The organism is Roseomonas sp. WA12 (genome assembly GCF_054165765.1).
Genome location: NZ_CM135108.1, coordinates 2,644,207 through 2,699,653, shown reverse-complemented (window position 1 = coordinate 2,699,653; position 55,447 = coordinate 2,644,207). Strand labels below are relative to the sequence as shown.

Genomic DNA, 55,447 nt, shown 5'->3' with positions numbered 1-55,447 from the left:
CCGGCCTCGTCTTCGGCACCTGGTTCGGCCTGTTCCTTCCGAAGGGATCGGACCCCGCCTTCGTGCAGCGCCTGAACGCGCTCGCCAACGAGGTCCTCACCGATCCCGAGGCGAAGGCGCGCTTCGACCAGCAGGGCATGACTACCCTCGGCGGCCCGCCCGCGCGCCTCGCCACCTTCCTGCATGAGGAGATCGGGCGGCATGCGGCGCTGGTGCGGCAGTCAGGGGCGCGGAACGAGTAGGGAAGGCCGGGGGAGGGAACTTCCCCGAACCCCCTCCTTCTTTTGCAGGTTTGCTGGCGCGATTACGGCGCTGGCGGTTCAGATTCGCCCAGAGACTGCATCAGGCGGTTCGCATTGGCGAACATCGCGATGGAATGGATGAGGTCCAGCACCTCAAGATCCTCCATTCCCACTGCGCGCAGCGGCGCGAGGTCAGTGGCATTCACCGCACCGGGCGTCAGCGTCAGCTTCTCGCTGAAATCCGCGATGGCGCGGCGGCGCGGATCCGTCTCCACCGCATGCCCGCCATCCAGCACGCGCTGCATCGCCTCGGGCTGTTTCGACAGCTCGGCGAAGCGCCGCGCATGGACGGAGGTGCAGTACACGCAGCCATTCGCCATGGAGACGACGGCGGTCGAGAACTCGCGGTCCGCCCGCGGCAGCCCGCGCGGCGCATACATCACCGAGTTGAACAGCGCCCCGCGCTCGCCCAGCGAGGCCGGGTCCTGCGCGAGCGTCAGGAAGTAGGTCGAACGCCGCTGAGCCGGCGGGCAGGCCTCCAGCGCGGCAAGCTGCGCGGGGGTGGCGGTCTCCGCCTCCACGGGCGGGATGCGCGGCGTCCAGCCCACCTCCTCCATCGTGAAGTGCTTCATGCTGCGGTCTCCCCCTGCATCGCCCGCAACCCGGCAATCACCCGCACCTGGTACGGCACGAAGGAGACGAGCTGCGTGATCGCCACGATGTCCCGCGGCGTCAGCCCCATCGCGGACAGCCCGTCGATCGTCCCCTGCGTCACCTCCGCCGGATGCGATCCCACCACATCTGCATAACGCAGCAGCGCCGCCAGCCGCCCCTCCATCGGTGCTCCGGTCATGTCCTCGGCGAGCATGATCGCCTCCTGCGCGCCGGTGGCGTCCAGGAGCGCCCGGCACCGCGAGGCCAGCGCCCCGTCCCCCTCGCGCAGCGCCACGCGCAACGCCAGCGCCGCCCGATCCACATGGGACACGTTGCCGGGATCCTCCGGCATCAGCAGCTCCCGATACGCACCCTGCGCGTGGCGCAACGCCTCCGGCCGGCGTCGCCGCAATTCGGCCAGCGGCGATCCGGGCGCGATGCCCAGGATGTCCTCGATCAGATCGTCCGAGCTCATGCCGCATCCTCCCTCTCGGGCCATTCGTCGCCCAGCAGCTCCGGCGTGTCATAGGCCACGAGGCGCTCGAAATGCGTCTCGCGATCCTCCACGAACAGCGATCGCGCGATTCCCTGCGACAGCCGCCGCGCCCCAGCGGAGATCGCCGGAATATCGCCCGTCAGCTTCCCGTGGCTCAGCGTCGCCGGGTAGTTGAAGGCATGGATATGCGCCAGCGCCGGGCATTCCCCCGGCACCTTCTCCTGGAAGGAGAAATCCGGCGCCAGATCGGGCGAGAAGGCCAGCTCCTCGCTTTCCTGCCCGGGCTCCGGCGTGAACCGGTCCCGCCACAGCCGGATATGCGGCGCGATCAGCGCCAGCTCCGGCCGGTCCTCCAGGGCTACCTTGAAGCCCGTGGCGAAGATCAGGAAATCCACCGTGAAATCGCCGCGCGGCGTCCGCACCACCAGCGCGCCGCCCTCCTCCCGCACGCCCGTCACCGGGCTCGAGAGATGCAGCCGCGCATGCGGATGGCGGGAGACGCGCATCGTGCTGTCCCGTGGCGGCGGCGTCTGCGCGCTATTCGCGTAGTGCTGGAAGCGCCACTTCCACTCGTCCGGCAGGCCCGCGAAGCCATGCACCACGCCCTGGCTGCCGATGCCCGTGAACTTGTTCACCCGCGGCAGCGCCGCGCGCCGCACGAACAGGTCCAGCGACGCCGCGCCCGTCTCCAGCGCCGTCGCCGCATTGTCCATGGCTGAGGCACCCGCGCCCACCACGCCCACGCGCTTGCCGCGCAGTGCCTGGAAGTCGATCTCCTCGCGCGAATGCGCCCAGAACCGCTGGTCCACGCCGCGCGCCATATCCGGCACGAAATGCGCCCCTAAACCGTCGCGTCCGCTCGCCAGAACCAACCGCCGGCAGAGCAGTTCCGCCGCGTCCCGCATCTCCACCGCGATCAGCCCGTCCTCGCGTGGCCGGATCAGCGAGACCTCGACCCCGTTCTGCACGGGCACCGCCATCACCCGGCGATACCAATTGAGGTAGTCCATCCACATCCCGCGCGGGATCTTGCCGAGCGTTTCCCAGGCCCCGCCACCATGCTGCGCCTCGAAGAAGGCGCGGAAGGTGAGGGAGGGCAGCCCCAGCGCCGGCCCGGCCAGCCCCTTGGGCGAGCGCAGCGTCTCCATCCGCGCATAGGTCACCCAGGGGCCTTCCTGCCCCTGCGCCGCGCGATCCAGCACGCGCGTGCGATCCACCCCATCCAGCCGCAGCGCCGCCGCCGCCGCCAACCCTGCCATCCCCGCGCCGACGATCGCCACATCGACCACCGCGCGCCCATCCGCGGCATGCCGCTCCGGCACCCAGGGCTTGGCCGGCAGTTCCAGCAGCTCAAGGTCCTGCCGCAGCCGCGCCTCGAGCGCGTCCAGCCCGATCGGGTTCATGGCAAGGCCTGCATGCGTCGCTCCACCATTCCCCGCCAGGGCGCATCCTCGGGCGCGGAGGCGATCAGCGCCGTCCAGACGGCCCGCGCCGCCGCCGGCCTCCCGGCCTGCGCCTCGGCAAGCCCCGAGAGGAAGCGCAGCCCCACATGACTAGGCGCGCGCGGCACGGCATCGGCCAGGAAGGCGGACACCTCATCGAGCTGCCCGGCCTCGATCATCACCTGCGCGCGCTGTGAGGCGATATCGGGATCGAACCCCGCGCGCAGCACCTCCGCCAGCGCGGAAGCTGCCTCCGCCGGCCGGCCGCGATTGCGCTCGGCCTCCGCCAGCAGCAGCCAGCCCTGGCGCGACTGCATGCTTCCGGCCGGAACCGCCGCCAGCCGCGCCCGCAGTTGGGCGAGCAGCGCGTCGTCTCGCGCCTGCGCGTCGCGCCGCTCGACGTAGGGAGCGGAGGGCATCCCGGGAATGCCGTTCAGCAGATAGACCGAGAAGGCGAGCACCGGCACCACCACCAGCCCCGCCAGCACAGGCCCGCGCCCCCCGGCCCGCGCCGGCGCAGCCTCGGGCACGGCCAGCAGCCGGCGCTGCACTTCCAGCAAGGCGGCCGCATGGGCGGTTTCATCTAACCGGCCCAGCGCCTTGTCCCGCTCCAGCTCCGCCATCTGCGCGCGATACAGCGCCCGGTCCGCCGAAGCGCGATCCAGCGCGCCGGGCGCCCGCCACACGGCCCAGGCAAGCGGCAGCAGCGCGAGAACTGCCAGAAGCGCAGCAAGCAGCCAGGTCACGTCTCGCGCTCCAGCGCATCCAGCCGCGCGCGCTCGGCTTCCGTGAGCGGCTGCGGCGCGGTGCGCCCCCCCGTGCGTCGGCGCACCAGCACCAGCGCCAGGGCGCCCCCGCCCAGCGCAAGCACCGGGATCGCCCAGAGCGGCGCCGTCACCAGGTTGAAGGGCGGACGCAGTAGAACGAAGTCGCCGTAGCGCGCGTGCAGATACTCGCGCACACCCTCGTTGGACTCTCCCGCCGCTACGCGCTCACGCACAAGCCGCCGCAGATCGCGCGCCAGATCGGCCTCGCTGTCCTCGATCGACTGGTTCTGACACACCATGCAGCGCAGCTCGCGCCCGATCTCCTGCGCCCGCGCCTCGGCGGCCGGATCCGGCAGCATCTCCGCCGGCCGCCCCACCCCGAAGGCGAGCGACGGCACTAGCAGCAGCGCGAAAAGAAGCGCCCTCACGCGTGCCGCCGCAACAGCACGTCCAGCTCGGCCGAGACCGTGTCCGGCATCATCGGCCCGGCCCAACGCCACCGGATCATCCCCGCCCCGTCGATCAGATAGGTCTCCGGCACGCCGTACAGGCCGTATTCGATCCCCGCGCGTCCATCCGCATCCGCGACCAGCGCCTGGAAGGGATTGCCGTGCCGCGTCAGGAAGCGCGCGGCTTCCGCCGGCTTGTCCTTGTAGTTGATGCCCAGCAGACGCACGCCGCGCCGCTGCAACGCCATCAGCTGCGGATGCTCCACCACGCAGGGCACGCACCAGGAGGCCCAGAAATTGACCAAAACCGGCCCACCCGGCGCGGCCAGCGCCTCAGGCGCGAAGCCCGGAAGGCCGACACCCTCCACCGCCGGAAGCGCCATGCGCGGCGCCGGCTTGCCGATCAATGCGGAGGGCACGCCGCGCGGGTCATAGGACCCGTCGCGCATCCCGCGCAGCATTGCCCAGAAGCCAAGCCCGCCCGCCGCCGCCAGCCCCAGCGGCGCCCAAAGCAGTGCCCGGCGGGGCAGGGGCGCCTTCGTCTCGCTCACGCCGAGGCCTCGCCGGCCGCCCGGGCCGCACGCCGCGCCGGCGCCCCGACCCGCGCCCGCCGATCGGACAGCGACAATCCCCCGCCCAGCGCCATGATCGCGGCGCCTAGCCAGATCCAGGGCGCCAGCGGGTTGTGGTGCAGCCGCAGTGTCGCGGCCCCGCCCTCCTCCTCGCCCATCACTGCATAGAGGTCCGACGCCACCGTGGTGTGGATCGCGGCCTCCGTCGTGCTCTGCCGCGCCAGCGGGAAGTTCCGCTTCTCCGGCTCCAGCACCGTCACGGGCGCGCCGCCCCGTGTCACCGTCACCGTCGCGCGGCGGCTGGTCCAGTTCGGCCCGACCACGTCGCGCACCCCCTCCAGCTTCCACTCATACCCGCCGAGCGACAGTGTCTCCCCCGGCCGCACCGCGGCCAGCCGCTCCGTCGCCAGTCCCATCCCGGCCATGCCCAGCAGCATCACGCCAAAACCCGCATGCGCCACCGCACCGCCCCAGGCCGCCCGCGGCAGCCCGCGCGCACGCGCGAAAGCGGCGCGCGGCCGAGAGAACAGTGCGATCCGCTCCGCGATATCCGTCAGCGCCGCCAGGATCAGCCACAGCGCCGCGCCGAAGCCCAGTGCCGGCAGCACCGGATGCCCCTGCACCAGCCACACCACCGCGATGGCGCCCAGCGCGATCAGCGCCGCCCACCACAGCCGCTGCAGCACCGGCCAGGGCCGCGCGCGCTTCCACGCCATCAACGGCCCTGCCGCCATGGCCAGGATCAGCGGCAGCGCCAGCGGAAACACGGTCGCCTGATAGAAGGGCGGCCCGACCGAAATCTTCGCCTTGAGCATCAGATCCGCGAACATCGGATACAGCGTGCCCGCCAGCACCACCGCCGCGATCGTGCAGAGCAGCAGGTTGTTCAGCACCAGCGCCCCTTCGCGCGAAATTGGCGCGAAGATCCCCGTCGGCGCCAGCGACGGCGCGCGCCAGGCGAAGAGCGCGAAGGCCCCGCCCACGGTCAGCACCAGCAGCCCCAGGATGAACACCCCGCGCTCCGGGTCATTGGCGAAGGCATGCACCGAGTTCAGCACGCCCGAGCGCACGAGGAAGGTGCCCAGCAGCGACATGGAAAACGCCAGGATCGCCAGCAGCACGGACCAGGTCTTCAGCGCCTCGCGCTTCTCCACCACAATCGCGGAATGCAGCAGCGCGCAGCCCGCCAGCCAAGGCAGCAGCGAGGCGTTCTCGACGGGGTCCCAGAACCAGTAGCCGCCCCAGCCCAGCTCGTAATAGGCCCACCAGGACCCCAGCGCGATGCCGAGCGTCAGGAACGACCAGGATGCCAGCGCCCAGGGCCGCACCCAGCGCCCCCAGGCCGCATCCACACGCCCTTCGATCAGCGCCGCGATGGCAAAGGCGAAGGTCACCGCCGTGCCGACATAACCGAGGTAGAGGAGGGGAGGATGGAAGGCGAGGCCGGGGTCCTGCAGCACGGGGTTCAGCCCCTGCCCATCCGCCGCCGGCGGCCACACGCGGGTGAAGGGATTGGAGGTCGCCAGGATGAAGGCGAGGAACCCCACCGCGATCATCCCCAGCACCGACAGCACCCGCGCCCGCAGCGCCCCCGGTAGCCCGCGCCCGAAGCCCGCCACCGCCGCCCCGCACAGCGCCAGGATCAGCACCCACAGCACCATGGAACCCTCATGGTTGCCCCAGGCGCCGGCCAGCTTGTACAGCATCGGCTTCGCCGAATGGCTGTTCTGCACCACGTTGGAAACGGTGGTGTCGTTCACGCCGAAGGACCATAGCAGCGCCGCGAAGGCGGACCCCACCGCGATCAGCACGCCCGCTGCCAGCCCAGGGCCCGCCGCCATCAGCCGCGCATCGCCACGCTGCGCGCCCACCAGCGGCAGCACCGCCTGCGCCAGCGCCAGCGCCAGGGCAAGCGCGAGGGCGAAGTGTCCGAGTTCAGGGATCATCCGCCGGTCCTGGCTGGCTGCCCAGAGGGCTGCCCATTGGTCTGCATCGTGTTCCACCCCGCGGCCGGCGGTGCCGCGCCCTGCTCGGGGTTCCAGTGACCGCTACGCTTCAGCGCATCCATCACTTCGGGGGGCATGTAGGTCTCGTCATGCCGCGCCAGCACCTCGGAGGCGACGAAGCCGCCATCCGGGCGCATCCGCCCCAGCGCCACCACCCCCTGGCCTTCCCGGAACAGGTCCGGCAGCACGCCGCGATAGGTCACGGCCACCTGATGCGGACCATCGGTGACCCGGAAGCGCGCATCCGCCCCCTCGCGCACCACGCTTCCCGCCTCCACGAGGCCGCCCAGGCGGAAGGCCCGCCCATCCGAGGGCGGCGCCGCCGCGATGTCGGAGGGAGAGCGGAAGAAGACGAGGTTGTCGCGGAAGGCCGTCAGCGCCAGCGCTGCCGCGGCCCCCAGCCCCAGCCCGCAGAGCAGCAGCACCCATAACCGCCGCCGCCGGCGCGCGGCCGCAAGACCAAGTCCAACCCGTGTGGCCGCCGCGCCGCTCATGCTGCTCCTCCCTGGCCGCGCTCCAGCTCCCGCAGTCGCCTCGCCGCCGCCCGGTGCCGCAGCGCCGCGCCAAGCGCCAGCCCGCCGAAGCCGATCGCCGCCAGCCCCCAGGCCGCGGCCACATTCATCCAGTGCGCCGTCATGCCGGCACCGCCTGGGCCGGCGCCCCGTCATCAGTATTCCGGTCCGCCGCCCGCGCGCGGGCCAGTTCAAGCGACTGCACCCGCCGCTCCATCACCGCTGCGCGCACCCGCGCCAGCACAAGCGTTGTGAACAGCAGCGAGAACCCGATGGCGCAGGCCAGCAGCGGCCCGAGCATGGAGACATGCATCGAGGGTCCCGCCATCCGTGCCACGCTGGCCGGCTGGTGCAGTGTGTTCCACCAATCCACCGAGAACTTAACAACCGGCAGGTTCACCACCCCTACCAGCGCGAGGATCGCCCCCATCCGCGCTCCGCGCTCCTCATCCTCGAAGGCCCGTGTCAGCGCCGCATGGCCGACCCACAGGAAGAAGAGCACGAGCACGGAGGTCATCCGCGCATCCCAGGCCCACCAGGTGCCCCACATCGGCCGCCCCCACAGGCTGCCGGTCGCCAGGCAGAGCGCCGTCGCGACCGCGCCCACGGGCGAGAGCTCCCGCGCCGCCAGATCCGCCAGCGGATGCTTCCAGACCAGCGCCAGCACCGAGGCCACGGCCAGCCCGGCGTAGCCCGCCATCGCCAGCCAGGCCATCGGGACGTGCACATACATGATCCGCACCGTCTCCCCCTGCTGCCAGTCGGCCGGGGAGACGAACAGCGCCCAGCCCGCAGCCGGCAGCAGCACCGCCAGCGACAGTGTCCACAACCAGGGCATGAGCCGCGCCGTCGCCCGCAGGAAACGACCGGGGTTGGCGAAGCGGTGGAGGAGCGGCGCGGGAGAGGTCAGGGCAGGAGGTCCACGCGGTGGTCAGACCCCCGGGGCGGGGGCGTCGGGGCAGCAAGCGCGCCGGTTCTAGCGCGCCCGGCCGCGCGCTGGAATTGTCGGAAGAAACCGGCTGTCATGACGGGGCAGATAGGGCTGGCCAGGCACCTTCAGGAGAGGCAGCGGCACGGCGATCCTCGATTTCTCTCGCCGGGGCCGGAGGGGTGTTCCGCCAAGAGACCAACAACCACGCAAAATACAACCTTCGGTATTCAAATCCTCGTTTGTGCAACCTATGGTGAGAGCGCCGGGATCACCCGGGCGCCATCGCGGAGGGCCGAATGAGGCTTCAAAACTGGTTCGGCCCCGGCTGGCGCCAGGGCCTCGCGGTGGCCCTGGCCTGCGCCCTCCTGGGCACGGCCGGCTCCCTCCTTCTGCTCCGTACCGAACGGCAGCGTCTGCTTGATGATGCTGGCACGCGTCTCGCCTCCTTTGCCACCGTCATGGCCCAGCGCCTGGATTCCGGCCTGGCCAGCTGGGCCCATGATGTCGGGATGCTCGCACGATTCGAGGTCTTCGAGCGGCGCCCGGCCGACCCGGCCGCCGCCCGCCGTCTGCTCGAGGACCTGCGCAGCCGCTCTCCCACCTTCTCATGGATCGGCTTCACCGGCACCGATGGCCGCGTGATCGCCGCCACCGACGGCCTGCTGGAGGGCGCGAACGTCGCCGCCCGTCCCTGGTTCAACCCCGGCCTCGCGGGGCTCCATCTGGGCGATGTCCACCCCGCGGTGCTGCTGGCCAAGCTGCTGCCCGAGGATCGCGGCGGTGGCGCGGATGCCTATTTCGTCGATGCCGCCGCCCCTGTCCGCAGTGTGGATGGCGAGGTGATCGGCGTGGTCTCCGGCCATCTTACCTGGCGCTGGGCCCAGGGCGTGCGGGAGGAGATGACCAGTCTATCCCCATGGCAGCCCGCGCCCGAGCTGCGCGTGCTCTCCGCGGACGGCACCGTGCTTCTCGGGCCTGACAGCGAGCGCGGCCGCGCCTGGCCGCAGCCCGTCACCCCCGGCGGCTGGCGGGAGGCCGAGCGGCCCGGAGAAGCCCCGTCGATTCTCGCCGCCTCTCGTCCGGACAGGAGCAGCCGTCTCAGCCTCGGCTGGATGGTCGTTGCGGAACGGGCGCGGGAGGACGTGCTGGCGCCGCTCTGGTCCTTTGCCATTTGGCTCGGCCTGGGCACCCTCGGCGTCGCGGCCCTCGGTGGGCTCCTGGCCGGGTGGAATGCCGGCCGCTACGGCCTTGCCATCCAGAGCATCCTCGGCAGTTCCGAGCGGCGGGACGTGGCGCGGCGGTTGGAAGAGCTGCGCGACCAGGCTTGGCGCGACCCGCTGACCGGCCTGCTGAACCGCGCCGGCTTCGAGGCCTGGACCATGGCCGACGCCAAGCGCGCCACGAACTGCGCCGTCGTCGCCATGGACCTGGACGGCTTCAAGCCTATCAACGACCGCTACGGGCATGCCGCCGGCGACGCCGTTCTCGCAGGAATCGGCGACTGGCTGCGCAACAACACCCGTATCGGCGATGCCGCCGTCCGCACGGGCGGGGACGAGTTCGTCCTCTGCCTTCCCGGGCCGCCGGAGCAGGCGAGGGAGGCCGCGCGCGAGGTCGGGGCCCGGCTGAATGCCGCATTGCGGGAGGGGCTGCCTAGCCCGGCCGGCCCGCTGCGCCTCGGCTGCAGCGTGGGCATCGCCGTGGTGCCGCGGGACGCGCCGTCCCTGACCGAGGCGATCGCCCTTGCTGATGCCGCACTTTACGAGGCGAAGCGCAACAAGCCCGTCGCCTTCGTTCGCGCAGCCTAGGCCCGCCCTCCTGGGGGCCAAGCGCTCCGTGAAGGGACGGTGCTTGACGCCGACGCCGCCCGGCTCTTTCCTCCTGCCCGTCAGATTTCCTGTTTTCATCGTGAAAACAAGGATTTGTTGGGAAGCGAGGAAACCGGCAAATGGCCCAGCAAGAGCCCGTGACGACCACCCTGGAGGAGGGCGTCGCGGTCATCCGCATCGCCAACCCGCCGGTGAACGCGCTCAGCGCCGCCGTGCGCGGCGGGCTGAAGCGGGCCGCCGATGCCGCCGCGGCCGATCCGGCCGTGCGGGCTGTGGTGATCGCGGCAGAGGGCCGCACCTTCATCGCTGGCGCCGATATCAGCGAGTTCGGCAAGCCGCCCGTGCCGCCGAGCCTGCCCGAGACCCTCGCCCTCCTCGAATCCCTTTCCAAGCCCGTGGTCGCCGCCATCAACGGCGCGGCGCTGGGTGGCGGGCTTGAGGTTGCGCTGGGCTGCCACGCGCGCGTTGCCGTACCCTCCGCCAAGCTTGGCCTGCCTGAGGTCAAGCTTGGCATCCTGCCCGGCGCCGGCGGCACGCAGCGCCTCCCCCGCGTGATCGGCGCCGGCCCGGCGCTGAAGATCATGGCCGAGGGCAATCCCATCTCCGCCGGGGAGGCCCAGGCGAACGGGCTTGTGGACGAGGTGGCCGAGGACGTGCTGGCCGCCGCCAAGGCCCTTGCCCTCCGCCTCGCCGACGGCACGCTTCCCGCCCCGGCGCGGGACCGCACGGATCTGGGTGACCGCGAAGCCTTCGAGGCCGCTGCTGCCGCCCTGCTGAAGAAGCACGCCGACAACCCCAGCGTCGCCGCCTGCGTCGATGCCGTCCGTGCCTGCTTCGAAAAGCCCTTCGACGAGGGGCTGGCGGTGGAGCGCGCCCATTTTCTCCGCCTGCGGGACGACCCGCGCAGCAAGGCCCTGCGCCACGTCTTCTTCGCCGAACGCGCAGCCGCCCGCATCCCCGGCCTGCCCAAGGGCACGGCGGCTCGCCCCGTCGCGCGCGCGGCGGTTATCGGCGCCGGCACCATGGGCGGCGGCATCGCGATGAGCTTCGCCAATGCCGGCATCCCCGTGACGCTGATTGAGACCACCGAGGAGAACCTGCAGCGCGGGCTGGAGCGCGTGGAAGGCAACTACGCCATGTCAGTGAAGCGCGGCAGCCTGACCGAGGAAGCCCGGGCCAAGCGCATGGGCCTGATCGAGGGCAAGGTCGGGCTTGAGGCCGCGTCGGGCGCCGATGTGGTGGTGGAGGCGGTGTTCGAGGAGATGGGGCTGAAGAAGGAGATCTTCGGCAAGCTGCAGGGCATCGCCAAGCCCGGTGCCGTGCTCGCCACCAACACCTCCTATCTCGACGTGGATGAGATCGCGGCCAGCACCACCCGTCCGGGCGACGTGCTGGGCATGCACTTCTTCTCCCCTGCCAACGTCATGAAGCTGCTGGAGGTGGTGCGCGGCGCGCAGACGGCACCCGACGCCCTGGCCACCGCGGTGGAACTGGGCCGGAAGCTGGCCAAGGTCCCGGTCGTTTCCGGCGTCTGCTACGGCTTCATCGGCAACCGCATGCTCTCGCGCCGCACCGCCCAGGCCGAGCGCCTGCTGCAGGAGGGCGCCCTGCCCGAGCAGGTGGACAAGGCGCTGACCGATTTCGGCTTCCGCATGGGCCCCTTCGCCATGTCCGACCTTGCGGGCCTCGACATCGGCTGGCGCATCCGCAAGGCGACCGGCAAGACCTCGCCCGTGGCCGACGCGCTCTGCGAGGCAGGGCGCCTCGGCCAGAAGACCAAGCGCGGCTACTACGACTACTCCGGCGATGGCCGCACCGGCACGCCGGACCCGGAGGTGGTTGCTCTCATCGAGCGGGTCTCGGCGGAACAGGGCATCGCGCGCCGCGCCCTTGCGCAGGACGAGATCCTGGACCGGCTCCTCCTGCCGATGATCAACGAGGGCGCGCGCATCCTCGAAGAAGGCATCGCGGCGCGGGCCGGCGACATCGATACGGTCTGGCTCAACGGCTATGGCTGGCCCGCCTGGACTGGCGGCCCGATGTTCTACGCCGATGCACGCGGCCTGCCGGAGATCGTCGCCCGCTTGCGCGAATTCGCCGCCGCCTCGGGCGACGACACCCTGCAGCCCGCCGCCCTCCTCGTGCGACTGGCGGATGAGGGCGGCAGCTTCGCCGCCATCGACGAGAAGGCCGCCGCATGACCTTCGACCCCGAGGCCGAGGGCTGGGCCGCGCGCCCGCCCATTGGCTTCTCCGGCCTTACCGGCCCGCTCTGGTCCCGCCCCGAGGGCGATGGCTGGGCTTACGGGCTTCTTGCCGAGTCCCGCCATGCCAATGGCCACGGCATCGTTCATGGCGGGATGCTGGTCACGCTGCTGGACAACACGCTGGGGCTGGCGGTCTGGCACGCCACCGGCCTCCGCCCCTCGGTGACCATGCAGCTGAACACGCATTTCATGGCCGCAGCTCGTCCCGGGGAGTTTCTCGAGGCGCGCGGGGAAATCCTGCGCCTGGCGAATTCCGTCGCCTTCGTCCGCGGCACCCTCACGGTCGGTGACCGTCTTGTCGCTGCTGCCGATGGGGTGTGGAAGGTGCTGGCGGTGAAGCCCGGCGCCGCCAAAGCGGAAACCGACCCGGCCTGACCAGCAACCTGCGGGGGGGTACCTCTCCCCCCGCCGGGCTGGATCAGCGCAGCGGCGTGCCGCTGTGCTCGGGATCCTCCTCGATCTCCCGCTGCGCCTCCTCCGCATCCTCCCGAGAGACGATGCCGCGGGTGTGCAGGTCGGGGTCGCCGCCCTCGGCGGCTTCCAGATGGCTCTTGATGCTCCGCAGCGCATTGCCGGCATTGGTGGGCGCGTCGTCGGGGCTCATCTCCTCCGCCGGCGGCTCGGGAACATGGTCGCCCTCGGCAAAGGTGAGGGAGAGCTCGGCCACTTGGCCCGATCCCGTGACCACCATCTCCCCGGCGGGGGCAGTGGTCCAGCGAACGGTGCGGGCGGACGGGTCGGCGCTCACCCCGGCATCGGGAAGCGAATCGGCCTCGTGGCGCAGATGCGCGAACCAGAACCGGGCATTGCCCGGCTCCGACAGCCAGGCGAGAAGTCGGTCCGGCGCGGTATGGACGGTGATCTTGGCGTGCATGGGTCCCTCCAGGGTCTGGGGGCCTATCGCCCGGGATGTGGCCGGGGTTGCGCGTGGGCGGGCGGACACTGTTGAGGATCGTTCCTGCGCGGCGGTGTGGACGACCCTTGATTGCGCCCGCGAAGCTGGCCATTGCTGGCTCAGCCGCCCGCGCGGCGCGTGAGGACAGCCCGACTTTGACCCATCCCGCCCCCGGCGCGGCCCCAGGCATGGCCGTGGGCCGGCCTCCTGGCCAGCCGCTGCGGCGGACCGCGACGTCCCCGGCTCAGGTTCTTCCCAGTTTTCGGCCGAATGCCGCGGCTTTGGCCCGTGCCCCGCTCCGGGGGTCCCGGCGGCCGTGACCGCGGACACCGGCCCGGCGCCGGAGAGGGAAGGGGAGGGCGGCGCGGCGCTGCGCCGCCTGGCCGAGCGCACCCCACGCAATGCAGCGCCCGCCAGCGAGGCTGCGGTGCGCGCCCAGACGGACGCGTCGGACGAGGCGCAGCGCCTGCGCGATGCCCTCACCACATCGGGCATCATGGCCTCCTGGGACTGGGACGTGCCCGCGCGGCGGATCGTCGGGGACCGACATTTCGCCTCGCTCTACGGCCTCTCGCCCGAGAATGCAGCGCAGGGCATCGGGCCGGGCGCTTTCTTCTCCATCATCCACCCCGAGGACCAGCCTCGCATCCGGCTCGCCATCGGCGCCATCCTGCGCGGGGCGGAACTCTTCTCGAAGGAGTACCGCGTCCTGCTGCCCGGCGGCTCCTTCCGCTGGGTCCATGGCCGCGGCCGCCTCTACCCGGATGCGGCGGGCGGGGCTCGCTTCGTCGGCACGCTGGTGGACATCACCGACCAGAAGCGCGCCGAGGAACGGCTGCGCATCGCCCAGACCGCGGGCGGCATCGGCACTTTCGAGTACATCGCCGGCTTCGGCACCGCTGCCGTCTCCAACCAGTTCTGCCAGCTTCTCGGTCTCCAGCCCGCCCAGGACCTGCCGCTGCGGACGATCAACGCCGTGGTGCACCCGGGTGACCCGCCGGTCATTGAGACCGGAATGACCGAGAGGGCGATGACCAGTGCGGGCGGGGGCGAGGCGCCCGGTTCCGGCCAGGGCCCGGCCGAGGCCGAGTTCCGCATCCGCCGCGCCGACACGGGCGAGCTGCGCTGGCTGATGCGCCGCGGCGAGTACCTGCGCGACGCCGAGACGGCGGACCTGCGCTTCAGCGGCGTGATCTACGACATCACCGCGACCAAGCGCACGGAGGCCCGGCTCCGCGCCCTGAACGAAGGGCTGGAATCCGAGGTCGCCGCCCGCACCGCTGACCGCAACCGCCTGTGGCTTCTCTCGGCCGATATCATGCTCGTCGCCCGGCTGGACGGTGGGATCGTAGCGGTGAACCCGGCATGGACGACCGTGCTGGGCTGGGACGAGGCTGAGCTGGTCGGCCGCCCGGTTTTCGACCTCATCCATCCCGAGGACCAGGCCGGCGCCCACGGTCGTCTCGCGGCGTTGAACCGGGGTGAAGCCCTGTTCCGCTCCGAGGACCGCTACCGCTGCAAGGACGGCACGTGGCGCTGGATCAGCTGGTCGGCCAATGTCGCCGAGGGGATGATCAGCGCCGTCGGGCGCGACGTGACCGAGGAGAAGGAGCGCAACGAGGCCCTGCGCCAGGCCGAGGAGGCGCTGCGGCAGAGCCAGAAGATGGAGGCTGTCGGCCAGCTCACCGGCGGCATCGCCCATGACTTCAATAACCTTCTGACGGGCATCGTCGGCAGCCTGGAGCTGCTACGCGCGCGCGTCGCCCAGGGCCGGACGGAGCAGGTGGAGCGCTACGTCGCCGCCGCCCAGGGCGCCGCCGATCGCGCGGCGGCGCTCACCCACCGCCTGCTTGCCTTCTCCCGCCGGCAGACGCTCGATCCCCGTCCGACCCAGCCTAACCGGCTGATCCAGGGCATGGAGGAGCTGATCCGCCGCACCATGGGCCCATCCATCGAGGTGGAGACGGTGCTGGCCGTCGGCCTCTGGCCCACCCTGTGCGACCCGCACCAGCTCGAGAACGCGATCCTCAACCTCGCGATCAACGCGCGCGACGCCATGCCCGGCGGCGGGCGCCTGACCATCGAGACCGTGAACTCCTGGGTGGACGAGCGCGCGGCGCGGGAGCGCGACATGGCTGCCGGCCAGTACGTCACCATCTGCGTCACTGATACGGGCACCGGCATGCCGCCCGACGTCATCGCGCGCGCCTTCGACCCCTTCTTCACCACCAAGCCGATCGGCCAGGGCACGGGCCTTGGCCTGTCCATGATCTACGGCTTCGCGCGCCAGTCCGGCGGGCATGTGCGGATCTATTCCGAGGTGGGGGAGGGGACCACGATGCGCCTCTACCTCCCCCGTCACTGGGGCGAGGCCGAGGAAGGGGCGGAGGGCCCCGTCCACGCCGTCCTGCCGCGCGCCCGCGCCGGCGAGACGGTGCTGGTGGTCGATGACGAGCCCACCATCCGCATGCTGGTGGCCGAGGTTCTGCAGGAGCTGGGCTACGCCGCGATCGAGGCGGCCGACGGCGCCGCGGCGCTCCGCGTCCTGCGCTCCGACTCACGCCTCGACCTTCTCATCACAGATGTCGGCCTGCCCGGGGGCATGAATGGTCGGCAGGTCGCCGATGCCGGGCGACAGGCCCGCCCTGAACTGCCCGTGCTGTTCATCACCGGCTATGCCGAGAACGCCGCGATCGGGAACGGGCACCTGGAGCCCGGCATGCATGTGCTGACCAAGCCCTTCGCGATGGAGGCACTGGCCACCCGCATCAAGGCGATCATCGAGAAGGGCTGAGCCGGCGCTCTGCTGGATCCGGGATGAATTCGCGGAAACGTCTCGCAGGCCGGCTCGTCTAACCCTTGTGATGGACGCGGCGCGAATCCAGTTCCTGGCGCGAACCGCGGTACGCCCCTACGCCATGACCTTCTCAAAGCTGTTCAACACGGTGGCCAGCCGCGTGGCCCAGGCCACCGGCCGGCCGATGACCTTCATCCTCTGCGTCGTGACCGTGATCGCCTGGGCGGTGTCGGGCCCCTTCTTCGGCTTTTCGGATACCTGGCAGCTCGTCATCAACACGGGCACGACCATCGTCACCTTCCTGATGGTCTTCCTCATCCAGAACACCCAGAACCGCGACGGCGCGGCCATTCAGGCGAAGCTCGACGAGCTGATCCGTACCAGTGCAGCCGGCAACGCCTATATTGGCATCGAGCACCTGACCGAGGAGGAGCTGGACCGAATCCGCGCCGCCTGCGAGAGGCGCGCCCGCACGGCCGAAGCTGCCGAGGACGCTGCCGACCGGGCCGAGGATCGCGCCAACCGGCGCGCCAGCCAGGCCGCGGATGCCGCGGTGGGCTGACCGCCTCCCGACCCTTTTTCTTGACCCCGGCGCGCGGGACGGCGACCTCCCCGCCCATGCCGCGCCGCACCCTGTCCTTCTCCGCCCTGTCCGGCCCCATCCTGTCCGGCGTGATTCTGCTGGCTGCCCTCGCGCCAGAGGCGGCTCGTGCCCAGGCACCGGCCGCGGATGACTGGTCTGCCTGCCGCCGTGCCATCGCCGCGGTAGAGCCGGGCTCTGGTATCCCTGAAGGCCTGCTCGGCGCCATCGCGCTCGTCGAGGCCGGGCGCGCCTCTCCAACCGGTCGCCCGGAAGCCTGGCCCTGGAGCTGGAACGCTGAGGGGGATGGCGGAACCGCCCCCACCAAGGCCGCCGCCGTCGCCGCCGTCGCCGCGCTGCAGGCCCGCGGCATCCGCTCCATCGATGTGGGCTGCATGCAGGTGAACCTGATGCATCACCCCGCCGCCTTCGCGTCCCTCGACGCCGCCTTCGATCCCGCGACCAACACCCGCTACGCCGCCCGCTTCCTGAACAGCCTGCGCGCCGGCAGCCCCGATTGGGGCGCGGCCATCGGCCGCTACCATTCCGGCGAGGCCGAGCGCGGCGCCGCCTATAACCGCCGCGTTGCCCTGGCCCGGCTGGGCACCGCCTGGGGACGTGGCGGCGCCGTGCCGCTGCCGGCCATGCGCGGCCTGGCCAATCTCTGCGCCCCCGGCCTGCAGCCCGCCCTGCTGATCGGCGGTCGTGCCGAGGCGCGGCGCTTCATGCGGCCGGGCGTGAACCGGCCGGTGCCATTGCCGATGCCGCGCAACACGAGGCCACGGATGGCGTGCCTGCGCCGGTAGTGAGAGACCTCAGCCCGTCCGGGCGGGATTGATGCTCTAGGTTCGGTGGGCTGACGCAACCGGGGCCAGCCGCCGCACGGCCAGCAGGAAAGCCCCCATCACCAGCACCCAGGCCAGGCGTGCCCCGTAACGGTCATGCGGCCCGCTCAGCGCTCCCGTGGCGAAGGCATTGGCAAGCAGGCCGATGCCGATCCCGATCGCCAGCCCGAGCGCTACCCTGTCCCGCCGCATCCGCCAACCCAGGACCGCAAGGGCCAGCGCGCCCAGTGCCAGCACTGGCCCCTGCACCCAGAGCAGCGGCCCGACCAGCGCCGGCATCGCCCCGCGCCACTGCGCGCCGGCCTGGAACCGCGCGGCCTCGGCGGGGCCGAAGGCCTGGATGGAGCCGAGCAGGCCTTCGCCGATATGCCGGCGCTCCAGCGTGTCGCCGAGGCGGTTGCGGGCGAAGAGCTGGGTCAAGGTGTCCCGCACGGCATCCCAGGCCACGCCCAGCGGGTCCCGCCGGATAGTCTCGCGCAGAATCTCCCGCGCCTCGCCGGACAGGGCGCGGCCGCCGAAGTCGCGCGGGCGGCCGTTCTCGTCCTGGTTGATGGGGCTGGTCGGCTCCCAGAGAAGGATGTCGCTCGGCAGCAGCTCGCGCGGGCACTGGCGAAGGATGCAGGCGCGGGGACCGTAGGGATCCAGCCGCGCGCCCTTGAAGGCGCAGAGGGCCCAGCCGGCCTCGGGGCAGGCCGCGTCGATGGCGTCGATCGCCGGACCGTTGGCGATCATCCGCGCCATCAGGAATGTGGAACCGTAGGGCGAGAGCGAGAGACGCCCGTGGCCGGCCAGATTCGTCGCGAGCAGCAGCGCCACGGCTCCCGCCAACGGAACCGCCACCCGCGCGGCGGCGCGCCATCCCGCGAAAAGCGAGACCACCATCAGTGCGCCGAGCAGGGGCAAGTGGGAGAGATGCGCGGCGGTGCCGACGGCCGCCAGCACCGTCAGCCACAGAACCTCCCGGCGGGAGAGGGCAGCGCGGCCGAAGCCCACCAGCAGCGCGCAGAGCACGACGGCGGGGGTGAGGACATCCGGCATGACCAGCGCGACGCTGAACGGCGCGGCCGTGAGCGCCGCGATGAGACCGCAGAGCAGCAGGTGCCGCGCCGGTGCGGCCCCGCCGCCGAAAGCGCGCAGCATCAGCCACAGCAGATGCGACAGCATCAGCGCCTGCCCCACCACCACCGGCCACAGGCTGGTATGCCAATGAAAGGGGAAGGCGAGTGGCCCGTAGATCCAGGGTTTGTCCCAGATCATCAGCGGGCCGAGCGTCTGCTGCAGGAAGGCGGCCGTATCACTGAACACCAGGGGATAGCCCGCCAGCAGCGCCGGCCAGGCAAGCATCAGCGCCCCCACCAGTATCGAGGAAAGGGGCTTCAGCCCCATTCGCGCGAGCGCGCCTCGTCCTCCTGCCGCGCCTCCACCCAGCGCTCCGTGCCGCCGGCGAACTCCTCACGCTTCCAGAAGGGGGCGCCGGTCTTCAGCCAGTCGATCAGGAAGGCGCAGGCTTCCAGCGCGGCCACGCGGTGGCGGCTGGCGGCCAGCACCAGCACGATCCCCTCGCCCGGCAGGATGCGGCCGTGGCGGTGGATGACGGTGCAGCCGCTCAACGGCCAGCGCTCACAGGCCTGTTCAGCGATGCTGGCGATCGCGCGCTCGGTCATGCCCGGGTAGTGCTCGAGGACAAGGGCCTGCAGCCCGTCATCGGCCCGGCACAGCCCGACGAAGCTGGCAATCCCGCCGACATCCACCCGCCCGGCCGAGAGCGCCGCGGTCTCTGCCTCCAGGTCGAAGCCCGCCTCCTGCACGCGGATGGTGGGGGTGACGGCCATAAGCCCTACCCGCCCGTCACGGGGGGGAAGAAGGCCACCTCGTCGCCCGGCTTCACCGGATGATCGGGGCCGCAAAAGTCCTGGTTCACCGCCGCCCGCACCTGGGCCAGGTCGGCGAAGGCCTGGGCATGGCCGGGGGAGCGCGTGGCGAGCCAGCGCATCAGCTCGCCCACATCCCGCACCTCGGGCGGGGGGGAAACCTGCTCCTCCCCAATCCCGGCGCGCTGGCGCAGCCAGGCGAAGTAGAGAATCTTCATCGCCCGGCCCTCAGCCCAAAATGCTCATCAGGGCGTCGGCACCACCTGGATGCCGCCGTCCGGACCGATCAGCGTCGTCGTGCCGCCCTGGCGGATGGCGGTGCCGCTGCCCACGCCGGGCTGGGTATAGGTCTGGACGCTGCCCGCACCGCCGGTGATGGTGGCGGGGCCGCCCGGGGTCGGGATCACCGTGCCCTCGACCCGCGGAGCGGGCGGGGAGGGATAGGCGCCCTGCGGCACGCCGGCGCGGGGCAAGGGCGGCGGATCGAGCGGCGGCAACGGCTCGGAGCTGCCGCGGCGGCGCGGGGTGACAGTGCCGGGCAGGGGCGCGCGCGGGTTAGGTGCGGCCTCGGGCGGCACATAGGGGCCGCGCTCGGTCGCGGCGCGCGGCGTCGGGCCGTCCGGCGCGCGGCCGCGGCCCTGGGCGCGCTCCAGCCCCTCGGACCGGGTGCGGTCCTGCGGCGGCACCGTCGCGGCGTCCGGGTTCTGCAGGGTGGCGCGCGGGGCTTCCTCGCCGGGCCACACATTGCCGGGCTCAGGCTCCAGCGCCGGAACCTCGGCGGGCGTGCCCATCACACGGCGCACGGTCAGGCTGTCGGGCGCGCCGATCGGGTCCCGCCGGCCGAAGGGGGCGAAGTCGACATCGCCGAAGCAGCCGCCAAGCAGCAGGGCGAGCGGTAGGATGGTGAGCGGCAGACCCGGCAGGCCCGCTCGGGAGGGGCGGATGCGGTCCATGGTTCGAGGTCCTTTCGGATCGGCCCGTCGGGCGGGCCTCTCGTGCATTGCTGTTAGAAGGGCTGGGATTCGCTGCACCGCAAGATGCGCGCGCAGGGCCTGTCTTGCTACCCGGCCTCGCCCCGGCTCCTCTCCGCGTCCAGGGCCTGTGCCCTGCGGCCGGCCATGTCCTCGGCCGCCGCATGGCGCATGCCGGCCGTCATGTAGTCCCAGCCCGTCACCAGGGTGAGAGCGGCGGCCACCCAGAGCCCGGCTTCCCCGAGCCAAGAGATGGGCAGGAAGCCCAGCCCGATGGCGGAAGCGCCGCTGTCCCCGGCCACGATCGTGCCGATGGAACCCATCTGGAACCCCGTCTTCCACTTGGCCAGCTTCGTGACCGGCAGGCCGATCCGAAGCCCCGCCAGGTACTCCCGCAGGCCGGAGACGAGGATTTCGCGTAGCATGATGACAATGGCGGGAAGCAGGCCGAGCGGGGAGAGCCGTTCCATTCCGGCCAGCAGCATGAGAGCAGCGCCGACCAGCAGTTTGTCGGCGATCGGGTCCAGCATCCGGCCGAAGGCAGAGAGGGAGCCGCGCTCGCGGGCGATCTTGCCGTCGAAGTAGTCCGTGATCGCGGCCGCGGAGAAGACGGCGCAGGACAGGATGTCCCCCACGGGCGTCCGCAGGAACATCAGCGCGATCAGCAGCGGGATCGCCGCGATGCGGGAGAGCGTCAGCAGGTTCGGAAGGTCGGTGGGCATCCGCGTCTCCTTGCCGCCTCCCCTAACCCAGATCGGCCGATGGGGGAACGCGGGCCCGGATCACCCCTCCACCTCATGGCCGAGCGCGTCCGCCGCCTGGGGCGGTCCGCCCTCTCCCTCCGGCCCATTATCCGGACCGTCCTCCGGTGCCTCGGCCAGGATGGAGACGGGCGCGGCCTTCACCCGGGCGCCCTTTCGGGCAGCAGGGCGGGGCTTCGCGGCTTCGGCGGGGCCGGTGGTGCCGGGATGGAAGTGCTCGTAGACGCGCCGGGCGACCGCCGGGCCGATGCCCGGGCCGTTCGTCAGATCCTCCCGCGAGGCATTCCGCACGCCGCGCGCCGAGCCGAAATGGTTCAGCAGCGCGCGCTTGATGGCGGTGCCGACTCCGGGGATGTCGTCCAGCTCGCTCCGGATCAGCGACTTGGACCGGCCGGCGCGATGGGTGGTGATGGCGAAGCGGTGCGCCTCGTCCCGCAACCGCTGCAGGTAGTAGAGGACGGGGTCGCGCGGCGGCAGCTGGATCGGCTCCGCCCCCGTGCGGTGGAACCATTCCCGCCCCGCATCCCGGTCCGGCCCCTTGGCGACGGCGACCAGCGGCACGTCGTGGATGCCCATCTCGGTCAGGATGTCGCGGGCGGCATTGAGCTGGCCCAGGCCGCCGTCGATCAGCACCAGGTCGGGCCAGGTGCCGCTCTCCCGCTCCGGGTCCTCCTTCAGGGCGCGGCCGAAGCGGCGCTCGAAGACCTCGCGCATCATGGCGAAGTCGTCGCCGCCGCGCGGGCCGCCGGTGGTTTTCACCGCGGTGCGGCCGGCGGCGTCATGGGCCAGGGCGCGCACATCCTCCTGCGCCAGGGGCTCTACGCCGCTGACATCGGCGGGGGCTGGGCCGGACTCGGCGCCCTTGCGACCCTTCCCCGGGCCGGGCGCGGCCCGGGTGCCGCCGCCCTGGATGGAGAACTTGCGATAGGCGTTCTTCAGGAAGCCCGCGGGCCCGGCCACGACCATCACACCATAGGCGTTCGTGCCCTGGATATGGGAGTTGTCGTAGATCTCGATCCGCTCAGGGATGGAGGAGAGATCGAATACCTTCGCGACCCCTTCCAGCAGCTCGCCCTGGGCCGCGCCCTCGGCCAGCTTGCGCTCCAGCGCCTCGCGCGCGTTGGTCTGGGCGTGCTCCACTGCCGCGCGCTTGTCGCCGCGCTTGGGGGCGTGGACCTCCACCTTGCGGTCGGCCCGCAGGCACAGCGCCTCCGCCACCAGATCCGCCTCGGGCAGATCGTGGGAGACAAGGACGAGGGGCGGGGGCGGCAGGTCGTCATAGAGCTGGCCGAGGAAGGCGGTGATGACCTCCGCCGGCTCCGCATCGGCCCGGATGCCTGAGAGGAAGAAGGGACGGTTGCCGTTGTTCCGCCCGCCGCGGAAGAAGAAGACCTGCACGCAGGCCTGGCCCGCCGCCTGGTGCAGCGCCACCACATCGGCATCGCCGACGCCGTCCAGATTGATGCGGTCGCGGCCCTGCACATGGGTCAGGCCGCGGATGCGGTCCCGGATGGCCGCCGCGCGCTCGAATTCCAGCCGCTCGGCCGCCTCCTCCATCTCCTTGGCCAGCCGCTTCTGGATGGAGGGCGTCTCGCCGGAGAGGAACTGCGTCGCCTCGCGCACCAGCTCGCCATACTCCTCCTTCGAGACCCGCTCGACGCAGGGGGCGGAGCAGCGGCGGATCTGGTGCAGCAGGCAGGGGCGGGAGCGGTTCTCGAACACCGTGTCCCGGCAGGAGCGCAGCAGGAACACGCGCTGCAGCGCCGTCAGCGTCTGGTTCACCGCCCAGGCCGAGGCGAAGGGACCCCAGTAGGAGGCGCCCTTCCGCCGCTCGCCGCGATGCTTGGCGATCTGCGGGTAAGGATGATCTTCCGTGATGACGAGCCAGGGATAGGACTTATCGTCGCGGAGGACGATGTTGTACCGCGGCCTCAGCCGCTTGATCAGATTGGCCTCAAGCAGCAGCGCCTCGGCCTCGGAGGCGGTGGTGATGACCTCCAGGTGCCGGGTCTCGAAGACCATCCGCTTCAGCCGGTCGGGCAGCTTGTGAACCTGGGTGTAGGCGTAGACGCGCTTCTTCAGGCTGCGCGCCTTGCCGACATAGAGGGCGTCCCCCTTGGCATCGAGCATCCGGTACACGCCGGGGGCGAAGGGCAGGGTGGTGAGGGCGCGCTCGATTACCTCCCGGCCTTCGATGGGGGAGACGGGGGTGGTCTGTTCGTTCGAGAAGGCCATCAGGCTTGTTTCCGTTGGGTTTCAGCCCCGCTCAGCGCGGTTGTCCCCCGAACCTGTGGATAAGCTTGTGGACACAGGCCCCCGATGAGGGTTCCGGCCTCGGCGGATAAGGGGTTCCGACGCCGCTGCCTGAAATTTGGGCAATAACTTAACCTACTGACTTTGTTGCTTTTGACTGAAATCTGGGCTTTCATGCTTCGTTCACATTGACCATCCGGCCCGGTTTGAGAACCGGACGGGGAAGGTCTTTCCGTCAGGGGATGGATTTCACTCAACTTTCTGTGATCGCGTTGACAAAGTCATGATTGTGACGGGCCCGTGTCGCGCACCCTTTCCACGCTCACTCCCACGGCCCCCACATCGGGCAGGATGTCAGGCTTCTCGATCGTGACCCGGGCAGAGGCGACGCGATGGTCCTCCAGGCAGGACAGGGCGATGCGCTCGGCCAGGGTCTCGGCGAGCCGGATGTGGCCGCTGGCCACCACGGCCCGCGCCCGCTCCGCCGCCGCAGCATAGTCGACCACCCGCTCAAGCCGATCCGGGCCCACGCCCGAGGGCGCGGATTCATCAGCCACCAGCAGCTCGATCCCAATCACCACGCGCTGCGGCGCGGCCTCCTCCCGGGGCAGGATTCCCAGCCGCGCGTTCACCACCAGGTCGCGCACGAAAACGCGGCGCAACCCGCGCGCAGCATCCGGGACATAGGCATTCATTCTTCTGGTCCCCCATGACCAAGCCGAAGGGCCGACGGGCCAGGTGACCATTGCAAGTGCTGCCCGCCATCGAGCGCGATCATCTGCCCGGTCATGGCGGGCAGGGAAAGGATGGCCAGCACCGCCCGGGCTACCTCCTCCGGGCTCGATCCATGGTGCAGGGGCGTGCTCTCGCACTGGGCGTAAAATTGCTCGGGGGTCTGCCGCGTGCTGGCCACGGTGGGGCCAGGCCCAATTCCGTTCACACGGATGCGCGGGGCCAGGGCAAGCGCCATCGACTGGGTCAGTGCCCAGAGCGCCGCCTTGGACACGGTGTAGGAGACGAAATGCGGGGTAAGGGACAGCACCCGCTGGTCCAGCAGGTTCACCACCGCGCCTTCCGCTCCATCCGGCAGGGCCAGCGCCATGGCCTGCGTCAACACGAAAGGTGCGCGCAGGTTCGGCTCGAGGTGCCGGTCCCAGCTCTCGCGGGTGGCGCTGTCCCACTCGTCCCGCTCGAATGTAGAGGCGTTGTTCACCAGCACCCCCACTGGGCCGAGCGCGGCGGTGGCGTCCGGGATCAACTGCTCCACCTCCGCCTCCCGCGCGAGGTCGGCGCGGAGGATGGTGGCGCGGCGGCCCGCGGCGCGCACGGCGGCCGCCGTCTCCTCGGCCTCGTCCCGGCTGTCGCGATGATGGAGGGCCAGGTCGAAGCCGGCGCCGGCGAGGGCAAGGGCGATAGCCCGCCCAATTCGCTTGGCGCTGCCCGTGACCAGTGCGACGCGGGGGATGGGGGAGGGGATGGCCATGTCGCGTTCTAGATGGGGCCGGTGAGGGCGCCCGGGGAGGCCGCCGTCTCGGGAATCCGGGCCCGTTCTGCCAGGAAATCCAGCACGGCCCGCACCCGCGCCGGCAGCTTGCCGCCGCCGAGCCACAGGGCATGCACCTCCTCCAGGTCGCCGGGGTTGTGGTCCTCCAGCACCGGAACCAGCCGGCCGGCCGCGATGTCTTCCGCCACGGTGAAGGCAGCCAGTCGCGCAAGCCCGGCCCCGGCGAGGGCGAGTTGCCGCAGCGCCTCGCCGTCATTCACCTGCACGCGGCCGGTGACGGGCAGGGCCACCACCTGCCCGTCCCGCATAAGGGGCCAGCCCTCCCGCAGCCGGGCGTAGTTGAAGCCGAGGCGCCCATGCCCCTCCAGCTCCGCGGGCGTTCGCGGTGTGCCCGTGCGGGCCAGCAGAGACGGGGCGCCGACGATCAGAAGTCGCGTCGCCCCGAGCTTGCGCGCGACCAGGCCCGCGCCCCGCAGCGGGCCGAAGCGCACGGCGATGTCGGTGCGCTCCTCCATCAGGTCGATCACCGCATCGGTCTGCAGGATATCCAGCGTGACCTCGGGGTGGCGGGCGAGGAAGTCCGGCAGCAGCGGGGCCAGCACATGGGTGGTGAAGGAGGCATTCACGCTCAGCCGCACCCGCCCGGCAGGCCGCTCGCCCGAGGCCACGCCGCGCTCCGCTTCTTCGAGATCTGCCAGGATGCGGGTGGCCCTCTCATAGAAGGCGCTTCCCTCCGGTGTCAGCTGCAGCTTGCGGGTGGAGCGCTGCACCAGCCGTGCCCCGAGCCTCGCCTCCAGCCGGGCGACGAGCTTGCTGACGGCGGAGGGCGACATTCGCATCGCACGCGCCGCGGCCGAGAAACCGCCCAACTCCACGACGCGGACGAAGACCTCCATCTCGCCGGAGCGGTTAACCTCCATACGCCCTGTTCCGCCGTTTCACAGATGCTGTTCCCAGCGGCAGGCTAATTCACGGCCCGGAACTGGTCCATGTGCTCCGGCAACGGACAGAACCGCTGCCGCAAAAGGACCCCTCTCGTGCCACTTGCCCTCTATGCCCTTACCGTCGGCGCCTTCGGCATCGGCGTCACCGAATTCGTCATCATGGGCCTGCTGATCGAGGTCGGTGCCGATCTCGGCGTCTCGCTCGCCGCGGCCGGCATGCTCATCTCCGGCTACGCCCTCGGCGTGGTCATCGGCGCGCCGCTGCTGACCACCTTCACCGCCCGATGGCCGCGCAAGACCACGCTGATCGCCCTCATGGTCGTCTTCACCATCGGCAATGCCGCCTGCGCGCTGGCGCCCAGCTACGGGCTTCTCATGGCCGCCCGCGTGCTGACGGCCTTTTCCCACGGCACCTTCTTCGGCGTCGGCTCGGTGGTCGCCACCGAGCTGGTCGCGCCGGACAAGCGCGCTTCGGCCATCGCCACCATGTTCACGGGGCTGACGATCGCCAACATCCTCGGCGTGCCCTTCGGCACCTGGCTCGGCCAGCACATGGGCTGGCGCGCCACCTTCTGGGCGGTGACGCTGGTCGGAATTGCGGCGCTGGCCATCATTGCCCTGCTCGTGCCCAAGGGCACGGCGGCCCCGGAAGCCTCCGATTGGCGTGCCGACCTGCGCGCCATGGCCCGTGGCCCTGTCGTCATCGCGCTGCTCACCACCGTGTTCGGCTTCGCCGGCGTCTTCGCGGTATTCACCTATGTCGCGCCCATGCTGACGCGGATCAGCGGCTTCGCCGACGCGGCCGTCTCGCCCATTCTGCTCGTCTTTGGTGGCGGGCTGGTGGTGGGCAACCTCCTTGGCGGCAGGCTGGCGGACCGGAATGTCGGGCGCGCGCTGCTCGGCTCGATGGGCGCGCTCGCCGTGGTTCTGCTGCTGATGGCGCTGACCATGGGCAACGGCATTCTTGCCATCGTCTCGATCGGGCTGCTGGGCGCGACCGGCTTCGCCACCGTGGCGCCGCTGCAGATCTGGGTGCTGCAACGGGCCGAGGGTGCGGGGCAGAGCCTCGCTTCCAGCCTCAACATTGCGGCCTTCAACCTGGGCAACGCGCTTGGCGCCTGGGCGGGCGGGGTGGTGATCGACCACGGGCCGGGGCTCGCCACCGTGCCGCTCTTCGCGGCGGCGTTTCCGGTGGCGGCCATCTTGCTCGCCTCGCCGTCGCTGCGGCGCGAGCGCCAACTCGCCCCCGCGGTGGCCTAGGCAGGAGGGAGCGCGCCGCCCGTGGGTGGCGTGCCTCTGCCGCATGCGGCAGTCTCCCGTCGCCGCCATGCGGCGATCCGGGAGGCATGCCGCCAAAGGTCGCCCCCGTAGGGAAGGACGACCTCATGAAACGCAGAATCCTGCATGCCGCGGCCATCTCGGCTGCTGCCGCTGCCGCAGCCCCCCGCGCCGGTCTCGCGCAGGCGCCCATTCCGTCCCCGGCTGCAAGCGCAAGACCTCCGGTCGCACTAGCGAGCTGGGGTTCCTTCCATGTCGGCGGCAAGGAGCATGTCGTCTCCGGCCAGCCCGTGCGGGAGGTGCTGTTCTCGCCGGGCGGCGTGCCGGCCAAGGTGGACCCGAACGGCACCTACCTCATCGCCGGCATGTACGCGCAATACATGATTCCCGAACCCGCGCGCGGCCGGGTGCCGCTGCTGATGTGGCATGGCGGCGGGCTGACCGGCGCGACCTGGGAGACGACGCCGGACGGGCGCGAGGGCTGGCAGCACTTCTTCCTGCGCCAGGGCTGGCCGGTTTACGTCTCCGACGCCGTGGAGCGTGGCCGCTCCGGCTGGACGATGATCCCCGAGGCAACGGGCGGCCAGCCGGTCCTCCTCACCATCGACAACCCCTATGAGCGCTTCCGTATTGGCGACGGCCCCGGTTCCTACGCGCGCAAGTCCGTCCTTCCCGGCAACCAGTTTCCCGCGGATGAGGCGAGCTACCGTAACTTCGTCCGGCAATGCGTGCCGCGTTTCACCACCACGGATGCGCTGGCACTCGATGCCTATCTCGCCCTGCTCGACCGCGTGGGGCCGAGCGTCGTGATGGCGCATAGCCAGGCCGGCCTGTTCGGCTGGCGTGCCGCGCAGGAGCGGCCGGACAAGGTACGCGCCCTCGTGCTGGTCGAGCCCGCGACGGTCGGCGACCCCGCGAAACTCGCCGCGCTGAAGGGCGTGCCCGTGCTGATGATCTACGGCGACTACATCGCCCAGGATGCGCGCTGGCCGACCATCCGCGCCAACGGCATCCGCTTCGCCGAGGGGGTGCGCGCGGCCGGCGGAACGGTGGATGTGATCGATCTTCCCGAGCGCGGCATCAAGGGAAACAGCCACATGGTGATGATGGACCGCAACGGGGACGAGGTCGCCGCGCTCATCCAGGACTGGTTGGTGGCAAAGGGCATGTGGAGTTGATGGCAGCAGCGACGGACATCGCGCAGACCGGGCTCGCGGGGAAGCGCGCCCTCGTCACCGGGCATCGCGGCGGGATCGGCGCCGCAATCGTCGCGGTGCTGGAAGCCTCCAGCGCCATGGTCGAGGGGCTGGACCGGCCGGAGCACGACCTACACAACATCACCTCCATCGCCCCCGCGGTGGAGGCGGCCGCAGCAAGGATGGGCGGGCTCGATCTGCTGGTGAACAATGCCGGCGACACCATGATCGGCACGCTGATCGACACACCGCTGGCCGAGGCCGAGCGGATCATGCGCATCAACTGGCTGGCGCCCTTCGCGGTGATGCAAGCGGCGTTGCCGCACCTGCTGAAGGGGGGCGGGGCGGTGGTGAACATCGCCTCCGACCAGGCGCTGATCGGCAAGCCGGCCAGCGCCGCCTATGGCGCGTCCAAGGCCGCGCTGGCGCAGATGACGCGATCTGCCGCGCTGGATTTCGCCGCCAAGGGCGTGCGCTTCAACGCCATCGCGCCGGGCAGCACGGATACGGCGATGCTACGCGCAGTGATCGCGGATCTGGCGGCGCGTGACCCGTCCCGTCCCTCTTCCGAAGCTGCTTATACCGATGCCGTGCCGCAGAAGCGTTTTGCTCAGCCGCGTGAGATCGCGGCGGTGGTGGCCTTCCTGCTTTCCGACCATGCGAGCTTCGTCACCGGCATCGTCATGCCCGTGGATGGCGGCACCACCGCCGCATGAGCGCCGTCCTGATCACAGGCGGTACGCGCGGCATCGGGCTGGCCTGCGCGCGGCTTCTGGTAGGGCAGGGGGTGCCGGTCATCGCCGCCGCGCGGCGTGACGCGGAGGGCTTGCCGGATGGCGTGCGGTTCATGCCATGCGACGTGACCGATGCCGCCTCCGTTCGCGGCCTCTTCGCCAAGGCCGGGCCGATCCGCGCCGCCATCCTCGCCGCGGGCGTGGCAGGAGGCGATCCGCCCGAGGTGGATGAGGAGCACTGGCGCCGCATCATGGCCTCCAACCTCGACGGTGCCTGGCGCTGCGCGGAAGGCGCGGCGGGGGTGCTGCCCGACGGGCAGGGGCGCATCGTCTTCCTTGCCTCCGTCCTTGGTCTGCGCGCGGTGCCTGACCAGGTGGCCTATTCCGCGGCCAAGCACGGGGTGATCGGGCTGATGCGCGCACTCGCCCTGCGCCTCGCCCCGCGCGGCATCACCGTGAACGCCCTCTGCCCGGGATGGGTGGAGACGGACATGGCCCGCGCGCGCTGGGCGGAGCTGGGCATGACGGTGCAGGAGGCCGCGGCCGGCACGCCCACGCGCCGCATCACGGCGGCGGAGGAGGTGGCCGCCATGGCCGCCTATCTCCTCTCCCCTGCTGCCGGGAACGTGACAGGCCAGGCCATCGCGCTGGATGGGGGCGCGGGACTCTAGCCGATTGACAACCTGCCGCTCGCAGGCGGAGGCTTGCCGTCTCACCCGGGGGGTCCCGACAGGGGGCTGAGATACGGCTGGCCGAAAGGCAGCGCCGTGACCCGATGAACCTGATCCAGTTCATGCTGGCGTAGGGACGGTGCGGCTGCCTGCCATTCCCCATTCAATGGGGAATCACGCCTTGCGTGGGGCATCCTTCCATCTTTGCAGACCAGCGCTGGGTCCGTCGCGAAGGCGAAGGAGCACTGGCGCATGTCCATCCAAACCACCGAGCGGCCCGCCCCGAAGGGCGTGCCCAGCGTCACCACCGGGCCGCTGCCCGCTTCCACCAAGGTGTTCAAGCCGGGGCTGCTGCACCCCGCGATCCGCGTGCCGATGCGCGAGATCGCGGTCCACCCCAGCGCGGGCGAGCCGCCCGTCACCGTCTATGATTCCTCCGGCCCCTACACCGATCCGGCGGGCGAGATCGCGATCGAGCGCGGCCTGCCCCGCCCGCGCCGCGCCTGGGTCGAGGCGCGCGGCGATGTGGAAGCGGTCGAAGGCCGCGCGGTGAAGCCGGAGGACAACGGCTTCGTCTCCGGCAGCCATCTCACCCCCGCCTTCCCCGTGCAGCACCGCCCGCTGCGCGCGAAGCCCGGCCGCGCCGTGACGCAGCTCGCCTATGCCCGCGCCGGCATCGTCACGCCGGAGATGGAATACGTGGCCATCCGCGAGAATCTCGGCCGCGCCGAAATCCGTGCGAAGCTGGAGCGCGACGGCGAGAGTTTCGGCGCCGCCATCCCCGATTTCGTCACGGCGGAGTTCGTGCGGGAGGAGGTGGCCCGCGGCCGCGCCATCATCCCCGCCAACATCAACCACCCCGAGCTGGAGCCGATGGCGATCGGCCGCAACTTCCTGGTCAAGATCAACGCGAATATCGGCAACTCCGCCGTCACCTCCTCCATGGCCGAGGAGGTGGAGAAGATGGTCTGGGCCATCCGCTGGGGCGCGGACACGGTGATGGACCTCTCCACCGGCCGCAACATCCACAACATCCGCGACTGGATCATCCGCAACGCGCCCATCCCCATCGGCACCGTGCCGCTCTACCAGGCGCTGGAGAAGGTGGGCGGCATCGCGGAGGACCTGACCTGGGAGGTGTATCGCGACACGCTGATCGAGCAGGCCGAGCAGGGCGTGGACTACTTCACCATCCATGCCGGCGTGCGGCTGGCGCATGTGCCGCTGACGGCCAGACGCGTGACGGGCATCGTTTCCCGCGGCGGATCCATCATGGCCAAGTGGTGCCTGCACCATCACCGCGAGAGCTTCCTCTACGAGCATTTTGAGGAAATCTGCGACATCTGCCGCGCCTATGACGTCTCCTTCTCCCTCGGTGACGGGTTACGCCCCGGCTCCATCGCGGATGCCAACGACGCTGCGCAATTCGCCGAATTGGAGACGCTGGGCGAGCTGACGCAGCTGGCCTGGGCGCGCGACTGCCAGGTGATGATCGAAGGTCCGGGCCATGTGCCCATGCACAAGATCAAGGCCAACATGGACAAGCAGCTGAAGGTTTGCGGCGAGGCGCCCTTCTACACCCTCGGCCCGCTGACGACGGACATCGCCCCGGGCTACGACCATATCACGTCAGGGATCGGCGCCGCGATGATCGGCTGGTTCGGCTGCGCCATGCTCTGCTACGTTACCCCGAAGGAACATCTCGGCCTGCCCGACCGCAACGACGTGAAGGTCGGCGTCATCACTTACAAGATCGCCGCACACGCCGCCGATCTGGCGAAGGGCCATCCCGCCGCGCAGGTGCGGGACGACGCCCTCTCCCGCGCGCGCTTCGAGTTCCGCTGGGAGGACCAGTTCAACCTTTCGCTGGATCCCGAGACCGCGCGCAGCCTTCACGACGAGACGCTGCCGAAGGAGGCACATAAGACCGCGCATTTCTGCTCCATGTGCGGGCCGAAGTTCTGCTCCATGCGCATCTCCCACGACATCCGGGCCGAGGCGCAGAAGGAGGGCATGGAGGCGATGGCGAAGAGGTACCGCGAGGGTGGGCAGCTCTATATGCCGGTCGACCAGGCGCCCGCCGCAAGGTGACCTGCGGGGGCGGCGGCCTGTTCCGGCCGCCGCCCTTGCCACCAGCCCGCCCTCGGCCTCTCCTCGGTCGCTAGGAAATACCGAGGTCACCCCGATGCGCCTGCCGCGCCGTCTGCTGCCCGCCCTTGCGGCGCCGCTGCTGCTCCCCCGTCAGGCCCCGGCCCAGGACCGGTGGCCGGACCGGCCCTTGCGTCTGATCCTGCCCTATACCCCCGGCGGCGGCACCGATGCCGTGGCCCGGGCGCTCGGTGCCCGGCTCAACCAGTCGCTCGGCCAGCCCGTGGTGGTCGAGAACCGCCCTGGCGCCGGTGGCAATCTCGCCACCGAGCTGGTCGCCGGGGCCCGCCCGGATGGCCTGACCTTGCTGATGGGCAACCAGGGCCCGATCTCGGTGAACCCCACCCTGTTCGGGCGCAACCTGAAGGTGAACCCGCAGACGGCCTTGGACCCGGTGGCGATGGTAGCCGAGACGCCGCTGGTCCTCGTCGTTGGCCCCGGCACCCAGGCGGCAAGTCTCGCCGCCCTTATCGACGAGGTCCGCGGCAAGAAGGGGGCGATCACCTACGCCTCACCCGGCAATGGCGCGGCCGGTCATCTGGCCATGGCCCTGCTCCTGCAGCAGGCCGGGGTGGAGGCCACGCATGTTCCCTTCCGCGGTGCCGCCCCGGGCCTGACCGATGTCGCCGCCGGCCATATTCCTATGATGATCAGCACCCTGCCTTCGGTGGCCGGGCTGGTGGCGGGCGGCAACCTGCGCGCCCTGGCCGTGACGGGCGATCGCCGCGTCGCCTCGTTGCCGGAGGTTCCGACCGTGGCCGGGACACTCCCGGAATACCGGGTAACGGCCTGGTACGGCATCCTCGTCCCCCATGGCACGCCCGAGCCTGTCCGGGCCCGGTTGGAGGAGGTGATTCTGGCCAGTCTGGATACGCCGGATCTCACCGCCAGCCTCGCGCGGGAAGGCGCGGTGCCCTACCCCATGAAGGGCGCCGACTTCGCCCGCTTCATCGCCGCCGAGCGCGCCCGCTGGGCCCCGGTGATCCAGGCCGCCGGAATCACCGCGGACTGAGCGGGGCTTTTCCAGCATGCACAACTGCTTGGCAGGCGTTGATGTAATGTTAATCCAGCGAAAAACCCTGTTCCCGAAGTTGCGAGCGACCCCTGAACCGGGTTAGACCCGCGGCCGATGGACGGCACCACGACCGCACCAGCCCCCGCCGCTCCCGCCATGACGGCGGATGTGTCGCAGGGCCCGCTCCCCCTCTACCGCGCCCGCGTGGCCGCGGGAGCGCTGCGTGCGGATCCCGCCCAGGCCCGCGCGGCCGAAACACTTCAGGACCTCTGGCGCCGCCTTCGCGGTTACGACCCGCGTCCCGAGGCGAAGGGAGAGCCGGGTCTGCTCGCCCGCTTCTTCCGCCGCAAGCATGTGGACGAGCAGCCCGGCGGACCGCCGCTCGGCCTCTACCTTGTCGGCGAGGTCGGGCGCGGCAAGTCCATGCTGATGGACCTGTTTTTCGAGACGGCCGACGTGCCCCGCAAGAGGCGTGAGCACTTTCATGCCTTCATGCAGAAGTGCCACCGCCGCATCCATGAGTGGCGCAAGGTCCATGGCGACGCCGCCGACCCGATCCCGCCGCTGGCCGACAGCATCGTGGCCGAGGCCGCGCTGCTCTGCTTCGACGAGTTCCAGGTGCATGACATCGTCGATGCGATGATCCTCGGCCGGCTGTTCCAGGCGCTGTTCGACCGCGGCGTGGTGGTGGTCGCCACCTCCAACACCGCGCCGGCCGACCTGTTCAAGGGCAAGCCGGGCCGTGACGCCTTTCTGCCTTTCATCGCCCTGATCCAGCGCCGGCTCGAGGTCCTGCACCTCGCAGCCCAGCAGGACTACCGAAGGGACCGCATCCGGGGACTGCCAACCTGGCATTCCCCGCTGGACGGCCGGGCCGAGCGCGCGCTCGACGCCGCCTTCCGCGAGCTGACCGGCGTTGCCCACGGCGCGCCCCTCTCGCTCACGGTGCTCGGCCGGAAGGTCGATGTGCCGCAGGCGCATCGCGGGGTTGCCCGCGCCGATTTCGAGGCGCTGTGCGGCGCCTTCCTCGGCGCGGCCGACTACCTTGCGATCGCGACCCATTTCCACACGCTCGTGCTGGACGGCGTGCCACGGTTGGGGCCGGAGAATTTCGACCGGGCCCGCCGCTTCGTGACGCTCATCGACACGCTCTATGAGCACCGCTGCAAGCTGGTCGTCTCGGCCGAGGCCGAGCCCGATCAGCTGTATGAGAAGGGGGAGGGGGCGGCGATATTCCAGCGCACCGCCTCGCGCCTCATGGAAATGCAGAGTCAGGACTACCTGGCCCTGCCGCATCTGACATGACGTAACCCGGCACCGGATTTGCTCGGCGCTAGCCTGAGGGGGCAGGGCGTCGGGTGGGGATCCGGGGCTGGGTCATTGGGGGAGAATTCATATGCTGCGTTCCATGGCGGTCGCGCTCGGTGCGATCCTCGTGCTTTCCGCCGCCCAGCCTGCCAGTGCCGCGGGGGGCCGTGCCGAGGCGCGATCCTCCGGCAAGGCGGCCCGCTCGGCCGCGCCGGCCCCGGCCCGGGCGCCCGCGCTGCGCCCGGCGATCACCGCCTCGCGCCGTCCGGTCGCGATCGTGCCGAACCTCCGCGCGTCCCGCTCCGCCGAGCGCGCGCCGCGCTTCGCCGACAGCGGCCGCGCTACTATCCGGACCGCGGCCCGCGGCGTGTCCGCGCGCTCCGAGCGCGTGGTGACCGCCTCCCGCTCTGGCCGCCTGCAGGCCCGCTCGGCTGGCCGGCGCGAGGCCTATCGTGCCGCGGATCGGCGCGAGTCCCGCTTCGAGCGTCGCCAGGCCTGGCTGCCGGCCGCGCGCCCGGGCCTGCGCATGGTGAGCCTGTTCTCCTCCCCGGCCGCGGCGGCGACCCTGCCCGCGCGCGGCGGCAAGTACGGCAAGCCCTCCCGCTCCGAGAACCGGTCCGAAGGCCGTTCCGAGGGCCGCGGCATCTGGCATGCCGGCCTGCCCGCCGCCGATGGCGAGCAGATGGACTGCCCGGCCGGCACCATGGCCGTGCTCGCCCGCGGTCATGCCGATACCTTCCGCTGCATGCCCATGTGATCGGCCGCGCCCGGGCCGGCCATCCGCCGGCCCGGGCGCGCCGCATTGCGCCGCCTAACCCAAGCTGAGACTGTTGCGCTCCAAGGGGAGCAGAAAGAATGTCCCAATCAACGAGCAGAACCGCCGAGACGATGCTGGCGGAACTGGTCCACCACATGGCTGAAATGGTGAAGTCACAGGCGGAAACGAACCGCCTTCTCCAGGAACTTCTCGTCCGCAAGGCGTAGGCGGGCCGCTGCGGCTCGCCCCCGCCCCCCGGGACAGGAGGGTCCCGGTTTGGCAGCAAATTTCCCGCCCGGGTCCCGCGGCGGCCCCGTGCTGCGGCCCCGGCGCCCGGCCCTAGTCCTCTCAGCCTTGCCCACCCGGCCATCCCCGGCTAATCCACGGCGCGTCCCATTCGCAGTTACCGCATCGCGGGGCTGCGCACGCGATTGCCTATTCTCTAGCCCCCCTGGCAAGGACCCCCCATGGCCCGCAAGAAGATCGCGCTCATCGGCGCCGGCAATATCGGTGGCACGCTCGCCCACCTGATCGGCCTCAAGGAGCTCGGCGACGTCGTGCTCTTCGACGTGTTCGGCGGTGTCGCCGCCGGCAAGGCGCTGGACATCATGCAATCCAGCCCCGTCGACGACTTCGACAGCCACATGACCGGCGGGTCCGACTACTCCGCGATCGCGGGCGCCGATGTCATCATCGTCACCGCCGGCTTCCCCCGCATGCCCGGGATGAGCCGCGACGACCTGCTGACCAAGAATGCCGGCGTGATGGGCCAGGTGGCCGAGGGCATCAAGCAGTACGCGCCCGACGCCTTCGTCATCTGCATCACCAACCCGCTCGACGTGATGGTGTGGGCCCTGCAGCAGAAGTCCGGCCTGCCCGCGCACAAGGTCGTCGGCATGGCCGGCGTGCTGGACAGCGCGCGCTTCCGCCTCTTCCTGGCGCAGGAGTTCAACGTCTCGGTCGAGGACGTGACCGCCTTCGTGCTGGGTGGCCATGGCGACACGATGGTGCCGCTGACCCGCTACTCCACCGTCGCCGGCATCCCCGTGCCGGACCTCATCAAGATGGGCTGGACCACGCAGGAGAAGATCGACGCGATCGTCGCCCGCACCGCCAATGGCGGCGGCGAGATTGTGAAGCTGCTGGAGAAGGGCTCGGCCTTCTACGCCCCGGCCGCCTCTGCCATCGCGATGGCGGAGAGCTACCTGAAGGACAAGAAGCGCGTCCTGCCCTGCGCCGTGATGCTGAACGGCGAGTACGGGCTGAACGACTTCTATGTCGGCGTGCCCGTGGTGATCGGCGCCGGCGGTGTGGAGAAGATCGTCGAGGTGCAGTTCTCCCCCGAGGAGAAGGCCGCCTTCGACAAGTCCTGCGACGCGGTGAAGAAGCTCGTCGAGGACTTCAAGGCGCTCGGCGTCTGAGAATGCGGGCCGGGGATACCCCCGGCCCTTTCTGAATCAGGAAAGCGGAACCCGCATGAACATCCATGAATACCAGGGCAAGGAGCTGCTGAAGCGCTACGGCGTTGCAGTGCTCGACGGTTACCTCGCCAAGACCCCCGAGGAGGCCGAGGCCGCGGCGAAGAAGCTGCCGGGCCCCGTCGTCGTCGTGAAGTCGCAGATCCACGCGGGCGGTCGCGGCGCTGGTCGCTTTACCGATGACCCCAACGGCAAGGGCGGCGTCCGCGTCGTCAAGCCGGAGGCGGCCAAGGAAGCTGCCGCCGCCATGCTCGGCCACACGCTGGTGACGAAGCAGACCGGCCCCGAGGGTAAGGTCGTGAACCAGGTCTATGTGGAGGCCGGCTGCGACATCAAGCGCGAGCTGTACCTCTCCATCCTGCTCGACCGCGAGACCAGCCGCGTGACGATCATGGCCTCGGTCGAGGGCGGCATGGAGATCGAGGAGGTGGCCGAGAACCACCCCGAGAAGATCCTCAAGGTCGCAATCGACCCGGCCTCGGGCCTTTATCCCTGGGCTGCCCGCAAGCTCGCCTTCGGCCTCGGCCTTGAAGGCAAGCAGGTCGGCACCTTCGTGAAGTTCGTCACCGCCATGTACGACGCCTATACCGGCCTCGACATGGAGGCGATCGAGATCAACCCGCTGGTCGTGACCGGCGCGGGCGAGATCGTGGCGCTCGACGCCAAGGTCTCCTTCGACGACAACGCGCTGTTCCGCCACAAGGACATCGAGCCGCTCCGTGACGACACGGAGATGGACCCGAAGGAGCTGGACGCGGTCAAGAACGATCTGAACTACGTGGCCCTCGACGGCGAGATCGGCTGCATGGTGAACGGCGCGGGCCTGGCGATGGCCACGATGGACATCATCAAGCTCTACGGCTCGTCCCCCGCGAACTTCCTCGATGTCGGCGGCACCGCGACCGCTGCGCGCGTTACGGAAGCTTTCCGCATCATCACCTCCGACACGAACGTTAAGGCGATCCTCGTCAACATCTTCGGCGGCATCGCCAAGTGCGACATGATTGCCAACGGCATCGTGGAGGCGAGCAAGAACCTCTCCCTCTCCGTGCCGCTGGTCGTGCGTCTCGAGGGCACGAATGTCGATCTCGGCAAGAAGATCCTGGCCGAGAGCGGGCTGGCCATCATCCCCGCCGACAACCTGGCCGACGCCGCGCAAAAGGTCGTCGCCGCCGTGAAAAAGGCTGCCTGATCATGGCCATTCTCGTCGACAAGCACACCAAGGTCATGACCCAGGGCTTCACCGGGTCGCAGGGCACCTTCCACGCGGAGCAGGGCATCGCCTACGGCTCCAACTATGTGGGCGGCGTCACCCCGGGGAAGGGCGGCCAGACCCATATCGGCCTGCCGGTCTTCGACACAGTCGCCGAATGCGTGGAGCGCACGGGCGCCGACGCCTCCGTCATCTACGTGCCGCCGCCCTTCGCGGCCGACTCCATCCTGGAGGCGATCGCGGCCGAGCTGCCGCTGATCATCTGCATCACCGAGGGTATCCCGGTGCAGGATATGGTGAAGGTCAAGCGCGCCCTGTCCGGCAGCAAGTCCCGTCTCATCGGGCCGAACTGCCCGGGCGTGATCACGCCGGAAGCCTGCAAGATCGGCATCATGCCCGGCCACATCCACAAGCGCGGCTCGGTCGGCATCGTATCCCGCTCGGGCACGCTGACCTATGAGGCGGTGGCGCAGACGACCGCGGCCGGCCTCGGCCAGTCCACCTGCGTCGGCATCGGCGGCGATCCGGTGAAGGGCACGGATTTCCAGGAAGTGCTGGAGATGTTCCTTGCTGATCCCGAGACGAAGCAGATCGTCATGATCGGCGAGATCGGCGGCCAGTCCGAGATCATCGCGGCCGAGTTCCTGGGCCACGAGAACAAGCCCGGTTCGGCCAACTACAAGCCCGTCGTCGGCTTCATCGCCGGCGCTACGGCCCCTCCGGGCCGCCGCATGGGCCATGCCGGTGCCGTCATCTCCGGCGGCAAGGATACGGCCGAGGCGAAGATGGACGCGATGCGTTCCGCAGGCGTGTTCGTGGCCGACAGCCCGGCCGCGCTGGGCTCGACCATGGTGAAGGCCATCGCGGCCTAACCTGCTGCCGCAGTGCGAGAATCGAAGCGCCGCCCGGGGGAACCCGGGCGGCGTTTTGCGTTTTGAGGTCGCTCGGGGCGGTTTGACCGCGGTCCAGCGACCGAGACTTGCAGGCTACTGGCGGCCGGACCACCGAGCGTGCGGCGATGAGCGCCAAGAGCTTATTCGACTTCGGATTCCTAATCGAAACGGCAAGGAATTTTGATAGTCAAAAACTATCAAAACAAGGGACCTTATCTATTTGGCGAATCTGCTGCAGTGCACTACCTACCGGTCCGACGACGCGGCGTGGTCGCGCTGTGGCTCATCCCTGAAGGAGTTCGCATGTCCCTCATCAACACCAAGATCAAGCCGTTCAAGGCCCAGGCCTACAAGCAGGGCAAGTTCATCGAGGTGACGGAGAACGACGTGCTCGGCAGCTGGGCCGTGTTCTTCTTCTACCCGGCCGACTTCACTTTCGTCTGCCCGACCGAGTTGGGCGATGTGGCCGACCACTACGAGGAACTGCGCCGGATGGACGTGGAGGTCTACTCCGTCTCCACCGACACGCATTTCGTGCACAAGGCCTGGCACGACACCTCCGAGACCATCGGCAAGATCCAGTACACGATGCTGGCCGACCCCACGCATGAGATCAGCACCAACTTCCAGGTGCTGCGCGAGGGCCAGGGCCTGGCCGATCGCGGCACCTTCATCGTGGACCCCGAGGGCATCGTTCAGGCTGTCGAGATCACCGCGGAGGGCATCGGCCGCAACGCCGAGGACCTGATCCGCAAGATCAAGGCCGCCCAGTACGTCGCCGCCCATCCGGGCGAGGTCTGCCCGGCCAAGTGGCAGGAAGGTGAGGCCACCCTCGCTCCGTCGCTCGACCTCGTCGGCAAGATCTGAATCCAGCCCGCCGCCTGCCCTCCCCCCGGGGCAGGCGGCAACCCTCGCCCCCCCTCTTTCCCTACCCGGAGCGCCCGTCGTGCTGGATGCCAATCTAAAGACTCAGCTCAAGGCCTATCTGGAGCGCGTCGTCCGCCCCATCCAGATCGTCGCCTCCGTCAATGACAGCCCGAAGTCGAAGGAGATGCTCGAGCTCCTGCACGACATCCAGGCGGCTTCCAGCAAGATCTCCGTGGTCGAGAACCGGGAGGACGGCGAGCGCGCCCCCTCCTTCGCGCTGACCTCCCCCGGCCAGGATATCGGCCTGCGCTTCGCGGGCCTGCCGATGGGTCATGAGTTCACCTCTCTGGTGCTCGCCCTGCTGCAGGTCGGCGGTCATCCCTCCAAGCTGGAGAAGGCCGTCATCGACCAGATCCGCGATCTGGACGGCGAGTTCACCTTCGAGACCTATTTCTCCCAGTCCTGCCAGAACTGCCCGGATGTGGTGCAGGCGCTGAATCTCATGGCGGTGTTGAACCCCAACATCCGCCACGTCGCTATCGACGGCGCGCTCTTCCAGGGCGAGGTTGAGGCGCGGCAGGTGATGTCGGTGCCGACGATCTATCTGAACGGCCAGGTCTTCGGTCAGGGCCGCATGGGCGTCGAGGAGATCGTCGCCAAGCTCGACACCGGTGCCGCCGCCCGCGAGGCGAAGAGGCTCTCCGCCGAGGAGCCCTTCGAGGTGCTGATCGTCGGAGGCGGCCCCGCGGGTGCTGCGGCCGCCGTGTACTCCGCGCGCAAGGGCATCCGGACCGGCGTCGCGGCCGAGCGCTTCGGCGGCCAGGTGCTGGATACCATGGGCATCGAAAACTTCATCTCCGTGACCCACACGGAGGGCCCGAAGCTCGCCCAGGCGCTCGAGACGCATGTGCGCGAGAACGAGGTGCGCATCATGAATCTGCAGCGTGCCGAGGAGCTGAACTTCGAGCACGGCATGTTCACCGTGCGGATGGAGAGCGGCGCCACGCTGCATGCCCGCAGCGTCATCCTCTCCACCGGCGCGCGCTGGCGGCAGATGAACGTGCCCGGCGAGGACATCTACAAGAACAAGGGCGTGGCCTACTGCCCGCACTGCGACGGCCCGCTCTTTAAGGGCAAGGACGTGGCGGTGATCGGCGGCGGCAACTCGGGTGTCGAGGCGGCGATCGACCTCGCCGGCATCGTGAAGCATGTCACGCTGATCGAGTTCGACACCAAGCTGCGTGCGGACGAGGTGCTGCAGCGGAAGCTCCGCAGCCTGCCGAACGTGACCGTGCTGGTCTCCGCCCGCACCACCGAAGTGAAGGGCGACGGCCAGAAGGTGACCGGCCTGGTCTATGAGGATCGCGTCTCCGGCGAGCACCACATGATCCGGCTGGAGGGCATTTTCGTGCAGATCGGCCTGCTGCCGAACACGGAGTGGCTGCGCGGCACGCTCGATCTCTCCCCGCGCGGCGAGATCGTGGTGGACGCGCATGGCCACACCTCGCTGCCCGGCGTCTTTGCGGCCGGCGACTGCACGACCACGCCCTACAAGCAGATCATCATCGCCGCCGGCGAGGGTGCGAAGGCCTCGCTGTCGGCCTTCGACTACCTCATCCGCAGCTCCGCCCCGGCGGAAGGCGAGGTGGTGCAGGCCAAGGCGGCCTGATCCCCACCGCGCCCGTCCTCTCCTGAGGGCGGGCGCGAAAGGGTGCCTCCATGAATCTCCGAGACCTGCAATATCTCGTCGCCCTGGCCGAGCAACGGAACTTCCGGCGTGCGGCCGAGGCCTGCCTCATCGCCCAGCCCACCCTTTCCACGCAGATTCGCAAGCTGGAGGAGGAGTTGGGCGTCGCGCTCTTCGAGCGCACGCAGCGCAAGGTAATGCTCACCCCCGCAGGGCAGGATGCCGTTGCCCGCGCCCGGCGCATACTCACGGAAATGGAGGGGATGCGGGACGCCGCGCGCCGCCTCTCCCGCCCTGAAGCCGGCACGGCGCGGCTCGGCGTCTTTCCTACCCTCGGCCCATATCTGCTGCCCGAGGTGATGCCGAAGGTTCGCGCACGCTTCCCCCAGCTGCAACTCCTGCTCACGGAGGAGAAGAGTGACCAGCTCCTGACGCGGCTGCGCGAGGGACGGCTGGATGCCGCCATCCTCGCGCTGCCCGTGCACGATGCCAGCCTGCACTGCGAGCTGCTGTTCGAGGAGCCGTTCATGCTGGCGGTGCCGAGGCAACACGCGCTTGCCGCGCGCGAGAGCCTGCGAATGGACGAGCTCTCGGACTACAACCTCATGCTGCTGGAGGACGGGCATTGCCTGCGCGACCAGGCGCTGGAGGTATGCCAGCTCTCCGGCGCGCAGGAGCAATCCGAGTTCCGCGCCACCAGCCTGGAAACGCTGCGTCAGATGGTGCTCGCGGGTCTTGGCGTGACGCTGATGCCCGCCCTGGCCGCTACCGGCATGGCCTCCTACGCGGACAAGCTGCATCTCCTGCGGTTCGAGGACAGCAGCCCCAGCCGCCAGATCGGCCTGTTCTGGCGCAAGACTTCGGCGATGGAGCCACTGCTGAAGGGTCTGGCCGAGGTGCTGCGCGGCGTGACGCCCGCGCTACTGGCCCCGCGCAACGACGAGCCAAGTCAGGCAGGCGCGAACGCCTGACGCGCGTGTTGCGCCGCAGCGCCCGCGCTGCCAGAAGGAGGGGGTGAACAGCACCCACCTCTCGCGGACCACTCCGCCCTGACGATTTCGGCCGCGGCCTGACCGCGTCCGCGCGGCCCCCGGTGGCTGTCGCTCGTCCTGCCTGTTCTCTCCGCCCTGCGGCTGCCTTTACCGCCCGGCGCCTGCCTGGAATGCCTTCATGACCGCTGCCCGACGCGCCCTCTCCGAGTGGTCGCCCAACATCACGCGTGACCTGCTGGCCGGCACTGTCGTCGCCCTGGCCCTGATCCCCGAGGCGATCGCCTTTTCCATCATCGCCGGCGTCGATCCGAAGGTCGGCCTCTACGCCTCGTTCTGCATTGCTGTGGTCATCGCCTTCGCCGGCGGCCGTCCTGCCATGATCTCGGCCGCGACCGGCGCCATGGCGCTGGTGATGGTCGACCTCGTGCGCCAGCACGGGCTGGACTACCTGCTGGCGGCCACGCTGCTGACCGGGCTGTTCCAGATCGCCGCAGGGTATCTCCGGCTCGGCGACCTCATGCGCTTCGTCTCGGGCTCGGTCGTCACCGGCTTCGTCAACGCGCTGGCCATTCTCATCTTCCTGGCCCAGCTGCCGGAGTTCGACGGCGCCGGTCCGGTGTTCTACGCCATGGTGGCGGGTGGGCTGGCCATCATTTACCTGCTGCCACGGCTGACGAAGTCGATCCCGTCGCCCCTGGTGACCATCGTGCTGGGCACCGCGCTCGCTGTCTGGCTAGGGCTGGACCTGCGGAACGTGGGCAATATGGGTGAGCTACCCTCCGACCTGCCCAGCTTCCTCCTGCCGGATGTCCCGCTCACCCTGGAGACCCTCTGGACCATCCTGCCCTACAGCCTGACCCTCACCGTGGTCGGCCTGCTGGAATCCATGATGACCGCGGCCATCATGGACGAAATGACTGACACGGCCAGCGACAAGAATCGCGAGTGCCGCGGCCAAGGCCTGGCCAACATCGCCGCCGGCCTGTTCGGCGGCATGGCTGGCTGCGCGATGATCGGGCAGTCCGTCATCAACGTCACCTCCGGCGGGCGCGGGCGGCTCTCCACTCTCTGGGCAGGCGTGTTCCTGCTCTTCCTCCTTCTCGTCCTGGGTGACTGGGTGCGGCAGATCCCAATGGCGGCGCTGGTTGCAGTGATGATCTTCGTCTCGATCAGCACCTTCCGCTGGGGCTCGCTGCGGGCGCTGCTGACCAACCCTCGCCAGTCCAGCCTGGTGATGCTGGCCACCGTCGGCGTGACTGTCGCCACGCACAACCTGGCCCAGGGCGTGCTGGTCGGCGTGCTGCTCAGCGGATTGTTCTTCGCGCATAAGGTCACCCAGGCCTTCGCCATCACCTCCGTGCTGCAGGGCACCACCCGCACCTACGCCGTCTCCGGACAGATCTTCTTCGCTACCGCCGGCGCCTTTCACGATGCCTTCGACTTCCGCGAGGGGGTGGAGCATGCGGTGATCGATCTGATCGCCGCCCATCTCTGGGACATCACCGCAATCGGCGCTCTGGATCGGGTGGTGCTGAAGCTGCGGCACCAGGGCGTGGCGGTGGAGGTGAGGGGGCTCAATGAGGCCTCTGCCACCCTGGTCGAGCGGCTGGGCACCCATCACCGCAAGGGCGCCTCCCTAGCCAGCGGCCATTGAGGAACTTAGGTCAGCATCCCTGACGTGCGCACATGGGTGGAATGTGCGTCCACAGTTTCAGAAAGGCGTGCCGTTGCGCTAGATTGCTCTTCTAAGCAACAATATTGCGGACGGTGGCGCCATGCCCATGGATATCTCCTTCACGCGGACCCAGGCGCCCCTGTCGCGCCCTGACGACTCCTCGCTCTCCTTCGGCAAGGTCCTCACGGACCATATGTTCATGATGAACTACGAGGAGGGCCGTGGCTGGCACGACCCGCGCGTCGTTCCTTACGCGCCGATGCTGATGGACCCCGCCACCTCCGTCCTGCATTACGGCCAAGCCGTCTTCGACGGGCTGAAGGCCTTCCGCCAGGCGGATGGCAGCATCAAGCTCTTCCGGGCCGAGCGTCACGCGCGCCGACTCAACAAGTCCTGCCGCGCCCTCTGTATCCCCGAGATGGATGAGGAGCTGATCCGCCGCTCCTTCGAGGCGATCGTCGCGGCCGACCACGAATGGGTGCCGCGCGCGCCCGGCACCTCTCTCTATATCCGCCCCACCGTGATCGCGACCGAGGTGATGCTCGGCGTCCACCCCGCCGCGCGCTACACCTACTTCGTCATCTGCTCGCCCGTTGGCTCCTACTACAAGGAGGGCGTGAAGCCGGTGCGCATTCTGGCGACCGACAACCATGTCCGCGCCGTGCAGGGCGGGTTGGGAGAGGCCAAGACGGCCGCCAACTATGCCGCCTCCCTCTCCGCCCAGCAGGAGGCCGAGCGCGCCGGCTACACCCAGGTGCTCTGGCTGGACGGCGTCGAGCGGAAGTGGATCGACGAGGTCGGCACCATGAACATCATGATGAAGATCGGCGACGAGGTGATCACCCCGCCGCTCGCCGGCACCATCCTGGATGGCGTGACCCGCAACTCCATCCTCACCCTGCTGCGCGACTGGGGCGTGACGGTCTCCGAGCGCCGGATCTCCATCGACGAGGTGATGGCCGCCGGCCGTGACGGGACGCTGCAGGAGATGTGGGGCACCGGCACCGCTGCCGTCGTCTCCCCGGTGGGCCAGCTCGGCTACAAGGGCGAGAACATCAGCATCAGCGGTGGACAGACCGGTGCGCTGACGCAGAAGCTCTACGACGCCATCGTCTCCGTCCAGTACGGCAAGTCGAACGACCCGCATGGCTGGATGACCGAGGTGAAGGTACCGGCAGAGGCGTGACTTGCGCGGGTGGCGCCGGGCGGTGACCGCCCGGTGATCGCACGATGACCCGGCGGGACGGGCCCTACTGGCAGCGGCTGCGAAAGGACCGGCGGTCGAACACTGCCGCGGTTCTGGCGGCCGTTGCGGCCATCTCCGGCACCGTCTCTGTCATCGCCTCGGCGCTGCCGGGGCTCAGCCATTACGAGTCCCGGGCCAGCCTGCTCTACCTGCCGCTGATGCTGCCGGCAGTCTGGTGGGTGAGTGACCTTGCGGCCTTCACGCCGCGCGCCGTACGGCTTTGGAAGCCGGCGCTGACGGTTGCCTGCCTTGCCGCCGCGGCCAGCCTAGCCGTCGAGCTCGGGCGAGGGGAGGACTGGGGGCTGCCCGCAACCGGCCTGGGGATTACCCTCGCGGCGGCGGCCGGGAGCTTGGTTCTCCTGCGCGGCAGCCTCGTCGACCGTGAGGGGCCCGCTCGCTGAGCCGCGCGGGCCTTGCCCTGCCGCCCCCCGGTCGCTACACCCCGCCCCGCGTCGGCACCCCTGGAGGCCGGCGACCCTTTCGCGCGTCCAGGCCTCTGCGAGGCGGCGCGCGGATCGGTGAAACCCAATTCGCGAAGGAATAGTGGCAATGGTCCAGACCATTCGGATCGAGGCCGCGGCGCGCGAGCGGGCCGGTAAGGGGGCGGCGCGCGCGACCCGGCGTGGGGGCTCTGTCCCCGCAGTGATCTACGGTGCGAAGCAGGAGGCCACCCTCCTCGCCCTCGACCCGCGCGACATCATGAAGGAGCTGCACAAGGGCGGCTGGCAGTCCCACCTGTTCGAGGTGGCGGTGGCCGGTGGCGTGACGGAGCGCTGCCTGATGCGCGACGTGCAGTTCCACCCCGTCTCCGACCAGCCCATCCATGTGGACTTCCAGCGCCTTGCCGCTGGCCAGAAGATCCGCGTGAAGGTGCCCGTCGTGCTGCTCGGTGAAGACGTGTCCCCGGGCATCAAGGGCGGCGGCGTTGCCAACCTGGTCCGCCGCGACCTCGAGGTGATGGCTGACCCCGATGCGGTGCCGGAGCGCTTCGAGTTCGACGTGTCGGCGGCGGAGATCGGCGAGACCATTCGCTGGTCCGCCGTGAAGGACGCCCAGGGTGCGGTGCCGACCATTGCTCGCGACTTCGTGGTGCTCACGGTTGCCCCGCCTGTTGTGGTCGAGGAGGAGGTGATCGTCGCCCCCGCCGCGACCCCGGCCGCGCCGGCCAAGGGCAAGGGCGGCAAGGGCGCTGCCCCGGCCAAGGCGCCGGCGGCTGCGGCACCCGCGAAGAAGAAGTAAGGAAGCGAAGGCCGGGCGAGGTGAACTCGCCCGGCCCTCTTCCTTCTGGCTATTTGAGGCGCGCCGGCGGAAGCGGGCGCGCCTCATTCGTTCAAGGGAATGCGTGATGCTGCTCTGGGTCGGGCTGGGCAATCCGGGCGCGGAACATGCGAAGCAGCGGCACAATATCGGTTTCATGGCATTAGAGCGTATCGCCTCCCGCCACCGCTTCGCGCCCTGGCGCAGCCGCTTCAAGGGCGAGGTGTCCGAGGGCCAGATCGCTGGCCAGCGGATCATTCTCCTCAAGCCGCACACCTATATGAATGACAGCGGCAACTCGGTTCAGCCCGCTGCTGCCTTCCACAAGATCGCCATTGGCGACATCACCGCCTTTCACGACGAGCTGGATCTCGCCCCTGGCAAGGTGCGCGTGAAAAAGGGCGGGGGGGCGGCCGGGCATAACGGGCTGCGCGACATGCAGCGCGCCTTCGGCAGCCCGGATTTCGCCCGCGTCCGCCTTGGCATCGGCCATCCCGGCCACAAGGACCGCGTCCACGGCCACGTCCTTGGCAATTTCGCCAAGGTGGATGCCGAATGGCTGGACCGGCTGCTGGATTCGGTAGCCGACGCCGCCCCGCTCCTGGCCGAGGGCAAGGCCGAGGACTTCATGACGAAAGTGGCTCTGCTCACCCAGGGCTAGCGCCCACCCGGCCCCCCGGCGTAAGCCACCCGACAAACCCTCCCCGAACTCACGGAACAGCAGGCCACCATGGGCTTCAACTGCGGAATCGTGGGCCTGCCGAATGTCGGCAAGTCCACCCTCTTCAACGCGCTGACGCAGACGGCCGCCGCCCAGGCCGCCAACTACCCATTCTGCACCATCGAGCCGAATGTCGGCCGCGTTGCCGTGCCCGATCCGCGGCTGGACGAGTTGGCGCGCATCGGCAAGTCCATCAAGAAGGTGCCGACCTCCCTCGAATTCGTCGACATCGCGGGTCTGGTCCGCGGCGCCTCCCGCGGGGAGGGGCTGGGCAACCAGTTCCTGGCCAACATCCGCGAGGTGGACGCCATCGTTCACGTCCTCCGCTGCTTCGAGGATGGCGACATCACCCATGTCGAGGGCAGCGTGGACCCGGTGCGGGACGCCGAGACGGTCGAGACCGAGCTGATGCTCTCGGATCTCGACAGCCTCGAGAAGCGCCTCGTCACCGCCCAGAAGAAGGCGAAGAACGGCGACAAGGAAAGCGCCGCCTTCGTGACCCTGGCCGAGCCGATCGTGGCCGCCTTGGCCGATGGCAAGCCCGCGCGCACCGCCGTGCCCAAGGGTGAGGAGGTCGCCGCCGCCCGCCTGCAGCTGATGACGACGAAGCCCGTCCTCTATGTCTGCAACGTCGAGGAAGGCGCGGCCGCCACGGGCAACGCCCACTCCGCCGCAGTCGAGGCGATGGCCAAGGCGCAGGGCGCCAAGTCTGTCATCGTCTCCGCCGCCATCGAGGCCGAGATCAGCCAGATGGCCGAAACCGACCGCGCGGAGTTTCTCGACAGCCTTGGCCTGAAGGATAGCGGCCTCGATCGCATCATCCGCGCTGGCTACGAGCTGCTCGGGCTCATCACCTACTTCACGGTCGGCCCCAAGGAATCCCGCGCCTGGACCATCGACCGCGGCACCAAGGCCCCCCAGGCCGCCGCCGTCATCCACAACGACTTCGAGCGCGGCTTCATCGCCTGCGAGACCATCGCCTATGACGACTTCGTCGCCCTGAACGGCGAACAGGGGGCGAAGGAGGCCGGGAAAATGCGCGTTGAGGGCAAGGAATATGTGGTGAAGGACGGCGACGTCCTGCTCTTCCGCTTCAACGTCTGAGTGGGGCGTGCCCGGGAGACGCCGCTTCGGCGCGCGTCTCTCCGGGACTAGTCGCCGGTGTTCGGCAGGCTCTGGTCCATGGCCAAAGCCGGCACCGCATCCCGGCACCAGCCGACCACCCGTGCGGGCACGCCCGCCACGGTGGCGCAGGGCGGCACATCGGCCAGCACCACGCTGCCCGCGCCCACCTTCGCGCCGCGCCCGATCACGATGTTTCCCAGCACCTTCGCGCCCGCCGAGAGCAACACCCCATCCCGTACCTTCGGGTGCCGGTCGCCGCGCTGCTTGCCGGTGCCGCCCAGCGTCACCTCCTGCAGGATCGAGACGTCGTTGCCGATCACTGCGGTCTCACCGATCACCACGCCCGTGGCATGGTCGATGAACACGCCGTGGCCCACGGGGACCGCCGGGTGGATATCCACCCCGAAAACCAGCGAACACCGGCTCTGGAGATAGAGGGCGAGGTCCAGCCGGTTGGCCATCCACAGCGCATGCGCCACGCGGTGCCAGGACAGGGCATGGAAGCCCTTGTAGTGCAGGAAGGGCGTCAGCCAGCCCCGGGCTGCTGGATCACGCCGCCGGTTGGCCGCGAGATCGGACACGGCCAGCACCACCAGATCGGCTCCAGCCGTGCGGATGACGTCCTCCAGCCGCTCGGCCGGCATCAGCGGCTCGGCCAGCTTGCGGGCGAGCAGGGCCGTCAGCGCAGGGGCCAGGGAATCGTGCCGCAGCACGGCCAGTTCCAACAACCCGCGCAGGGCCGGCTCGGACTGCGCGGCGGCGGCCGCCTCCTGCCGGAGCGTGGCCCAGAGGACCTCGGCGGTCACCGAGCCGTGGAGGTCCTCCACGATATTCACCTGGTCCATCGCCGTCTCGCTCGCTCCCGACGCGCCGCCCCGGCCCGTACCGGATCGAGCATGCACGATCCGACCACCGCCGGGCAGGCCGCAAACAGGCGGCGGCCATGCTGCCAGCCCAGGGCTGGCCCAGGCCCCGTACCGTGTCACATCGGCAGCCGGATAGTCGCCCGCAAGCCGCCCATTGGGCTCTCGCCCAGCGCGATCTCGCCACCATGGGCGCGGGCGATGTCGCGCGCGATCGCCAGCCCAAGCCCGGTGCCGCCCGCCGAGAAGCTGGCGAAAGGCTTGAATGCACCCTCTCGCGCCGGGGCGGGGATGCCGGGGCCGTCGTCGTCCACGGCCAGCTCGGCCCAACCCGGGGTGGGGCGCACCGTCACCACCACCCGGGCCGCGTGGCGCCGGGCATTGTCGAGCAGGTTGCCGATGCAGCGCCGCAGCGCATCGGCGCGCAGTGGCAGGGTCAGGGAAGGCGGGCCTTCCACCTCCACCGCAGGCCCATCCGCCGGGCTGCGGGATGCCATCTCCCGCGCCAGCGCCACGAGATCGGTCGGCTCCGCCGCCTCCAGCACCTCGCCGCGCGCGAAGGCGAGATAGGAGGCGACCATCCGCTCCATCTCCTCCACGTCCTGCGTCATGGCCGCCGCATCCTCCTGCGCATCGGCCGGCAGCATCGCCAGGCCCAGGCGCAGGCGGGTGAGGGGGGTGCGCAGGTCGTGGCTGATGCCCGCCAGCATCTCGGTGCGCTGCATGACGAAGCGCCGGATGTTCGCACGCATCCCGTTGAAGGCGGCCGCGGCCTGGCGCACCTCGCTCGCGCCCTCCGGCTTGATCGGCCCGGTTTCCCGCCCCTTTCCAAAGGCCTCCGCCGCCACGGCCAGCCGGCGCAGCGCGCGCACCTGGTTCTTCATGAACAGCGCCGCCACCGCAAACAGCAGCAGGGACGCGCCGACAAGCCAGATCACGAACAGGTACAGCGTGCCGGAGAACAGCCGCTTCCGCGGCGCCTCGACATGCAGCACGCCGTCGGGCAGGCCGACGCGGATGATCACGCTGCGGGGGTCCGTCTGCCAGTCGGTGTCAAAGGGCATGCGCAGCCGCTCGCGCAATGCGTCGTCCAGGTCCTCTTCCAGCGGCAGCAGGGGAAGGCTGGCCGGGCGGGCCGCGGGCGGTCCGAGATTGGCCGCGGGCTCGAAGGCCAGCGACAGGTCGAACCGCCAGGCAGCCTCCCGGAAGATCCAGTTGCCGTCGGCGCCGCCTTCGGCCTGAACGGGGTAGCGGGAGAGCAGCTCCACCACCATGCCCACATCCCCCGCGACGCCCGCGGCCAGCCGGCGGGAGATCACGTCGAGATGAGTGCCGTAGAAGATCTGCAGCGCGATGCCCTGCGTCACCACCAGCGGGATGAGCACGATCAGCAGGGCGCGGGCCAGCAGCCCGCGCGGCACAAGCGGGCGTAGCGCGGCGGTGAGGACGCTGCGCAACCGCCGCCGGCGCCGGGTCCAGGCGGGTGGGCTGACGCGCGGGGCTGAATCAACTCCCTCCGCCCAGGCCGCGCCGCCGGTCCGGATCGCCGCCGCGCTGCCGATCCTGGGCTGCCCCGTCCTGGACGGCCCTGTTTCCGGCGCGCCGATATCCGGTGCCATCGCCGACCCTCCGTGAACTAACGATCTGGGAACTACCGATCTGGGAACTACCGATCCGGAAACTGCCGAACCGGCGCGGCCCCTAGGTCCCTGGCCGCAACACATAGCCCTTGTGGCGCACGGTGTGCAGGAAACGCGGCTCCCGCGGGTCTGGCTCGATCTTCCGGCGCAGGCGCGTCACCGTCACGTCCACCGCGCGTTCCCCGGCCTCGGGGCTTCCCATGGCGGCGGCGATCTCCTCGCGGGACAGCACTTCGCCGCCGCGGCGGGCCAGTGCCACCAGCAGCGACGCCTCGCCGCCCGTCAGCCGCGTGACGCCCTCCGGTCCGCGCAGTTCCCCTCGCTCCGGATCGAACCAGCGCAGGCCGAGTTGCACCGGGGGCAGGGGGGCCGAGAGGGGTGGCGCGGCGCGCTTGAGGATGGTGCGGATGCGCAGCGCCAGCTCGCGCGGATCGAAGGGCTTGGCCAGGTAATCGTCCGCCCCGTGCTCGAAACCGGCGATCCGGTCGTCCGGCGCGCCGGCGGCGGTGAGCATCAGGATCGGCACGTCCTGCCCGTCCCGGCGTAGGGCCTCGGTCAGTTCCAGCCCGGTCTCCCCGGGCATCATCACGTCCAGCACAACCAGGTCGTAGGACATGGCGCCCAGGGCCTGGCGCGCGGCGGCGGCATCGCCGGCCACCGTCACGCGGAAGCCCTGCTCGGCCAGGAAGCGCTGCAGCAGGGCGCGAAGCCGGGCGTCGTCGTCTACGACAAGAAGATGGGCCGCCTCGCTCATCGCGTCTTCTCCTCGGTCGTTGCGGGGGCCGGGCCCGCCCCCGGCTTTGCGGGCCTGGGGCCCGATGGTGGCACGGCGCGCACCGAGGGCCGGTCCGTCCCGCCCAATCGCTCCAGCGCCCGCCGCGCCTCCGCCCCCATCAGCCCGCGCATGACGTGGCGGAAGCCCTCCACCGCAACCGGCCCGGCCTCGCGATAGGCGCGCGTCACCGTCTCCCGCTGGCGCTCGAACAACCGTCGCTCGAGCGCCTCGCCCTCGGGCGTGAGGGAGAGCAGCCGCTGCCGACGGTCCGCCCGGCCCGGGCTTTGGGCGACATAGCCGCCCGCCATCAGCGGTGTCAGCACGCGGGAGAGGGACTGCTTGGTAATGCCAAGGATGCCCAGCAGCTCACCCACCGTCAGCCCCGGCCGGCGGCCGAGGAAGTGCAGCACCCGGTGATGCGCCCGGCCCATGCCCATCTCGGCGAGGATGGCGTCCGGCCCCGCCGTGAAGTCCCGGTAACCGAAGAAGAGAAGGTCCTGCGCCAGGCGTAGTTCCTCCTCCCGCAGGAAGAGGAGGTTGCGGCCGGCGGACCCGGTGCCCGTCCCGCCGGCCCCGCCCCGTGTCTCCGTCGCGTCCGGCATGGCTGGCTTGTTCCCGTCCCTGAACGGCATCGTTGGATCATGTATCCCTGGCATGGCGCCCGGCTGCACGGGCCGGCCAGCGAAGCGTATTATGCCAGCGCCCTGTTCAAGGGCGAGCATGCCTGTTCCGGGAAGAACTTCGGACCTGACCGGCACACCGCACCGCCTGATGGCAGTGCCCGCCCGGAGGCGGGCGATGTGCTGTCCCCGCCGGCCGACGGGCGTCATCCCGCCTTTGAATGCCGGCTGCGCTCCAGCGAGCATGCGGCCGCGCCGCTTTGGTCGCTTTGTGAGTGCGCCCCGCCTTGCGCCGACCTGGCATGCCGGTAAGACGGGTGACAAGCAGCGTGCCGAAGCCCAATTGGTGCGCGGGAGCCCCGGTTCACCCCGGGGGAGCAACGGAATGGCAACGAGAACAGGTCCAGAAATTGCGTGCCGGCCGATGCCGGCCCGGCCGAATCCGTCACCGGGCGGGATCACGCCTTGCCACAGACCTGCCCCCTTCGCCGCCTAATCCCCCAAGACAGACCAGCCGAAAAGCGGAACATCATGCCCGGAGTGGACATCCTAGCCAGCGCGATGACGGGGGCGAACGCCACCTTCCTCGCCGACCTCTATGCTCGCTGGGTCCAGAACCCGGACAGCGTCGACGCCTCCTTCCAGGAGCTCTTCGCGGCGCTGAACGACGATGCCCGCGCCGTGCTGGGCGATGCGGTTGGCGCCTCCTGGGCTCCGCGCCCGCGTGGCGGCTTCGCGCCGGAGCCCGAGGCGCCCGCACCGGCCAAGGGCGCCAAGGGCGTCGCCCCCGCCGCGGCGGCCACGGCCGCCAAGGCCGCCGACCCGACGGTCAGCAAGCAGCAGGTGCTCGATTCGCTGCGGGCGCTCATGCTTATCCGCGCCTACCGCGTGCGCGGGCATCTCGAGGCCGATCTCGATCCGCTGGGCCTGCAGAAGAAGAAGCCGCATGCTGAGCTGGACCCGAAGACCTACGGCTTCGGCGAGGGCGATCTCGACCGCCCGATCTTCATCGACAAGGTGCTCGGCCGCGAGACGGCGACGCTGCGCGAGATTCTCTCGATCCTGAAGGCCAGCTATTGCGGCCCGATCGGCGTCGAGTTCATGCACATCCAGGACCCCGAGCAGAAGGCCTTCATCCAGCAGCGCATCGAGAATGCCCCCTGGACCAAGGCCTTCGACAAGGATGCCAAGCGCACCATCCTGGAGCAGCTGACGGCGGCCGAGGGGTTTGAATCCTACTGCGCCCGCAAGTTCGTCGGCACCAAGCGCTTCGGGCTTGAGGGCGGCGAGTCCACCATTCCCGCGCTGCAGGCGATCATCGCCGAGGGTGCGAAGAACGGTGTGAATGAGATCGCCATCGGCATGGCGCATCGCGGGCGCCTGTCCACGCTGGTCAACGTGGTGAAGAAGTCCTTCACCCAGGTCTTCGCCGAGTTCAAGGGCGCCGGCCATGCCGAGGACGTCCAGGGCTCGGGCGACGTGAAGTACCATCTGGGCACCTCCACTGACGTGGAGATCGACGGCCGTACGGTCCATCTCTCGCTCCAACCCAACCCCTCCCATCTGGAGGCGGTGGACCCCGTCGTGATCGGCAAGGTGCGCGCCCGCCAGGACATGGCCGGCGACACCACCCGCAAGTCCGTCATGGCCATCCTGCTGCATGGTGACGCCGCTTTTGCCGGCCAGGGCGTGGTCTATGAGACGATGGCGATGAGCCAGCTCATCGGCTACCGCGTCGGCGGCACCGTGCATGTGGTGACCAACAACCAGATCGGCTTCACCACAACGCCCGCGCATGCCTATTCGGGCCTGTACTGCACGGATGTGGCCAAGTCGGTGCAGGCGCCGATCCTGCACGTGAACGGGGACGACCCGGAGGCGGTGGTGTTCTGCGCCCGGCTCGCCACCGAGTTCCGCCTGCGCTTCGCCACCGACATCGTGCTCGACATCGTCTGCTATCGCCGCCATGGCCATAACGAGAGCGACGAGCCGGCCTTCACCCAGCCCCTGATGTATGCCCGCATCAAGGAGACGCCGACGACGCGCACGAAGTACGCGCAGAAGCTGGCGGCCGAGGGCTCGGTGCCGGAGGCCGAGGCCAAGTCCATCCAGGACGCTTTCTTCGCGAAGATGGACGAGGCCTTCCAGGCCAGCCAGACCTTCAAGCCGAACAAGGCCGATTGGCTCGAAGGCCATTGGGCCGGGCTGAAGGCCGCCGGAAACGATGAGCCCGAGGCCGAGACCGAGACCGCGGTCAGCCCCGACCTGCTGCGCGAGGTGGGCACTGCCCTGTCCCGCGTGCCGGAGGGCTTCAACGCCAACCCGAAGATCATTCGCCAGCTCGAGGCCAAGAAGCAGGCCATCGAGTCCGGCGAGGGAATCGACTGGGCGACCGGCGAGGCGCTTGCGATCGGCACCCTGCTCGTGGACGGCAACCGCGTCCGCATTTCCGGCGAGGACGTGCAGCGCGGCACCTTCTCCCAGCGCCACGCCTATCTGATCGACCAGCAGAACCAGGCCGAATACGTGCCGCTGAACAACATCCGCGAGGGGCAGAAGAGGCTCGAGGCCTTCAACTCCCTTCTTTCGGAGTTCGGCGTGCTCGGCTTCGACTACGGCTACTCGCTCGCCGATCCGAACACGCTGGTGCTCTGGGAAGGCCAGTTCGGCGACTTCGCCAACGGCGCCCAGGTCATCATCGACCAGTTCATCGCCTCCGCCGAGACGAAGTGGCTGCGCATGTCCGGCCTCGTGATGCTGCTGCCGCATGGCTATGAAGGGCAGGGGCCGGAGCACTCCTCCGCGCGCCTGGAGCGCTACCTGCAGCTCTGCGCAGAGCGGAACATGCGGGTGGCGAACATCACCACCCCCGCCAACTACTTCCACGCGCTGCGCCGCCAGATGAAGGCGAACTACCGCAAGCCGCTCATCCTGATGACGCCGAAGTCGCTGCTGCGCCACAAGCTGGCGGTTTCCCCGCTCGCCGATTTCGGCCCGGACAGCCGCTTCCAGGTCGTGATCCCGGAAGCGGACGAGTTGGTGGCCCCCGACAAGGTGCGCCGCGTCGTGCTCTGCACCGGCAAGGTCTATTACGACCTGCTGCAGGAGCGCCGCGACAAGGGCGTGAAGGATGTGGCGATCGTCCGGCTCGAGCAGCTCTATCCCTTCCCGCGCATCTCCCTGCCGCGTGTCCTAGCTCCCTACGCCAATGCCGAGGTGGTGTGGTGCCAGGAGGAGCCGGAGAATATGGGGGCGTGGCAGTTCCTCGATCGCAAGATCGAGGACGTCCTGACCGTGGTGGGCGGGAAGGCCAAGCGCCCGACCTATGTCGGCCGCGCGACGGCCGCCAGCCCGGCGACGGGGCTTGCCAAGGTTCACGCGCAGCAGCAGGAAGCGCTGGTTCGCCAGGCACTCGGCCTGGGTTGAGGAAAACGAAATGACCGAGATCCTGGTGCCCACCCTGGGCGAGAGCGTGACGACGGCCACCGTGGCCCGCTGGCTGAAGAAGGTGGGCGAATCGGTTGCGGCCGACGAGCCGCTGGTCGAGCTGGAGACGGACAAGGTGACGGTGGAGGTGAACGCCCCCACCGCCGGCACCATCGAGAGCATCGCGGCCGATGAGGGCGCGGAGGTGGAAGTGGGCGGCCTGCTCGGCTCGCTCGGTGCCGGCTCGGGCGCTGCTGCTGTCGCTCCCGCCGCCA

53 protein-coding genes, 1 pseudogene and 1 riboswitch (2 of these 55 running past the window's edge) are annotated in these 55,447 nt (G+C 70.0%); of the genes and pseudogenes, 30 read left to right on the top strand and 24 right to left on the bottom strand.

Translation table 11 applies throughout. The features are described from left to right. Nucleotides 1–242: the final stretch of a Bug family tripartite tricarboxylate transporter substrate binding protein gene (locus ACVBD7_RS12955; RefSeq protein ID WP_458093651.1), read on the top strand. It extends 751 nt beyond the left edge of the window; 242 of the gene's 993 nt are visible here — the last part of the coding sequence; its start codon lies beyond the left edge, outside the window; its stop codon occupies nt 240–242. A 62-nt stretch (nt 243–304) separates the two neighbouring features. On the opposite strand, the gene ACVBD7_RS12950 is transcribed toward ACVBD7_RS12955, so the two are convergent. From ACVBD7_RS12950 to ACVBD7_RS12905, 10 genes are read right to left on the bottom strand one after another with little or no spacing between them, the layout of a single operon-like run. Further along, a complete protein-coding gene (locus tag ACVBD7_RS12950) occupies nt 305–874 on the bottom strand; it encodes a peroxidase-related enzyme (protein WP_458093650.1) in 570 nt (189 codons plus the stop codon). After that, entirely contained in the window at nt 871–1,371 is a 501-nt protein-coding gene (locus tag ACVBD7_RS12945) for a CMD domain-containing protein (protein ID WP_458093649.1), read from the bottom strand. The genes ACVBD7_RS12950 and ACVBD7_RS12945 overlap by 4 nt, the downstream gene beginning before the upstream one ends. Further along, the gene (locus tag ACVBD7_RS12940) at nt 1,368–2,795 is read right to left on the bottom strand and encodes an NAD(P)-binding domain-containing protein (protein ID WP_458093648.1); all 1,428 of its coding nucleotides are present in this window, start codon (nt 2,793–2,795) and stop codon (nt 1,368–1,370) included. Before ACVBD7_RS12940 ends, ACVBD7_RS12945 begins: the two co-directional genes overlap by 4 nt. After that, entirely contained in the window at nt 2,792–3,580 is a 789-nt protein-coding gene (gene ccmI / locus ACVBD7_RS12935; protein WP_458093647.1) for a c-type cytochrome biogenesis protein CcmI, read from the bottom strand. The genes ACVBD7_RS12940 and ccmI overlap by 4 nt, the downstream gene beginning before the upstream one ends. Next, nucleotides 3,577–4,029 carry a cytochrome c-type biogenesis protein gene (locus ACVBD7_RS12930; RefSeq protein ID WP_458093646.1) on the bottom strand — a complete coding sequence of 151 codons (453 nt, stop codon included), beginning with the start codon at nt 4,027–4,029 and terminating at the stop codon, nt 3,577–3,579. The genes ccmI and ACVBD7_RS12930 overlap by 4 nt, the downstream gene beginning before the upstream one ends. Then, the gene (locus ACVBD7_RS12925) at nt 4,026–4,601 is read right to left on the bottom strand and encodes a DsbE family thiol:disulfide interchange protein (RefSeq protein WP_458093645.1); all 576 of its coding nucleotides are present in this window, start codon (nt 4,599–4,601) and stop codon (nt 4,026–4,028) included. Before ACVBD7_RS12925 ends, ACVBD7_RS12930 begins: the two co-directional genes overlap by 4 nt. Next, nucleotides 4,598–6,568: a heme lyase CcmF/NrfE family subunit gene (locus ACVBD7_RS12920; protein WP_458093644.1), complete on the bottom strand. Its 1,971-nt coding sequence runs from the start codon at nt 6,566–6,568 to the stop codon at nt 4,598–4,600. The genes ACVBD7_RS12925 and ACVBD7_RS12920 overlap by 4 nt, the downstream gene beginning before the upstream one ends. After that, nucleotides 6,565–7,122 (bottom strand): cytochrome c maturation protein CcmE, encoded by a 558-nt coding sequence (gene ccmE, locus ACVBD7_RS12915; RefSeq protein WP_458093643.1) that lies wholly within the window; start codon nt 7,120–7,122, stop codon nt 6,565–6,567. The genes ACVBD7_RS12920 and ccmE overlap by 4 nt, the downstream gene beginning before the upstream one ends. Further along, entirely contained in the window at nt 7,119–7,265 is a 147-nt protein-coding gene (locus ACVBD7_RS12910) for a hypothetical protein (RefSeq protein WP_458093642.1), read from the bottom strand. Before ACVBD7_RS12910 ends, ccmE begins: the two co-directional genes overlap by 4 nt. Beyond that, nucleotides 7,262–7,978 (bottom strand): heme ABC transporter permease, encoded by a 717-nt coding sequence (locus tag ACVBD7_RS12905; protein ID WP_458093641.1) that lies wholly within the window; start codon nt 7,976–7,978, stop codon nt 7,262–7,264. Before ACVBD7_RS12905 ends, ACVBD7_RS12910 begins: the two co-directional genes overlap by 4 nt. 389 nt (nt 7,979–8,367) lie before the next feature. Here ACVBD7_RS12905 and ACVBD7_RS12900 point away from each other — a divergent pair, with 389 nt between their 5' ends. The 3 genes from ACVBD7_RS12900 to ACVBD7_RS12890 all read left to right on the top strand — a co-directional run bounded on the left by ACVBD7_RS12900 (nt 8,368) and on the right by ACVBD7_RS12890 (nt 12,541). Then, nucleotides 8,368–9,879 carry a sensor domain-containing diguanylate cyclase gene (locus ACVBD7_RS12900; RefSeq protein ID WP_458093640.1) on the top strand — a complete coding sequence of 504 codons (1,512 nt, stop codon included), beginning with the start codon at nt 8,368–8,370 and terminating at the stop codon, nt 9,877–9,879. A 140-nt stretch (nt 9,880–10,019) separates the two neighbouring features. After that, nucleotides 10,020–12,101 (top strand): 3-hydroxyacyl-CoA dehydrogenase NAD-binding domain-containing protein, encoded by a 2,082-nt coding sequence (locus ACVBD7_RS12895; RefSeq protein WP_458093639.1) that lies wholly within the window; start codon nt 10,020–10,022, stop codon nt 12,099–12,101. Next, nucleotides 12,098–12,541, top strand: a complete 444-nt coding sequence (locus ACVBD7_RS12890; RefSeq protein WP_458093638.1) for a PaaI family thioesterase — start codon at nt 12,098–12,100, stop codon at nt 12,539–12,541. The genes ACVBD7_RS12895 and ACVBD7_RS12890 overlap by 4 nt, the downstream gene beginning before the upstream one ends. Nucleotides 12,542–12,584: 43 nt before the next feature. On the opposite strand, the gene ACVBD7_RS12885 is transcribed toward ACVBD7_RS12890, so the two are convergent. Beyond that, nucleotides 12,585–13,040: a hypothetical protein gene (locus ACVBD7_RS12885; RefSeq protein WP_458093637.1), complete on the bottom strand. Its 456-nt coding sequence runs from the start codon at nt 13,038–13,040 to the stop codon at nt 12,585–12,587. Between the two features lie 337 nt (nt 13,041–13,377). Between ACVBD7_RS12885 and ACVBD7_RS12880 the strand changes: the two genes are divergently transcribed. From ACVBD7_RS12880 to ACVBD7_RS12870, 3 genes are all read left to right on the top strand, one after another. Then, nucleotides 13,378–15,855: a PAS domain-containing protein gene (locus tag ACVBD7_RS12880; protein ID WP_458093636.1), complete on the top strand. Its 2,478-nt coding sequence runs from the start codon at nt 13,378–13,380 to the stop codon at nt 15,853–15,855. A 70-nt stretch (nt 15,856–15,925) separates the two neighbouring features. Beyond that, a complete protein-coding gene (locus tag ACVBD7_RS12875; protein ID WP_458093635.1) occupies nt 15,926–16,420 on the top strand; it encodes a low affinity iron permease family protein in 495 nt (164 codons plus the stop codon). Nucleotides 16,421–16,476: 56 nt separating this feature from the next. Then, nucleotides 16,477–17,244 (top strand): transglycosylase SLT domain-containing protein, encoded by a 768-nt coding sequence (locus ACVBD7_RS12870; protein WP_458093634.1) that lies wholly within the window; start codon nt 16,477–16,479, stop codon nt 17,242–17,244. Nucleotides 17,245–17,280: 36 nt separating this feature from the next. On the opposite strand, the gene ACVBD7_RS12865 is transcribed toward ACVBD7_RS12870, so the two are convergent. The 9 genes and pseudogenes from ACVBD7_RS12865 to ACVBD7_RS12825 form a co-directional block, all read right to left on the bottom strand. Further along, nucleotides 17,281–18,669 (bottom strand): hypothetical protein, encoded by a 1,389-nt coding sequence (locus tag ACVBD7_RS12865; RefSeq protein WP_458093633.1) that lies wholly within the window; start codon nt 18,667–18,669, stop codon nt 17,281–17,283. Beyond that, nucleotides 18,660–19,115 (bottom strand): molybdenum cofactor biosynthesis protein MoaE, encoded by a 456-nt coding sequence (locus ACVBD7_RS12860; protein ID WP_458093632.1) that lies wholly within the window; start codon nt 19,113–19,115, stop codon nt 18,660–18,662. Before ACVBD7_RS12860 ends, ACVBD7_RS12865 begins: the two co-directional genes overlap by 10 nt. 5 nt (nt 19,116–19,120) lie before the next feature. After that, entirely contained in the window at nt 19,121–19,372 is a 252-nt protein-coding gene (moaD, locus tag ACVBD7_RS12855) for a molybdopterin converting factor subunit 1 (RefSeq protein ID WP_458093631.1), read from the bottom strand. A 27-nt stretch (nt 19,373–19,399) separates the two neighbouring features. Then, nucleotides 19,400–20,107, bottom strand: a complete 708-nt coding sequence (locus tag ACVBD7_RS12850; protein WP_458093630.1) for a hypothetical protein — start codon at nt 20,105–20,107, stop codon at nt 19,400–19,402. Nucleotides 20,108–20,214: 107 nt separating this feature from the next. Next, nucleotides 20,215–20,847, bottom strand: a complete 633-nt coding sequence (pgsA, locus tag ACVBD7_RS12845; protein ID WP_458093629.1) for a CDP-diacylglycerol--glycerol-3-phosphate 3-phosphatidyltransferase — start codon at nt 20,845–20,847, stop codon at nt 20,215–20,217. A gap of 234 nt (nt 20,848–21,081) precedes the next feature. Then, nucleotides 21,082–23,121: pseudogene (gene uvrC / locus ACVBD7_RS12840) on the bottom strand (excinuclease ABC subunit UvrC); the annotation flags it as partial. A 299-nt stretch (nt 23,122–23,420) separates the two neighbouring features. Beyond that, nucleotides 23,421–23,834, bottom strand: coding sequence for a dihydroneopterin aldolase (locus ACVBD7_RS12835; protein ID WP_458093628.1), 414 nt, complete (start codon nt 23,832–23,834; stop codon nt 23,421–23,423). Continuing rightward, nucleotides 23,831–24,622, bottom strand: coding sequence for an SDR family oxidoreductase (locus tag ACVBD7_RS12830; protein ID WP_458093627.1), 792 nt, complete (start codon nt 24,620–24,622; stop codon nt 23,831–23,833). Before ACVBD7_RS12830 ends, ACVBD7_RS12835 begins: the two co-directional genes overlap by 4 nt. A gap of 8 nt (nt 24,623–24,630) precedes the next feature. Beyond that, nucleotides 24,631–25,563, bottom strand: a complete 933-nt coding sequence (locus ACVBD7_RS12825) for a LysR substrate-binding domain-containing protein (protein ID WP_458093626.1) — start codon at nt 25,561–25,563, stop codon at nt 24,631–24,633. Between the two features lie 117 nt (nt 25,564–25,680). Between ACVBD7_RS12825 and ACVBD7_RS12820 the strand changes: the two genes are divergently transcribed. The 21 genes from ACVBD7_RS12820 (at nt 25,681) to ychF (ending at nt 47,827) form a co-directional block, all read left to right on the top strand. Continuing rightward, on the top strand, nt 25,681–26,847 hold the full coding sequence (locus tag ACVBD7_RS12820) for an MFS transporter (protein WP_458093625.1): 1,167 nt from the start codon (nt 25,681–25,683) through the stop codon (nt 26,845–26,847). Nucleotides 26,848–26,972: 125 nt separating this feature from the next. Next, nucleotides 26,973–28,043, top strand: a complete 1,071-nt coding sequence (locus ACVBD7_RS12815) for an esterase (protein WP_458093624.1) — start codon at nt 26,973–26,975, stop codon at nt 28,041–28,043. After that, nucleotides 28,043–28,777: an SDR family NAD(P)-dependent oxidoreductase gene (locus ACVBD7_RS12810; protein WP_458093623.1), complete on the top strand. Its 735-nt coding sequence runs from the start codon at nt 28,043–28,045 to the stop codon at nt 28,775–28,777. Before ACVBD7_RS12815 ends, ACVBD7_RS12810 begins: the two co-directional genes overlap by 1 nt. Then, nucleotides 28,774–29,466, top strand: coding sequence for an SDR family NAD(P)-dependent oxidoreductase (locus tag ACVBD7_RS12805; protein WP_458093622.1), 693 nt, complete (start codon nt 28,774–28,776; stop codon nt 29,464–29,466). Before ACVBD7_RS12810 ends, ACVBD7_RS12805 begins: the two co-directional genes overlap by 4 nt. A gap of 36 nt (nt 29,467–29,502) precedes the next feature. Further along, nucleotides 29,503–29,621, top strand: a riboswitch (TPP riboswitch). Between the two features lie 97 nt (nt 29,622–29,718). Further along, a complete protein-coding gene (thiC, locus tag ACVBD7_RS12800; RefSeq protein ID WP_458093621.1) occupies nt 29,719–31,557 on the top strand; it encodes a phosphomethylpyrimidine synthase ThiC in 1,839 nt (612 codons plus the stop codon). A gap of 94 nt (nt 31,558–31,651) precedes the next feature. After that, nucleotides 31,652–32,626 carry a Bug family tripartite tricarboxylate transporter substrate binding protein gene (locus ACVBD7_RS12795; protein WP_458093620.1) on the top strand — a complete coding sequence of 325 codons (975 nt, stop codon included), beginning with the start codon at nt 31,652–31,654 and terminating at the stop codon, nt 32,624–32,626. 117 nt (nt 32,627–32,743) lie between these two features. Continuing rightward, nucleotides 32,744–33,934, top strand: coding sequence for a cell division protein ZapE (zapE, locus tag ACVBD7_RS12790; protein ID WP_458093619.1), 1,191 nt, complete (start codon nt 32,744–32,746; stop codon nt 33,932–33,934). Nucleotides 33,935–34,025: 91 nt separating this feature from the next. Further along, on the top strand, nt 34,026–34,694 hold the full coding sequence (locus ACVBD7_RS12785; RefSeq protein WP_458093618.1) for a hypothetical protein: 669 nt from the start codon (nt 34,026–34,028) through the stop codon (nt 34,692–34,694). Between the two features lie 98 nt (nt 34,695–34,792). Next, a complete protein-coding gene (locus tag ACVBD7_RS12780; RefSeq protein WP_458093617.1) occupies nt 34,793–34,921 on the top strand; it encodes a hypothetical protein in 129 nt (42 codons plus the stop codon). Between the two features lie 240 nt (nt 34,922–35,161). Further along, entirely contained in the window at nt 35,162–36,115 is a 954-nt protein-coding gene (gene mdh, locus ACVBD7_RS12775; protein WP_458093616.1) for a malate dehydrogenase, read from the top strand. Between the two features lie 55 nt (nt 36,116–36,170). Further along, nucleotides 36,171–37,364, top strand: coding sequence for an ADP-forming succinate--CoA ligase subunit beta (sucC, locus tag ACVBD7_RS12770; protein WP_458093615.1), 1,194 nt, complete (start codon nt 36,171–36,173; stop codon nt 37,362–37,364). A 2-nt stretch (nt 37,365–37,366) separates the two neighbouring features. Further along, nucleotides 37,367–38,257, top strand: a complete 891-nt coding sequence (gene sucD, locus ACVBD7_RS12765) for a succinate--CoA ligase subunit alpha (protein WP_458093614.1) — start codon at nt 37,367–37,369, stop codon at nt 38,255–38,257. Nucleotides 38,258–38,581: 324 nt separating this feature from the next. Next, a complete protein-coding gene (ahpC, locus tag ACVBD7_RS12760) occupies nt 38,582–39,145 on the top strand; it encodes an alkyl hydroperoxide reductase subunit C (protein WP_458093613.1) in 564 nt (187 codons plus the stop codon). Between the two features lie 79 nt (nt 39,146–39,224). Beyond that, a complete protein-coding gene (gene ahpF, locus ACVBD7_RS12755; protein ID WP_458093612.1) occupies nt 39,225–40,814 on the top strand; it encodes an alkyl hydroperoxide reductase subunit F in 1,590 nt (529 codons plus the stop codon). Nucleotides 40,815–40,864: 50 nt separating this feature from the next. Beyond that, nucleotides 40,865–41,803: a LysR substrate-binding domain-containing protein gene (locus tag ACVBD7_RS12750; RefSeq protein ID WP_458093611.1), complete on the top strand. Its 939-nt coding sequence runs from the start codon at nt 40,865–40,867 to the stop codon at nt 41,801–41,803. 199 nt (nt 41,804–42,002) lie between these two features. Continuing rightward, entirely contained in the window at nt 42,003–43,478 is a 1,476-nt protein-coding gene (locus ACVBD7_RS12745; protein WP_458093610.1) for a SulP family inorganic anion transporter, read from the top strand. Between the two features lie 121 nt (nt 43,479–43,599). Beyond that, nucleotides 43,600–44,685, top strand: coding sequence for a branched-chain amino acid aminotransferase (locus ACVBD7_RS12740; RefSeq protein ID WP_458093609.1), 1,086 nt, complete (start codon nt 43,600–43,602; stop codon nt 44,683–44,685). A gap of 44 nt (nt 44,686–44,729) precedes the next feature. Next, on the top strand, nt 44,730–45,146 hold the full coding sequence (locus ACVBD7_RS12735; RefSeq protein ID WP_458093608.1) for a hypothetical protein: 417 nt from the start codon (nt 44,730–44,732) through the stop codon (nt 45,144–45,146). Nucleotides 45,147–45,294: 148 nt separating this feature from the next. Beyond that, nucleotides 45,295–45,984, top strand: a complete 690-nt coding sequence (locus ACVBD7_RS12730) for a 50S ribosomal protein L25/general stress protein Ctc (RefSeq protein WP_458093607.1) — start codon at nt 45,295–45,297, stop codon at nt 45,982–45,984. A gap of 106 nt (nt 45,985–46,090) precedes the next feature. Further along, nucleotides 46,091–46,663, top strand: coding sequence for an aminoacyl-tRNA hydrolase (pth, locus tag ACVBD7_RS12725; RefSeq protein WP_458093606.1), 573 nt, complete (start codon nt 46,091–46,093; stop codon nt 46,661–46,663). 69 nt (nt 46,664–46,732) lie between these two features. Beyond that, a complete protein-coding gene (gene ychF / locus ACVBD7_RS12720; RefSeq protein WP_458093605.1) occupies nt 46,733–47,827 on the top strand; it encodes a redox-regulated ATPase YchF in 1,095 nt (364 codons plus the stop codon). Nucleotides 47,828–47,874: 47 nt separating this feature from the next. Here the strand turns inward: ychF and cysE are convergent, their stop codons facing one another. The 4 genes from cysE to ACVBD7_RS12700 all read right to left on the bottom strand — a co-directional run bounded on the left by cysE (nt 47,875) and on the right by ACVBD7_RS12700 (nt 51,728). Then, nucleotides 47,875–48,693 carry a serine O-acetyltransferase gene (gene cysE, locus ACVBD7_RS12715; protein WP_458093604.1) on the bottom strand — a complete coding sequence of 273 codons (819 nt, stop codon included), beginning with the start codon at nt 48,691–48,693 and terminating at the stop codon, nt 47,875–47,877. A 137-nt stretch (nt 48,694–48,830) separates the two neighbouring features. Next, entirely contained in the window at nt 48,831–50,330 is a 1,500-nt protein-coding gene (locus ACVBD7_RS12710; RefSeq protein ID WP_458093603.1) for an ATP-binding protein, read from the bottom strand. Between the two features lie 82 nt (nt 50,331–50,412). After that, nucleotides 50,413–51,105 carry a response regulator gene (locus ACVBD7_RS12705; protein WP_458093602.1) on the bottom strand — a complete coding sequence of 231 codons (693 nt, stop codon included), beginning with the start codon at nt 51,103–51,105 and terminating at the stop codon, nt 50,413–50,415. Next, a complete protein-coding gene (locus tag ACVBD7_RS12700; RefSeq protein WP_458093601.1) occupies nt 51,102–51,728 on the bottom strand; it encodes a MarR family winged helix-turn-helix transcriptional regulator in 627 nt (208 codons plus the stop codon). The genes ACVBD7_RS12705 and ACVBD7_RS12700 overlap by 4 nt, the downstream gene beginning before the upstream one ends. A gap of 549 nt (nt 51,729–52,277) precedes the next feature. Here ACVBD7_RS12700 and ACVBD7_RS12695 point away from each other — a divergent pair. After that, nucleotides 52,278–55,172 (top strand): 2-oxoglutarate dehydrogenase E1 component, encoded by a 2,895-nt coding sequence (locus ACVBD7_RS12695; protein ID WP_458093600.1) that lies wholly within the window; start codon nt 52,278–52,280, stop codon nt 55,170–55,172. A 10-nt stretch (nt 55,173–55,182) separates the two neighbouring features. Next, nucleotides 55,183–55,447, top strand: the 5' end (the start) of a protein-coding gene (gene odhB, locus ACVBD7_RS12690; protein WP_458093599.1) for a 2-oxoglutarate dehydrogenase complex dihydrolipoyllysine-residue succinyltransferase. The gene runs 992 nt beyond the window's last position; 265 of the gene's 1,257 nt are visible here — the first part of the coding sequence; its start codon is at nt 55,183–55,185; the stop codon falls past the right edge of the window.

Bases quoted from the DNA above. Each gene is read 5' to 3' on its own strand.
- pth (WP_458093606.1), top strand. From the start codon at position 46,091: ATGCTGCTCTGGGTCGGGCTGGGCAATCCGGGCGCGGAACATGCGAAG.
- ACVBD7_RS12860 (WP_458093632.1), bottom strand. From the start codon at position 19,115: ATGGCCGTCACCCCCACCATCCGCGTGCAGGAGGCGGGCTTCGACCTG.
- ACVBD7_RS12805 (WP_458093622.1), top strand. From the start codon at position 28,774: ATGAGCGCCGTCCTGATCACAGGCGGTACGCGCGGCATCGGGCTGGCC.
- thiC (WP_458093621.1), top strand. From the start codon at position 29,719: ATGTCCATCCAAACCACCGAGCGGCCCGCCCCGAAGGGCGTGCCCAGC.
- ACVBD7_RS12890 (WP_458093638.1), top strand. From the start codon at position 12,098: ATGACCTTCGACCCCGAGGCCGAGGGCTGGGCCGCGCGCCCGCCCATT.
- ACVBD7_RS12900 (WP_458093640.1), top strand. From the start codon at position 8,368: ATGAGGCTTCAAAACTGGTTCGGCCCCGGCTGGCGCCAGGGCCTCGCG.
- ACVBD7_RS12850 (WP_458093630.1), bottom strand. From the start codon at position 20,107: ATGGACCGCATCCGCCCCTCCCGAGCGGGCCTGCCGGGTCTGCCGCTC.
- sucD (WP_458093614.1), top strand. From the start codon at position 37,367: ATGGCCATTCTCGTCGACAAGCACACCAAGGTCATGACCCAGGGCTTC.
- moaD (WP_458093631.1), bottom strand. From the start codon at position 19,372: ATGAAGATTCTCTACTTCGCCTGGCTGCGCCAGCGCGCCGGGATTGGG.
- cysE (WP_458093604.1), bottom strand. From the start codon at position 48,693: ATGGACCAGGTGAATATCGTGGAGGACCTCCACGGCTCGGTGACCGCC.
- ACVBD7_RS12710 (WP_458093603.1), bottom strand. From the start codon at position 50,330: ATGGCACCGGATATCGGCGCGCCGGAAACAGGGCCGTCCAGGACGGGG.
- ACVBD7_RS12740 (WP_458093609.1), top strand. From the start codon at position 43,600: ATGCCCATGGATATCTCCTTCACGCGGACCCAGGCGCCCCTGTCGCGC.
- ACVBD7_RS12750 (WP_458093611.1), top strand. From the start codon at position 40,865: ATGAATCTCCGAGACCTGCAATATCTCGTCGCCCTGGCCGAGCAACGG.
- ACVBD7_RS12865 (WP_458093633.1), bottom strand. From the start codon at position 18,669: ATGGGGCTGAAGCCCCTTTCCTCGATACTGGTGGGGGCGCTGATGCTT.
- ACVBD7_RS12815 (WP_458093624.1), top strand. From the start codon at position 26,973: ATGAAACGCAGAATCCTGCATGCCGCGGCCATCTCGGCTGCTGCCGCT.
- ACVBD7_RS12700 (WP_458093601.1), bottom strand. From the start codon at position 51,728: ATGCCGGACGCGACGGAGACACGGGGCGGGGCCGGCGGGACGGGCACC.
- ACVBD7_RS12950 (WP_458093650.1), bottom strand. From the start codon at position 874: ATGAAGCACTTCACGATGGAGGAGGTGGGCTGGACGCCGCGCATCCCG.
- ACVBD7_RS12895 (WP_458093639.1), top strand. From the start codon at position 10,020: ATGGCCCAGCAAGAGCCCGTGACGACCACCCTGGAGGAGGGCGTCGCG.
- ACVBD7_RS12835 (WP_458093628.1), bottom strand. From the start codon at position 23,834: ATGAATGCCTATGTCCCGGATGCTGCGCGCGGGTTGCGCCGCGTTTTC.
- ACVBD7_RS12920 (WP_458093644.1), bottom strand. From the start codon at position 6,568: ATGATCCCTGAACTCGGACACTTCGCCCTCGCGCTTGCCCTGGCGCTG.
- ACVBD7_RS12795 (WP_458093620.1), top strand. From the start codon at position 31,652: ATGCGCCTGCCGCGCCGTCTGCTGCCCGCCCTTGCGGCGCCGCTGCTG.
- ychF (WP_458093605.1), top strand. From the start codon at position 46,733: ATGGGCTTCAACTGCGGAATCGTGGGCCTGCCGAATGTCGGCAAGTCC.
- sucC (WP_458093615.1), top strand. From the start codon at position 36,171: ATGAACATCCATGAATACCAGGGCAAGGAGCTGCTGAAGCGCTACGGC.
- ACVBD7_RS12810 (WP_458093623.1), top strand. From the start codon at position 28,043: ATGGCAGCAGCGACGGACATCGCGCAGACCGGGCTCGCGGGGAAGCGC.
- ACVBD7_RS12905 (WP_458093641.1), bottom strand. From the start codon at position 7,978: ATGCCCTGGTTGTGGACACTGTCGCTGGCGGTGCTGCTGCCGGCTGCG.
- ACVBD7_RS12745 (WP_458093610.1), top strand. From the start codon at position 42,003: ATGACCGCTGCCCGACGCGCCCTCTCCGAGTGGTCGCCCAACATCACG.
- ACVBD7_RS12780 (WP_458093617.1), top strand. From the start codon at position 34,793: ATGTCCCAATCAACGAGCAGAACCGCCGAGACGATGCTGGCGGAACTG.
- ACVBD7_RS12945 (WP_458093649.1), bottom strand. From the start codon at position 1,371: ATGAGCTCGGACGATCTGATCGAGGACATCCTGGGCATCGCGCCCGGA.
- ACVBD7_RS12735 (WP_458093608.1), top strand. From the start codon at position 44,730: ATGACCCGGCGGGACGGGCCCTACTGGCAGCGGCTGCGAAAGGACCGG.
- ACVBD7_RS12705 (WP_458093602.1), bottom strand. From the start codon at position 51,105: ATGAGCGAGGCGGCCCATCTTCTTGTCGTAGACGACGACGCCCGGCTT.
- ACVBD7_RS12870 (WP_458093634.1), top strand. From the start codon at position 16,477: ATGCCGCGCCGCACCCTGTCCTTCTCCGCCCTGTCCGGCCCCATCCTG.
- ACVBD7_RS12885 (WP_458093637.1), bottom strand. From the start codon at position 13,040: ATGCACGCCAAGATCACCGTCCATACCGCGCCGGACCGACTTCTCGCC.
- pgsA (WP_458093629.1), bottom strand. From the start codon at position 20,847: ATGCCCACCGACCTTCCGAACCTGCTGACGCTCTCCCGCATCGCGGCG.
- ACVBD7_RS12875 (WP_458093635.1), top strand. From the start codon at position 15,926: ATGGACGCGGCGCGAATCCAGTTCCTGGCGCGAACCGCGGTACGCCCC.
- ahpC (WP_458093613.1), top strand. From the start codon at position 38,582: ATGTCCCTCATCAACACCAAGATCAAGCCGTTCAAGGCCCAGGCCTAC.
- ACVBD7_RS12730 (WP_458093607.1), top strand. From the start codon at position 45,295: ATGGTCCAGACCATTCGGATCGAGGCCGCGGCGCGCGAGCGGGCCGGT.
- ACVBD7_RS12825 (WP_458093626.1), bottom strand. From the start codon at position 25,563: ATGGAGGTTAACCGCTCCGGCGAGATGGAGGTCTTCGTCCGCGTCGTG.
- ACVBD7_RS12940 (WP_458093648.1), bottom strand. From the start codon at position 2,795: ATGAACCCGATCGGGCTGGACGCGCTCGAGGCGCGGCTGCGGCAGGAC.
- mdh (WP_458093616.1), top strand. From the start codon at position 35,162: ATGGCCCGCAAGAAGATCGCGCTCATCGGCGCCGGCAATATCGGTGGC.
- zapE (WP_458093619.1), top strand. From the start codon at position 32,744: ATGGACGGCACCACGACCGCACCAGCCCCCGCCGCTCCCGCCATGACG.
- ACVBD7_RS12785 (WP_458093618.1), top strand. From the start codon at position 34,026: ATGCTGCGTTCCATGGCGGTCGCGCTCGGTGCGATCCTCGTGCTTTCC.
- ACVBD7_RS12910 (WP_458093642.1), bottom strand. From the start codon at position 7,265: ATGACGGCGCACTGGATGAATGTGGCCGCGGCCTGGGGGCTGGCGGCG.
- ACVBD7_RS12695 (WP_458093600.1), top strand. From the start codon at position 52,278: ATGCCCGGAGTGGACATCCTAGCCAGCGCGATGACGGGGGCGAACGCC.
- ACVBD7_RS12830 (WP_458093627.1), bottom strand. From the start codon at position 24,622: ATGGCCATCCCCTCCCCCATCCCCCGCGTCGCACTGGTCACGGGCAGC.
- ccmE (WP_458093643.1), bottom strand. From the start codon at position 7,122: ATGAGCGGCGCGGCGGCCACACGGGTTGGACTTGGTCTTGCGGCCGCG.